The following is a 55,092-nucleotide window of genomic DNA, read 5'->3' on the forward strand; positions in this document are numbered from 1 at the left end:
AAGTCAGCCATTCGCGATCCGGACCCGGTGGTGTTCGTGGAGAACAAGGCCTTGTATGCCCTCAAGGGCGAGGTGGCCGATGATGCCGGACCGATACCGCTGGGCCGCGCCCGGGTTGCACGCCCGGGCCGAGACCTGACCGTGGTGAGCTACGGCGCGACCGTGCACAAGGCCTTGCGGGCCGCCGAGACCCTGGTTGCCGATGGCATCGAGGCCGAGGTGCTGGATCTTCGCAGCATCCAGCCCTGGGACGAACAGGCGGTGCTGGCATCGCTCAAACGCACCCATCGGCTGCTCATCGTGCACGAAGCCGTGGAGGCATTCGGGGTCGGCGCCGAGATCGCTGCACGAATGGCGGACATAGGTTTTGACGAACTCGACGCGCCCATCGCTCGTGTCGCGGCGCCCTTCGTTCCGGTGCCATTCGCTCCATCGCTCGAAGAACAGTACCAGCCCCAAGAGGCCGATGTCATAGCCGCCGCGCGCAAGCTCTGCGCGTGAACCCAGGAGACAGCATGAACGAACCCAGCATTCTTGCCGAAGTCCGCAATCGCGTCGGCATCATCACCATCAATCGGCCGAAGGTGCACAACGCGCTGGACATTCCAACCTTGATCGAACTGGAACGGGCTTTCGCCGCATTGGAAGCCAGCGACGACTGCCGCGTCATCGTCATCACGGGCGCCGGCGATAAGTCCTTTGTGGCGGGAGGCGACCTGGCCGACCTGAATTCACGCCAGGGGCTGGCGCACTACCAGGAGTTCGCCGAGGATATCCATCGCGTGTTCCGGCGCATCGAAGTCAGCGACAAGCCGACGATCGCTGCGGTCAACGGCTGGGCGTTGGGCGGCGGCACCGAGCTGCTCCTGGCCATGGACCTGCGCATCCTGGCCGACAGCGCCATGATTGCGCTGACCGAGATAAACCTGGGCCTGTTCCCGGGGGCGGGCGGTACGCAGCGCATCATCCGGCAGGTCGCGCCTTGCCTGGCCAAGGAGCTGATGTTCACGGGCGGGCGCATCAGCGCCGCCGATGCGGTGCGCATGGGCCTGGCCAACCGCGCAGTTCCGAAAGACGAACTCATGGCGCAGACTCTGGCGCTGGCGGAGCAGATAGCAGGCAAGTCGCCGCTGGTGCTGAAGCTGCTCAAGCGCACGCTGCGCGACGGCGCCGACATGCCCCTGGCCAATGCGCTGGCGCACGAACAAGCCATGATAGGCCTGGTGCTGGACACGCGCGACGCGCATGAGGGCATCGGTGCATTCCTTGAAAAGCGCGAAGCGCGCTTCGCGGGGCAATAGCCCATGGGCGCGCTGAATGACCTGCTGATGCCCAAGCTCGGCCTGACCATGACCGAGGGCATGTTGATCGAATGGAGCGTGGCCGCTGGCGACCAGGTCAAGGCTGGCGATCCCTTGTTCGTGGTGGAGACCGACAAGGTCGCCAACGAAATCGCGGCGGAGGCAGACGGGCAGATTGGCGAGATCCTGGTGCAGGCGGGCGAAACCGTTCCAGTCGGCGCTGTGGTCGCGCGTTGGACGGGCCCGGGCCAGCGGGCGGAGCAGGAACCCGGCCTTGCTGCCGGGGAGGAGGCAACCGTCATGACCAAGCCGGCCGTGCCGGCGTGCGTCGAGCCGGCGCCAGTCGTGGGCGGCCGCATCGTGGCCACGCCGCTGGCGCGGCGCCTGGCCCGTGAACTGGACGTGGATCTGGCGAAGGTCGGCGGCACGGGGCCTGGCGGACGCATCAAGGCGGCCGATGTGCGCCAGGCGGGAGCGCCGGCGGCGCTGGCGAAGAGCGCCGACGAACTGACGGTTGCGGCAAAGGACGTCGGCCAGCGAGTCACCGCCAGCGGGCTGGTGCAGTCCATGGCCCGCCGCATGACGCAAGCCAAGCAGGTACCTCATTTCTATCTCTCGGCCGAAGCGGAAGTCAGCGAGCTGCTCGCCTTGCGCGGCCGGTTGAATGGCCAAGCTGACGCACCCCGGTTGACCTTGAACCACTTCGTCATCGCCGCGGTGGCGCGGGCGCTCGAGGCCTTGCCGCAACAGAACCGCATCTGGAACGACGACCATATCGTGCAGTTCCAGGCCATTGACGTCGGTGTGGCGGTCACGACCGAGCGCGGGCTGATGGCGCCCGTCCTGCACGGGCTGGCAGGCGCCACGCTGGACGGCATCGCACGGCAGTCGGATGCATTGCTCGAACGCGTGCGCTCGGGCAATGCCACCCGTGAGGACATGATTGGCGGCGCCATCTCGATTTCCAACGCGGGCATGTTCAACGTCACATACATGACGCCCATCATCAACCCGCCCCAGTCGGCCATCCTGGGCGTGGGCAGCATTCGCGAGATATTCCGGCCCGACTCGCAAGGCGCGCCCGCGCTGCGGCGCGAAATGGGCTTGGTGCTGGCAGCGGACCATAGGCTGCACGACGGTGCGGGCGCACTGAAATTCCTCAATCACGTCATCGAATTGCTGCAGGACCCCTACCGGCTGCTGCGTACCCATACTCAAGGATAGATCACATGGACTTTTCGCTTTCGGACGAGCAGAAGCTGATAGTCGAGACCGCGCGCCGCATTGGTGAAACGTATGGCGTGGAATACTGGTACGAACAGGACCGCAAGAACGCGTTCCCCCAGGCGTGCTGGCAAGCCATTTGCGAGGCCGGCCTGGCAGGCGCGGCGCTGCCCGAGGAGCATGGCGGATCCGGCCTGGGCATGGTGGAGTTGGCGCTCATCGTCGAGGAACTTTCCGCAGGCGGCGGCGGTTCGACGCTGGGCCAGCTATTCATGATCAATCCCATCTTCGGCGGCGTGCCGATTTCCAGGTTCGGCAGCGAGCAGATGAAGCGCGAACTGCTGCCCGGCCTGACCAGCGGCAAGATCAACTTCTGCATGGCGCTTACCGAACCCGATGCCGGCACCAACACGCTGGCCATGAAGAGCTTCGCCGCTGCCCAGCCCGATGGCAGCTGGCGCCTGGATGGACGGAAGATCTGGATCACCGCCGTGGATGCCGCGCAGAAGATGCTGGTCGTGGCGCGCACTGCCAAACCCGTCGAAGGGGCGCGGCCAACGGACGGTATCTCCATGTTCATGATCGACGTCGAACGCGAGGGCCTGAGTTACTCGGCCATCGAGAAGGTGGGCACCCAGACGCTCAGCGCATGTTCGGTGTTCTTCGACAATGTCCGCATCGAAGCACATGAACTGGTGGGCACGCTGGACAAGGGCTTTCGCGAATTGCTGGACGTGCTCAATACCGAGCGCATCGTGACGACTGCCAGCCTGGTCGGCGCGGGCAGGTTGGCGGAGCGCCTGGCGGTGCAGTACGCGAACGACCGCAAGGTGTTTGGCGGCAAGCCCATCAGTGCATACCAGGGTCTGCAATTCCCCCTGGCGCAATCGCATGCGGAACTGCAGTGCGCGCGGCTCATGAACCTGAACGCGGCCTCGCTGTGCGACCAGGGCTTGCCCTATGGCACCGAGGCCAACATTGCCAAGCTGATAGGCTCCCAGGCTGCCAGCCATGCCATCGAACGCAGCATGCAGACGATGGGCGGCATGGGCTATGCGCGTGAATTCCATGTGGAGCGCTTGTGGCGCGACGCCAGGCTGTTCAAGTTCGCGCCAGTGTCGGAAGAAATGATCCTGAACTACATCGCCATACACGATCTCGGCATGCCGAAGTCATACTGAAGCGCCAGAATCGAGATGCGGGACCGGCCCAGGCCGCCACCCGCGCCGAGCCGCCATCCAAGGGAGACCCACCATGCTCAATCTGAGCGCAGCCATCGCCTATCACGCCCGGCGCACCCCCGATCGCGCCGCCATCATCTATCGCGATGAAGCCATCAGCTATGCCGACTTCCATGAACGCATCCGCCAGGCGGCGGCGTTGCTTCAGTCGCATGGCATAGGCCGCAACGACGTGGTGGCGCTCTTCATGAAGAACAGCGCCGCCTTCCTGGAACTGGCGTTTGCGGCCAGCTACCTGGGCGCGGTGTTCCTTCCCATCAACTACCGGCTGGCGGCGCCCGAGGCCGCCTACATTCTTGCCGACGCCCGCGCCAGGCTGCTTTTCGTGGACGAGGAGTTCGCGGAGGTGGCGGCCCTGGAAGTGCCGAAGGTAGTGCTGAACGCGGAGGGCCAGGCCGATTCGCGCAGTCTTGGCAAGCCAGGGCGGGAAGTGCCAGAACCGGCCGCCACGGCACAGGACGACCTGGTCCGGCTGATGTACACGTCCGGCACCACCTCGCGCCCGAAGGGCGTGATGCATACCTACGGCAACCTCCACTGGAAATCGATCGACCATGTGATCGCGCTGGGCCTGACGCACCAGGAGCGCCTGCTGGTGGTGGGCCCGCTTTATCACGTCGGCGCCTTCGACCTGCCAGGTATCGCGGTGCTGTGGGTGGGCGGCACGCTGTGCGTGCACCGAGAGTTCGACCCGGAAGCGGTGCTTGCTTCCATCGAGCGCCATGGCCTCACCTGCGGCTGGATGGCCCCTGTCATGTTGAGCCGCGTGCTGGCCGTGCAGTACCCCGAACGGTACTCCCTCGATACCTTCGGCTGGTGCATTGCCGGAGGCGAAAAGACGCCGGAATCCCGCATCCGAGACTTCACCCGCGTGTTTACCCGGGGACGCTTTATTGATGGCTTCGGCATGACGGAAACCTGCAGCGGCGACACGCTCATGGAACCCGGCCGTGAGCTCGAGAAGATAGGTTCAACCGGGCGTGCATTGCCGCATGTGGAGATCCGCATTGCGGACAATGAGGGCCGCTGGTTGTCCGCCGGAGAGAAAGGCGAGATCTGCGTGCGCGGGCCCAAGGTGACCAAGGGCTACTGGAACGCACCCGAGAAAACCGCTGAAGCTTTCTTCGGAGATTGGCTGCGCAGCGGGGACGTGGGCTACCTGGACGATGAGGGATTCCTGTTCGTCACCGACAGGACCAAGGACATGATCCTGACTGGCGCGGAGAACGTGGCCTCCAGCGAAGTCGAGGCCGTGCTCTACGAAATGCCGCAGATCGCCGAAGCCGCGGTCATCGGCGTGCACGACGAGCAGTGGGGCGAGCGGATCACTGCGGTGGTGGTGCTCAACCCCGGGCACACGCTGACGCTGGAAGAGCTGGACCGGCATTGCCGCAAGCGCGTGGCCAACTTCAAGGTGCCCCGGGAATTGAAGGTGGTGGAGGAACTGCCGCGCAATCCTTCCGGCAAGGTCCTCAAGCGCGTGCTACGCGATCGCTACAACGGCTGACACGCGGCAAACACATAAGAAAGCAGGGGGAGAAGACATGAGTTTGGCCAGAAAATTCGCGGCGTTTTCGACGGGTCTGACCGTCGACAGCCTTCCTGAACCCGTGGTGGAAAAGGCCCGCGCCTGCGTGCTCAATGGTTACGGCATTGCATTAGGCTCGCATCCCACGCCGTTCTTCCACGTGGCCGAGCGGGCCGTCCTGGCGATGGACGGTGAACGTCCCGGCGGCGCCACGCTGCTTGGCAGCGGCCGCCGCAGTACGGTGGCGGGTGCGGCGCTTGCCAATGCCGCGCTGTTCCATGGCAGGGCGCAGGAAGATACCTGCGGCGTGGCACATTTCGGCGCCATCCTGCTGCCGCTCCTGACAGCGCTGGTGGAGCACGGCGAAGGGGCCATGGAGGATTTCCTGCCCGCATTGGTGGCAGGCTATGAAATCGGCGGCGCATTGGAATCTGCCTATTCGGCCCGGACGACCGCCGCAGGCTTGCGCGCTTCGCCGCTGTACGGCACGGTCGCCGCCGCGGCTGCCGTTGCCCGGTTATGGCGCTTGTCCGAGGAGCGCACTGCGGCGGCGTTGTCCAACGCCGCCTCGTTCACAGGCGGCATCCTGCAGTCTTTCGGCGATGGCACCGACGAATGGCGCTACCAGGTTGGAATGGCCGGGCGCAACGGGCTGGCGGCGGCGACGCTGGCGGCCCATGGTTCCGTATCCGCGGACGGCGCCTTCGAGGGCAAGTCCGGCTTCGCACGTGCCTTCGTCAGGGCCGAATGCGATGTCGCTGCCATAGCCGGCGGCTTGGGCAAGGACTGGTCGCTGCTCAAGGTGACTTTCAAGCCATACCCCGTCTGCGCACTCAACCAGACGCCGGTCCGCGCCTGCCTGCGGCTGCGGGACCTGCTGGGCACGCGCGCCAGCGCCCTGAGGACCCTGCGCGTATACCTGAACCCTACGGTCGTGGGCTATGCGGGCATGGACAAGGAGGGACCGTTCCAGAGCATTTCCGGAACGCTCATGAGCACGCAGTTCTGCGTTGCCACGACCTTGCTGCATGGAACGCCAACCATCGCGCATATGGCGCAATTCGGCGACACGGCCGTGGCAAGCCTGATCCCGCGGATCCGGCTGCATGCCGACGATGCTCTCGGCTTGCTGGCCTGCCGCCTCGAAGCGGAACTGGAGGGTGAGAGCGAACCTCTGATAGTGCGGCTGGACACCGACCACACGGAATACAGCTACGACCGGACCCGGGTGTCCGCGCTGATACGCGGCATCGGCGAAGAGACCGGTGTGGCGCAGCGCGCCTATGACCATATCGAACGTTTCGCGGCCGAACTGCCACGGGCGGAAATGGCAGACGTCCTTGCCGCCTTCAAAGAGATCCAGACGGCCCGCTGAGAGGCCAGTGGATGGCGCTTCGAGAATTCGGGGCGCGTTACTACAACGTGCAAGAACCTAGGAGGAGACGACATGTCCTGGTACAGGAAATCCACGCCTGCGTGGTTGGCGGCCGCCGTGGCGGCCTTGGTTTCGGGGGCCGCGTTGGCGGCGGATACGGTCAAGATCGGCATGACCTCGGCCTTGACCGGCCCCTATAGCGAGTTTGGCGAAGGTAACCGGCGCGCCGTCGAGCTCGCCGTCGAACAATGGAACGCCAAGGGCGGCATCAACGGCAAGAAGATCGAGATTGCGATGCTGCTGGATGACCAGCTGAATCCGGACCGCGCGGTGCAGAACATGCGCGCCATTCTGGACAACAAGGATATTGTCGGCATCATCGGTCCGGCGGGCAGCGGACCGACCCTGGCTGTGATCGACATGGCCCAGGCCGACGGCCGCCCCTATATGAACCCCATCGCGCAGACGCCGGTTGTGACCTATGCGGGCGAGAAGACCGGAGAAAAGCCGCGGCCCAATGTGTTTTCGTTCGCGCTGCAGAACGACATCGAGGCCGTGGCCATGGGCGAATACCTGGCCAAGCGCTTCAAGCGCATCGGCATCGTGCACGAAAGCACGGCCTACGGCGTGACCGGAGTCGATTACCTGTCTGCCTCCATAGGCAAGAACGGCGGCGCCAAGCCTGTTGCGACGGATTCCTACAACCAGGGCGCACAGGACATGACCGCGCAGGTGGCGCGCATGAAGCGCGCCAACGTCGATGCGATCGCCGCCATCGGCCTGGGCAAGGACCTGGCCGTGTTGCGCAGGACCATGGCGCGGCTGAACGTGAACGTGCCGCTGGTCGCCTCCAATGGCGCCTTGGGGCAACCCTACCAGGAGGGCGCGGGCGATCTGACCCTGGGCACCCTGGGCACGATGATCGGCGCGTTCGGCAATCCCATGCGTCCGGCGGCGGCGGACTTCGCCAAGGCCTACAAGGCGAAGTACGGCGCCGACCGCTGGTGGGGCAACGACCCGGAGAATCCGCAGCTGTTCATGGCGATCTCGGTGTCCAACGGCTACGACGCGGCCAATGTGCTGTTCGAAGGCATACGCCAGGCCAACTCCACCGATCCCAAGGCCATTATCGCGGCGATCGAATCGATCAAGGACTTCCAGGGCGTCAACACCACCTACAACTTCTCGAAGAGCCGTCATCACGGCATCGAGACGGATGGCGTCAAGGTGTTCGAGTACGTGAAGAAGGACGACAAGGTCCGGCTGCAGCCGGTCGCCCAGTAACTGGCATGTCGCGCGTCCGGCGCCATGAGGCGCCGGGCCGCGCCCGTCTGTATGGATGATGGTGATATGGATTTCTTTATCCAAATGATCGTGTCAGGCCTGAGCGTCGGCGCCGCCTATGCGTTGATCGGCCTGGGCCTGAACCTGACGTTCTGGACCACGCGCGTGCTCAATTTCGGACAGGGTTCGGTGTTGATGGCGGGGGCGATGCTGACGGCCGTCATGGTCGGCGCCGGGGTCAACGTGTTCCTGGCGGTGGGCGTGTCGCTGCTGGCCACGGCCTTCATCCTGTGGGTGGTCGAGGTGGTCGGCGTGCGGCCCACGCGGCGCATTGCCGGCAGCATGGGGTGGGTGGTCTCCACCCTCGGCATAGGCATCTTCCTGCAGGGTGTGGCGAGCTGGCTGTTCGGGACACAGGCTGTGGCGTTTCCGGACGTGCTCTTCAGCAGCACCGACACGGTGGAGTTCATGGGCGCCTACATTTCGCTGCAGTACATCGCCGTGTTCGTCATCAGTGTGATGATCGTCGGCCTGATGGAGCTGTTCCTGCGCCATTCCATCTGGGGTTACGGCGTGCGCGCGGTCGCGCACGATCGCGACCTGGCGTCGCTCATGGGCATACCGGTCTACCGCGTGGTGGTCTTCTCGTTTCTGGTGAGCGGCGTGCTGGCTGGCATCGCCGGCATCCTGGTGTCGCAGGTGTCGGGCACGGTGGATCCGAATTTCGGCCTGCATCTGCTGATCCTGGCTTTTGTCGCCGCGGTCATGGGCGGCATGGGCAGCGCGTTCGGCTCTTTGGTGGGCGGGCTGATCCTCGGCATCCTGGAGAAGCTGGTGGGGGGCTACGTCTCGCCCGCCGCGGCCGAGGTCGTGGCTTTCGTGCTTTTGATAGGCGTGTTGACGATCCGGCCGCAGGGCCTGTTCGGCAAGCGCGAAACCGTGAAGGTGTGACGACGATGAAACAGCTGGGGAAAATCCTGTCGAACTCCTGGACGCTGGGCGTGCTGGCCGTGGCGCTGGCGATAGGCGCCGGCCATGTCGCCACTGGCACGGTGCAGATGTGGAGTTTCGTCATCATCAATATCCTGCTCGCCCAGGGCATCAATCTGCTGACCGGCATCAGCGGGCAGATCTCGCTGGGCCATGCAGGATTCTTCGCCATCGGCGCGTATGCCAGCGCGATCGCGATGAAGTCCTGGGGAGTGCCGTTTCCGGTGGCGCTGTTCCTGGCAACCTTCGGGGCGGCGGCAGTCGGCCTGCTGCTGGCGGGCCCGGCGGGCCGCGTGCGCGAGTTCTACCTGGCGATGATGTCGCTGGGTTTCGGCCTGATTGTCTACGAGCTGGCGCGCGAACTGCGCGGCGTGACGGGAGGAGTGATGGGCATGCGGGGCATACCTTCGTCGCAGATCGGCACCTTACAGATCTTCGGTTGGACCATCGATACCGTGGCCTATTTCCGCATCCTGCTGGCAGTGTTGCTGGTGGTCATGCTGATGCTGCGCAACTTCGTCAAAAGCCATTTCGGCAGGGCATTCTATGCCGTGCACGTCAGCGAAATCGCGGCGGGATCGCTGGGCATCTCCCAGGCTGCCGTCAAGCGCGCGGCCTATGCGATCAGCGGCGGCCTGGCCGGCCTGGCTGGCGGTTTCTATGCGCACATGATCGGCTACCTGACGCCGGAAAGCTTTGGCCTGATGCGGTCCATCGAGATCCTGGTGATGTCGATCGTGGGCGGGCTGGGTTCGCTGGCAGGCCAGGTGTATGGGGCGGTGCTGTTCACCTACTTGCCGCAGAAGCTCCAGGCCTTCAATGACTATCAGTACATCGTCTACGGCCTGATCCTGGTGTTCATCTTCACTTTGCTGCCCAAAGGGCTTGCCGGCCTGCTGCGCACGCAGACGCGCTACAGCAAGTTCGACCAGTTGCGCCTCGCGGCGCCGGTCGAGGCTGAGCCGCCTTTGTCGCAGCGGCAGGCCGCCGCGGGCGCCGAAAGGCAGCAAGCGCTGGTGCGGGTTGAAGACGTGGTCATGGAATTCTCGGGCCTGCGCGCGCTGGCGGGCGTGTCGCTCGAGCTGCGCGCCGGCAGCATCACCGCGCTGGTCGGGCCCAATGGTTCCGGCAAGAGCACCCTGGTCAATGTCATCAGCGGCATCTATGCGCCGACCTCGGGGCGCATTTTGTACAAGGGCCGGGACATCGCGGGCTGGCCCTCGTACAAGGTTGCGCAGGCGGGCATTACCCGTACCTTCCAGGATCCGCGCAACGTGCCCAGCTTTACCGTGCGCGAGAACATCCTGATGGGAGCCCATCGGCGCTATCGGCATGGCGCGCTGGCCGCGGCGTTCAATACCCCAGGCGCAAGGCGCGAAGAGGGCGCATTGCTGCGCCAGGTCGAAGCCTTGATGCAGGCGGCCGGGCTGGCCGGCCATGCGGACGCCATCATGAGCGAACTGCCCTATGGCATCCAGCGCCTGGCCGAGGTCGCCCGCGCCCTGGCCAGCGATCCGGAGCTGCTGCTGCTGGATGAGCCTGCCGCCGGCCTGTCGGAGGTGGAGTCGGAACACCTTATCAGGCTGGTCCGCCTGGCGCGTGACCATGGCGTGGCCATCATGATCATTGATCACCACATGGATTTCCTGGCCGAACTGGTTGAGGAGGTGGTGGTGTTCGAAGCCGGCGAGGAAATCTATCGGGGCGACATGGACGGCATGCGCGCCGACCAGGCCGTGATCCAGGCCTATCTTGGCGTTGAGGAGCCCGTCCATGCTTGAAGTCCGCAATCTGCAGGTAAGTTACGGTGCAATCGACGCCGTGCGCGGTGTCAGCCTGACCGCCCGCCCCGATGGCATCACCGCATTGATCGGTGCCAACGGCGCCGGCAAATCGTCGCTGATGCGGGCGATATCCGGAGTCACGCCGATCAAGGGCGGGCAGATTCTGCTGGATGGAGAAGACATATCCCGCTTGCCGCCGCATGAACGCGCGCGGCGAGGGCTGGCTCATGCCATGGAGGGTCGGCGCATCTTCCACCAGCACACCGTCGAGGAAAATCTGATCACAGCCTGGCATTTCCGCAAACCAAAGGGAAACTTCAAGGTCGCCGTGGAACAGGTGTACGGCAATTTCCCGGTCCTGGCGCAACGCCGAACGGCGAAGGCTGGGACCCTTAGCGGGGGCCAGCAGCAGATGCTGATCCTGTCCATGGCCACTTTGCACGAACCACGTTGCGTGTTGCTGGACGAGCCTTCCCTGGGACTGGCGCCCATTGTTGTGGCGCAGATCTTCGATTTCATCAAGCAGTACTGCGCGCAGGGCGGCCGCGTGGTGCTGCTCAGCGAGCAGATGGCCAGCCTGGCGCTCAGGGTGGCGGATTTCGGCTATGTGCTCAAACATGGCAAGACGGTCTTCGAGGGCACGCGCGACGTGCTGACGGGCAGCGCCGGCGCGGAGCTTTCCAGCGCCTATCTGGGCGCGGGCAGAACGGAATAGGCAGACATGCAGACGGAAAAGAAGGACAGGCCGCCCACGGGCGGGAGTATCGATACCGAGCTGCTGGTGTTGGGCGGTGGGCCGGGCGGCTATACAGCAGCCTTCCGCGCCGCGGACCTGGGGCTGTCGGTGACGTTGGTCGAAGATCGGCCCGGCCTTGGAGGCGTATGCCTGAATGTGGGCTGCATTCCCTCCAAGGCGCTGTTGCACGCGGCCCGCGCCCTGGAAGAGACGCGCGGCCTGCACGAGCTGGGCATCGAATTCGGCGAGCCCCGCATCCGTCTGGACAAGCTGCGACAGTGGAAAGAAGCGCTGGTCGCCAAGCTGAACGGCGGACTGGCGGGCCTGGCCCGACGGCGCAAGGTCCGTGTCGTGCACGGAAGGGGGCAATTTGCAGGACCCAACACCCTGGAGGTCGCCGGCGGCCCCTCTGTGCACTTTCGCCAGGCCATCATTGCCGTGGGTTCGCACCCCGTGCGCCTGCCGGACTGGCCGGAAGATCCGCGCATCATGGATTCGAGCGGCGCCCTGGCGCTGGCGGATGTGCCCAGGCGCCTGCTGGTGGTGGGCGGGGGCATCATTGGCATGGAACTGGCGACGGTGTACGCGGCGCTGGGCGTCCGCGTCACAGTGGTGGAGCTGACCGACGGTCTTTTGCCGGGATGCGACCGCGACCTGGTGCAGCCCCTGGCGCAGCGGGTGGCGGGCCGCTATGAGGCCATCCTGACGGGGACGCGGGTGGTGTCGGCCAGCGCCCGGGAGGATGGGGTGCACGTCGTGTTCAGCGGGCCGCAAGACGCCGGACCCCAGGTGTATGATGCCGTCTTGGTTGCGGCCGGCCGCCGGCCCAACGGGGCCAGGATCGGCGCGGATCGGGCGGGAGTCCATGTGGATGAACGCGGCTTCATACCCGTCGATGAGCGCCAGCGTACCAATGTCTCCCATATTCTTGCCATAGGCGACGTCGTCGGCGAACCGATGCTGGCGCACAAGGCGGCCTACGAGGGCAAGGTGGCGGCCGAGATCGCGGCGGGCAAGAAAGCTGCCAACGATGCCAAGGTCATTCCCGCGGTCGCTTACACGGATCCGGAAGTGGCTTGGGTAGGTTTGACCGAGACAGCCGCGCGCCTCAATGGCGTGGCGTTCGAGTCGGCCAGCTTTCCGTGGGCCGCCAGCGGCCGAGCGCTGAGCCTGGGGCGCGGCGAAGGTCTCACCAAGATCCTGGTCGATCCGCAGACCCGCGCCTTGCTGGGGGTAGGCATGGTGGGGCCGCAGGCTGGCGACCTGATCGCCGAGGCGGCGCTGGCCATCGAGATGGGAGCGGAGCCCGGCGACATTGCGCTCACCATACACCCGCACCCGACCTTGTCGGAGACGCTGGCATTCGCGGCCGAGGCATACGAGGGGACGCTCACCGAGTTGTTCCTCTCCGGGAAAAAAAGTTAAATATGCGGCCGGTCCACGCAATTCACCGGGAGGGTTTGATCAGTGGCAACATGGAATAATTCGGTGCCCACGCACAAGGCGATGCACCAATTGAAGCGCGAAGCGCTGTTGCGCCAGGCGATTGCCGCATTCAACCAGAAAGGGTTCCACGCCACTTCGCTGGGAGACATCGCGACCAGCCTGGGCGTTACCAAGGCGGCGCTCTACCACTATTTTCCGAACAAGCACGCCCTGCTGTACGAGGCGTTCGCCGAGGCTTTGAGAGTAGGCTTCGAGGCCATCGAAGCGGCGGAACGCCATGGCGGCACCGGCCTGGAAAAGCTGCAGCTGGCGTTGCGCGAGTACCTGGAGGTGACGCTCAGCGAAATGAGCCGCTGCGTCATCATCACCGAGGAACACGCGCTAGAGCCCGATGACCGCGCCGAGATCGTCAAGCAGCGCGACCGCTTTGAGGCCAAGCTGCGCGCCTTCGTGCGCGAAGGGATGGAGGACGGCAGCATCATCCAGTGCGATCCCAAGCTGGCTATCTTTTCCATTTTTGGCGCGGTGAACTGGGTGCCGAAGTGGTATTCGGACGCGGGTGAATGGAACAACAAGCAGTTGGCCAAGGGCATGTCCGAACTGCTGTGCCGCTCCATCGCCAGCAAGCCGCCCGAGGCGTTCGCACCCGACATCGGCAAGATGCAGGTGGAATAGGCGCACCGCAGGGCGAAAATTTACGTTCTAATCTCGGTCTATCCAGCAAGCGCAAATACGCCGGCCGCCCCTGCGCGGCCCGCCAGACCGGGGAAAATAGAATGAGAACATCCTTGCTTTTCGTGGCCGCCCTTGTGACGGGCTGCGCCAGCGGTTCCAGCGACCTGCTGACCGAATCGAAGGTGGCCGCCATCAAGCTCAACGTCACCACCTACGAAGAGATGGTCCGGGACTACGGCCCGCCCCGGTCGCAGGGCGTCGGTCGCGATGGGCTGACGACGGCCACCTGGTTCTATTTCGACAATAGCGCCTACGGCGCGATGGACAACCAGCAGACGCTGACCGTGATCTTCAACAAGGACCGCACGGTGAAGGACTACGTGAACGCATCCGCCGGGTCCGGCAAGAGCCGCTAGGCCGCGCAGGGGCTTCGGCCCAGGCGTTCAGAGCACCAGCTTCAGTCCGATGGCGAACATGGCCGCGGCGACGCAGCCGTCCAGCACCCGCCACGCATTGGGATTGGCGAAGATGGGCCGCAGCAGGCGCGCGCCATAGCCCAGCGCAAAGAAGAAGGCGAAGGACGCCGTGATCGCGCCCAGCGCGAAGGCGGTCTTGTGGCCGTCGTACTGGCTGGAGACCGAACCCAGCAGCACCACGGTGTCCAGGTACACGTGCGGATTGAGCCAGGTCAGGGCCAGGCAGGTCGCCAGCGCGGCGGCGCGTCCGGCGGTCTGGGTGGATGAGGGCTCGAGGCTGTCGTGGCGGGCGCGCAGCGCCGATATGAGGCTGCGCGCGGCGTAGACGAACAGGAATAGCGCGCCGCCGTAGCGCAGGGCGGGTTCCAGCCAGGGCAGTGCGCCCACGGCCAACCCGAAGCCGGCCACGCCGGCGCTGATCAGGATGGCGTCGGACAGAGCGCAGGTCAGGCAGACGGCAAAGACATGTTCCTGGCGCAGGCCTTGGCGCAGGACGAAAGCGTTTTGCGCGCCGATCGCCATGATGAGGCTCAGGCCGAGCAGGAATCCGGGAATGTAGGCGGTGGTCATCGATACCCTTCAGCGAAGGGCGACAGACTAGCCTTTGAGATCAGATTAGGAAAACTAATTATCCTAATCCTTATTTAGTAATCCTAACTCAGCCGTACACGTCTCGGTGGCCAGGGAGGGCCGGCGATGGCGGCACGGAGCCGGCTTGGCCCGATGCCGCCCGAAGCGAAGCGATGCTTTCAGCTGCCGCCCTGGTCGGCAGCGCGCAGGATGCCGTACAGCTTGTCCTTCAGGTGCAGTTTTTCTTTTTTGAGCACTTCAACCTCGTTGCCCGACGCCGGCTGGATGCCGGCCTCCATGTTCTTGATTTCCTGGTCCAGGTCATTGTGACGCTGGAACAGCGCGGAGAAATGCGCGTTTTCGGATTTCAGTTGGGTAATGAGGTGGCGGTATTCAGGGAACATAGGGGCCTCTTTAAAGAACCGGTTGATGGGCACTGCGGGAAACCGGGGAACCTGATGATCCATAAAGCTTTCGATTCCATGACACGCCAACCCCGCGCCGTTGTCAACCATCCGGGTGCTTGCAGTCCGTCCGAGAATTGATGTCGCGCAAGGCGCTGGCAAGGGCGTCATTCTGTCGTGCCTGATCACGTTTTATTACATGAAGATCCGTCCCCGGCGATAAACTCGCTTCCCCGTGGTCTGCCATAAATTTGAAATGAATCAGCGCGCGTCCATCCTTCGCCAAGTCTTACAGCTTTTCAAGCAGGACGGGAGGATCCATCCGGGTACGGGCATGATGAGCGGCGTGATCGCGCTGTTCCTGGCGATCCTGGCGGTCCTGGGCGTCCTGGCGTTCCATTTCCCCGCCTACCTGACCACTCCGGAGCTGCGCAGCTTCTACAACGTGGACGCGATGCGGGCCCTGCTGTTCACCGCGCTGCTGATTTCGGGCAGCATCGCGCTGGCCAACACCGTGCTGGGCCGCCAGCGTTGGCTGAACATCGCGGCCTTCGTGCTGGTGTGCGGCGCAGTGGCGGCGGGGGGCAGCAACGTGGTGGTGACCACGTCCAATACGGGCAACCATCCCTATCTGGGGCTGGATTGGTTCATCCTGGATCTGCTGGCGTCCAGCACGGTTTTCATCATTTTCGAGAAGCTGTTCCCGCTGTATCCGGGCCAGCCGGTGTTCCGCGGCGAATGGCAGGTGGACATGAAGCACTTCCTGTTCAACCACCTGTCGGTGGGGGCGGTGCTGCTGTGCATCAACTTCTTCGTGCACCGGCTGTTTTCCTGGGCGGCCTACGAACCGCTGCAGCAGGCCATCGTGTCGCTGCCTTACCTGGCAGAGCTGTTCGTGGCCGTGCTGGTGGCGGATCTGGTGCAGTACGCGGCGCACCGCGCCTATCACGAGGTGCCGTTCCTGTGGCGCATCCACGCGGTGCACCACAGTACCCGTACCCTGGATTGGCTGGCCGGTTCGCGCCTGCACATCGTCGAATTGCTGATCACGCGGGTCGCGGTGCTGGGCGTGCTGTTCGCGCTGGGCTTTTCCAAGCCGGTGCTGGACGCCTACATCATCATCGTCGGCTTCCAGGCGGTGCTGATCCATTCCAACGTGAGGCTGCCCTGGGGCTGGCTGCGCTACATCATTGTGACGCCGGACTTCCACCATTGGCACCATTCCTCGGATACCGAGGCCATCGACCGCAACTACGCCGCCCACTTCTCGTTCATCGATTACGCGTTCGGCACGGCGGTGCGCGGCGTGAGCAAGCGCCTGCCCGAGAACTACGGGATCCTGGATAACGACATGCCAGGCACGTTCCTGGCGCAGCAGGCCTACCCTTTCGCCCGCAAGAAATGAAACGGCGGCGCGCCCGATGCGCGCCGCCGTGGAAGTCCGAGCCAGCCGGCCATGCGCCCGGGCGCGGCCGGCAGGGACTTTACCTGCTGCCCTTGACGGTGGAGTAGGCCGCCATCAGGTTGCGGTAGTCGGGGATGTGGTTGGAGAACAGCGTCCCCAGGCCTTCGATGTCGTTGCGCCAGTCGCGGTGCAGTTCGCAGGCCACGCCGAACCAGCTCATCAGCTGTGCGCCGGCCTGTTCCATGCGGCTCCAGGCGGCATTGCGGGTCACTTCGTTGAAGGTGCCGGACGCGTCGGTCACGACGAACACGTCAAAGCCTTCCTCCAGGGCCGACAGCGCCGGGAAGGCCACGCAGACCTCGGTGACGACGCCGGCGATGATCAACTGCTTCTTGCCGGTGGCCTTGACGGCCTTGACGAAGTCTTCGTTGTCCCAGGCGTTGATGTTGCCCGGGCGGGCGATGTAGGGCGCCTTGGGGAATTTGTCTTTCAGCTCCTGGACCAGCGGGCCGTTGGGGCCGTCTTCGAAGCTGGTGGTCAGGATGGTCGGCAGCTTGAAGTATTCGGCCAGGTCGGCCAGCGCCAGGACGTTGTTCTTGAACTGGTCGGGCTGGAAGTCCCGGACCAGGGACAGCAGGCCCACCTGGTGGTCGACCAGCAGCACCGCGGCCTGGGTCTTGTCGAGTTTCACATAGGGCTTGGTCATTGCGTACTCCATGAGGGAATTGCGCGCCCTGCGGCGCGCGGGAAACCGGGCGGACTCAACGCTGCGAGTCGAGCTGTTCGCCCTTCTTGATGACTTCCTGGGCCCGGTTGTAGCTTTCGATCAGCAACTGATAGGGCGGGAAGATCTTGGTATAGACCTCGGCCCACTTGGCCGCGTCTTCGCGGTGCCAGGTCTTTTGCAGTTCCGCCGCGACGGCGCCCGTGTCCATGGGCACGACGCCGGCCTGCACCACGCGCGCCAGCGTGATTTCCTGGGCCATCTTGCTGTAGGTGCCCGAGGCGTCGACCACCACGAAGACCTTGTAGCCCTCGGCCACCGCGCTGATGGCGGGGAACGCCATGCAGACGCTGGTGATGGTGCCGGCAATGATCAGGGTCTTGCGGCCGGTCGCCTTGACCGCGGCAACGAATTCAGGGTTGTCCCAGGCATTGATTTCGCCTTTGCGCGCGACATATTTCGCGTGCGGGGCGTTTTCATGGATTTCAGGAATCAGAGGGCCATTGGGGCCCTGCGGCACGGAAGCGGTGGTGATGACGGGCAGCTTCGCCAGGGTGGCCATCGAGGCCAGCGCGCCGGCCAGCGAGCGCAGCTCGGTCATCGGCATGTCGGCAACCGTCTGGAACAGGCCGCTCTGGTGATCGATCAGCAGCATGGCGGCATCGTTGGGATCGATGACGGGGCGCTGGCCATTGAAGTTGGCGGGGACGCTCATGGTGTGCTCCTGTTGACGTGGGGCTAACCATGCTAGGAGCAACGCTGGCCGCTGGGTAGGCGGGAGAAATGGGTTTCTGCGTCCCATTCGTCGGACGCTGCGGGCGGCCCCAAAGCTACTTCAGGGTGGGCACCTTGTGGCGCACCTGCGTGTCGTGTTCGCGCTTGGCCACTTCCTGGTACTCCGAACTGAGGAAGTCCAGCAGCTCGCGCACGCCGGGCAGCAGGCCGCGGCGCGACGGAAAGATGGCGTGCACGCTGCCGGCTTCCGGCTGCCAGGGGGCGCCTACGTCCACCAGGGTGCCCGCGTCCAGTTCCTCGCGGATCATCAGCAGGGGCAGGGAGACCACGCCCACGCCGCGCAAGGCGGCCTGCTTCAGCGCCAGCATGTCGTCCGTCACCAGGCGAGGCGTGAACGGCACGACGATGCGCGCGCCGTCCGGCCCGTCCAGCCGCCAATGGGATTCGCGCTGTTCCGTACCCAGGGCCAGCGTGGGCAGTTCGCTCAGGGCGTGCGGATCCGCAGGCAGCTTGATGCTGAGCGCCAGCGCCGGGCTGGCCACCAGGCACTGGCAGCTCATGCCCAGCGGTTTCATGATGAGGTCGCTGCTCTCGATGGGACCGAAGCGCACGCGCACGGCGATGTCGAAGCCCTCGCGCAGCACGTCCACGGGGCGGCTGAAGCTCTTCAGGTAGACGTGGACCTTGGGGCAGCGGACCATGAAGCGGGCCACCAGGTCGCCCAGGAAGTAGTAGATCAGCGCGGGCGGCGCGCTCATGCGTATGGTGCCTTGCGGTTCGGCGCGGGTGCGGTCGATGACTTCCTGGGCGGCTTCCGCGCCCGCCAGCATCGACAGGCATTGCTCGTAATATTCCTGACCCAATTCGGTCACGGCGAAGCTGCGCGTGGAACGCTGGATGAGCCGCACGCCGAGCCGGTCTTCCAGCAGCGCAATGCGCCGGCTCAGGCGGGATTTTGGTATGCCCAGCGCCCGTCCCGCGGGTGCGAATCCGCCGTTCTTGACGACCTGGACGAAGTAATAGAGGTCATTCAAGTCATGCATTGCTTCCCCGCTGTTCTGAAAATAGGACGTCTAGGGGAGCATATAACGGCTGCGGCACTGTGCGGGCAGGTTTTCTTTTACATTTGAGCGTACCTTCAGGAGCCACCATGCCAGCTTCCGACCCGGCGGCGCTCGCCCGTGAAATCAAGGCGGCGCAGGACCATGCCTCTTACATCGCGCCGGTCACGGCCCGGCGTCCACGCTTCGACCTGGATGCCGCCTATGACGTGGCTGCGCGCATCCATCAGGCGCGGCTGGCGGAAGGCGCGCTGCTGGTCGGCCGCAAGATAGGCTTCACCAATGCCGCGATGTGGGCGGCGCTGGGCGTGGATTTCCCCGTGTGGGGACGCGTTTATGAACACAGCGCGGTTTATGACGACACCGGCGAAGTCCATTGCCGCCTGGGCCGCTATGTCGAGCCGCGCATCGAACCCGAGATCGTGCTGCATTTCCATTGCGCGCCGCCGCGCACGCGGGAACTGGCCGCCATATTGGAATGCGTGGATTGGATCGCCCATGGGTTCGAATTGGTGCAGTCGCACTATCCCGCCTGGCAGTTCCAGGCCGCCGATACCGTGGCGGACAACGCCTTGCACGGCGCGCTTTACATAGGGCGGCTGATGGAGCCGGCCGAGCTCGGCCCGGGCTTGATCGAACGGCTGGCGGACTTCCGGGTGGAGCTGTCCTGCAACGGCATCCGCCGTGAAACCGGTGCGGGCGCCAACGTGCTGGGCAGTCCGCTGGCGGCGCTGGCCCATCTGCTGGAGGTGCTCGGGGAGCGTCCGGCCGACGAGGCGATCCAGGCGGGCGAACTGGTCACGACCGGAACGCTGACCAAGGCATATCCGGTGCACGCGGGCGAAACATGGAGCACCACGCTGGACGGCATCGGCTTGCCGGGCCTGCGCATCGTGTTCGACGAGTGAGCCCGCGCCGGTTGCCGGCGCGCAGGGACGCTAGGCGCTGGCGCGCTGGTTCAAGGTCAGCGGAAACACTTCCTGGCGCGCGGCGGGCGCGCCGCCATTCAGGCGCTGCAGCAGCAGTTCCCCGGCGCGGGCGCCCAGCTTGCGGCTGTCCACGCCGATGGTGCTCAGGCCGGGCTCGATTTCGCGGGCGATGTCGGTATCGCCGAAACCCAGGATGGCGATGTCGCGGGGAATTGCGAGTTTGCGGTCGCGCGCCTCGAACAGCGCGCCCACCGCCAGCAGGTCGTTGGCGCAGAACACGGCGTCAAAGGCCTGGCCCATGGCGAGCAGGCGGCCCAGGGCGGCGCGGCCATCGGCGATGGTTTGCGCATTGTCCACGGCCAGTTCGGCCACCACCTGCAGGCCCAGTCCGGCAGCGGCGGCATTGAAGCCCTGGCGCCGCAGTTCGCCGCGGCCGCCCTGGCGCGCCACGAAGGCGACGCGGCGGTAGCCGCGTTCGGCCAGATGGCGCGCTGCCATGACGCCGCCGTCATAGTTGGAAAAGCCCACCAGCATGTCGATCGGGTCGCGCGGATAGGCCCAGGTCTCCATGATGGGGATGCCCAGTTCGCGCAGCGACTGGCGATTTTCCTCGAGCTCGATGACGCCGGTGAACAGCACCGCCGCGGGCCGCAAGGCGCGCAGCGACGCGATCATGCTGGTTTCCTTGGCGTAGGAATACGAGGTCTGTCCGACCATCAACTGGTAGCCCTGCGGCTCCAGCACTTCGGCGCAGCCCTGCACGGCCAGCGCGAACTGCTGGCTGAGGATGTTGGAGACGAACGCCGCCACCACGCTGGACTGCCCGGAACGCAGGGCGCGCGCGTGCGGATTCGAGGCATAGCCGGTCTGCGCCACTACCTGCAGGATGCGGTCGCGCTTTTCCTGGGCCACTTTCTCGGGCTGGCGCAAGGCCCGCGACACCGTGATGGGCGATACGCCCGCCAGCCTGGCCACTTCCTCGATGCGCGGCGGCTTGGCGGGGGCGGCCGCGCGGGCGGGCGCGGCGGCGCCCTCGGGACGCACGCGCAGCACGTCGTCGTAGGTGGGGGCGGAAGGAGGCGCGGGCCGGTGGGTCATGCGATTTCTTTTGATTGTTCCGGGATCAGGCGGCAGGCGTCAGGATATCAGCCTGGCCGACGGGACGCGCAACCTGGATCAGGCTGTCGCCGGATTCGCAGTCGGTATGCAGCCGCCGCGAAATGACGATACCCGATACCCGGAAACGCAGGACTTCCTCTTCCGCGTCCAGCTGGTTGAGGTCATGGTAGTAGCCCGCGACGTCGCCCGCGCGCACGCTGGCGCCGATGTCCACCGCCGGCTCGAACCAGCCGCGCCGGGTGGCGAAGATGTTCTGTTCGTGGCTGTCCAGCTCCAGCAACTGCATGGCGGGCGCGCCGGGCTGGTGCGGGCCGAGCACGGGCGCATCGGTCACGCCCAGCTTTTGCAGCAGGTTGTCGATGGCGCGCTGGGTCGCGGCCAGCGTGGCCGGCGTCAGCGTGCCGCCGCCGCCGAACTCGCCGCTGATGCCGATCGCGCCAGCGCGCGCGGCCGCCGCCATGGAGGTGGGCGCATCGCGGCCATTGGCGGCGACGAAGGCGTGGCCCATGCCCAGCGAACCCATCAGGTCCAGCGCGCGCGCCATGCGCTCGGGCGAGTCCTGGCGTTCGATCAGGGCGGTGGGCAGGTGCGCCATCGAGGTGCCGCCGGAATGGATGTCGAACACCACGTCGTGGCGCGGGAACAGTTCGTGTTCGAGGAAGTGCGCCAGGCGTTCGGTCGGGGTGCCGCCGGGTTCGCCGGGAAAGGCGCGATTGAGGTTGCCGTTGTCCAGCGGAGAGCGCCGCCGCGCCGCCATCACGGCTGGCAGGTTGGCCAGCGGCAGGATGGTGACTTCGCCGCGCATGCGGGAGGGATCCAGGCGGCGGATCAGCCGGCCCAGGGCGACTTCGCCTTCGTACTCGTCGCCATGGTTGCCCGCCATGAGCAGCACGCGCGGGCCGCTGCCGTTGCGGATGCGGCAGATGGGCGTCTTGATCTGGTAGTAGGGCGAACGGTCTACCGAGTAGGGGGTGCCCAGGAAACTGAGCGCCTTGCCGTCGGCATCGAAATCTATGTCGTGAAACAGGCCGGTATGCATGGGGAGATACAACAGCGCCGCGCGAGGCGGCGCGAAGAGGGATCGGAAGGCTGCAGCAAAGCGCGCTTAGCGCAGCGCGGCGACCGCGGTCATTTCGACCCGCAGGTCGGGGTCGGCCAGGCGGGCTTCGACGCAGGCGCGGGCCGGCGGATTGGCGGGGTCGACCCAGGCGTCGTAGACGCGGTTCATGGCGTCGAAGTCGCCGATGGCGGGCAGGAACACGTCCACGGCCAGCAGGCGCGATTTGTCGCTGCCGGCTTCGGCCAGCAGCGCTTCGATCTTGGCCAGCACTTCGCGGGTCTGCGATTCGAGCGAGCCCTGGCGATTGTCGGCCACCTGGCCGGCGATGAACACGAAGCCGTTGTACGAGACGGCCTGGCTCATGCGCGAGCCGGATTTGTAGCGTTTGATCATGCGAGTCCTTTGTTGGGGCCGATTACATCTGCGGCAGGGTCTGGGCTTCCTTGAACCATTTTTGCTGCAGGGCCGGCAGCTTGCCGTTCAGGCGGTTGGTGAAGAGGAAGGTATTGATCCAGTTCAGCAGGTTCTGCTGGCCCTGCTGCACGGCGGCATGCGCGGGCGATTGGCGGATCAGGAACTTGAGTTCGGGCGCCTTCGCGGCGTTGTCCTCGGCCACCTTGAGCGCGATGGCGCTGTTCTCGGCGAACGATTCCGACTGCCCGGCCAGGTAGGCGGCCACGGCCGAAGGCGTGTCCTCGAAGCGCACCAGCTTGGCGCCCGGCGCGTTGTCGGTGAGCCAGATGTCCAGCGTGGAGCCCTTGGCGACCGCGATGCTGTGGCCCTTCAATTCGTCCACCGTTTTGGCTTGCGGCATGCTGGCGCCGCCGTAGACGCCCAGGTTCACCGCGGCATAGGGCTGCGAGAACATGACCTGCTGGGCGCGTTCCGGCGTGGCGCCGGCGGCCGCGATCAGCACGTCGACCTTGCCGGCCAGCAGGCTGGGAATGCGGCTGGCGCCGGTGACCTGCACCAGCTCCAGCTTCACGCCCATGTCGGCGGCCATGAGTTTGGCCAGGTCGATGTCCAGGCCCGCGGCCTCGCCCTTGGCGTCCTTGAAGCCCCAGGGCGCGGCGTCCATCAGCACGCCCACGCGCAGCTTGCCTGCGCCCAGCACGTCCTGCAGTTTGTCGGCGGCCGAGGCGGGCGCGGCCAGGGAGAGACAGACGGCCGCGGCGGCGGCCAGCTTGGCGAACAGTTTCATGCAATGACTCCAGGAGCGGATGGTTCAGTGGGTGGACGGCGCGGCCGTGCCGATGAATTGGCGCAGCTCGGGGGTTTGGGGATTGGCGAAGAGTTCGGCGGGCGGGCCTTGTTCCCAGACGCGGCCCTGGTGCATGAACACGACCTTGGACGCAACGTTGCGGGCGAAGGCCATTTCATGCGTCACCAGCACCATGGTCATGCCCTGGCGCGCCATGTCTTCCATGACCTTCAGCACTTCGCCCACCAGTTCCGGGTCCAGCGCCGAGGTGACCTCGTCGAACAGCATCAGTTGCGGCGCCATGGCCAGGCAGCGCGCGATCGCCACGCGCTGCTGCTGGCCGCCCGACAGCAGGGCCGGATAGGCGTCGATCTTTTCGGCCAGGCCGACGCGGCGCAGCACGTCCAGCGCCAGCGCGCGGCCCTGCGACTTGGCGATCTTGCCGTTGAGCGTGGGCGCCAGCGTGATGTTGCGCTCCACGTTCAGGTGCGGAAACAGGTTGAACTGCTGGAACACGATGCCCACGCGCTGGCGGAACTGGCGCAGGCCGGGCATGCTGGCGTGGATACGTTCGCCGCCGATGCGGATGTCGCCGTCGTCTACCGTCTCCAGCGCGTTCAGGCAGCGCAGCAGGGTGGACTTGCCCGAGCCGGAGCGGCCGATGATGGTGACGATCTCGCCTTCATTGACTTCAAGGGAGACGCCGTTGAGCACCGCGTTGGCGCCGAAACGTTTGTGGATGTTGGAGACTTCAACGAGCGCCATGGAAGCGGCCCTCCAGGTTACGGGCCCACATCGTCAGGGGCAGGCACGCCGCGAAGTACAGCAACGCGACGCAGGAATAGACCAGCAGGGGCTGGAAGGTGGCGGCGCTGGCGATCTGTCCGGCGCGCGCCAGTTCGACAAAGCCCACCACCGAAGCCAGCGAGGTGCCCTTGACGAGCTGCACCAGGAAGCCCACGGTGGGCGGCAGCGACAGGCGGAACGCCTGCGGCGCGATCACATGGCGGAACTGGTGCCACTTGGACAGACCCAGGCAGGCGGCCGCTTCCCATTGCTCGTGCTTCACGGCCTGGATGCCGCCGTACCAGATCTGGCCCAGGAAGGCCGCCGTGTAGATGATGAAGGCGACGCTGACGGCGGTCAGCGCGGGCACTTCGATGCCCAGGAACACCGGCATGCCGAAGTAGAAGAACATCAGCAGGCCCAGGAGCGGCACGCCCTGGACCAGTTGCTGCATGGCCGCGGCCAGCCAGCGCAGCGGCGCCGAACGGTGGCCGCGCAGCAGCGCCAGCCCCAGGCCCAGCGGCGCGCCGATGGCCAGCGCAATCAGCACCAGGGCCACGGTCCATTGCAGCGCGCTGAGCAGGGAGGCGAAATCACTCAGGGTAAATGTACGCATGCTCGCGACTCCTAGCGGCGCACGGGCCAGGTGAAGGCCAGGCTGCCGGCCAGGGCCAGCAGCGCCTTGGTGATCAGCACCAGCGTGAAATAGATGCCGCAGATCACCGCATAGACTTCAAAGCTGCGGTAGGTGCGGCTTTCGATGAAGCTGCCGGCATGGAACAGATCCTCGGCCGATACCTGCGAGGCCAGCGAGGTGCCCAGCAGCAGGATGACCAGCTGCGTGCCCAGCGCGGGGTAGACGTTGCGCAGGGCGGGCGCCAGCACGATGTGGCGGTACACCTGCCAGGTGCTCAGGCCCAGGCAATGGCCGGCCTCGATCTGGCTGCGCGGAATGGAATCCAGGCCGGCGCGCAGGATCTCGATGGCGTAGGCCCCGAAATACAGGCTGAGCGCCAGCGCCGCGGCCACGAAGGGGGGCATGCGCAGGCCCAGACCCGGCAGGATGAAGAACACGACGAACAGCTGGATCAGCGACGGCGTGTTGCGGAACACCTCGACATAGGCGCGCAACGCCAGCTTGACCGGCTTGGGGCCATGGCGCGTCAGCAGGGCGCCGGCCAGGCCGATGGCCAGCCCGGCGATCACGGCGATGACGGTCAGCTCCAGCGTGACCTGGATGCCGTCCCAGAGCTGTTCGCGGTAGCGCCAGATCTGTTGGAAGTTCAGCTGTTGCATGGCTTATCCGAAGAACGTGCGGTAGGCCGACTGCACGCGGCCGTCGGCGTCCAGGCCGAAGAAAACGCGCCAGCGGTCCAGACAGGTGCAGGGATGCGAAATGCCGAACTCGATCACGTCGCCCGGCGCCAGTTCGCTGTCCGGCGCGATGGCCAGGAAGGCGTGCTGGTCGTTGAGCCGCGTGACGCGGGTTTGCGTGTCCCAGCCGGGCAGGGCCGCGCCGCCGCGGAAGGCGGCCAGCGGCGCGGGCAGGTCCTGGTCGTAGGACACGTCGCGCATGCCGAAACCGCAGATCGCCAGGCCCGGTTCCGGTCGCGACAGGACTTCGCCCCACAGGCGCAGGGCCGGCCGGAAGTCGGTGGCGGCGTTGCGCGCCTGGCCGTCGACCAGGAAGCCCGCGCGGGCGTCCATGGCCTGCAGCGCGCGCTGATAGGTGCCATGGTCATGGAAGAAGATGGCGCCGCTGCGCAGCACCAGCTGGGCATTGCCGTCCTCGGACAGCCAGCCCTTGGCCGCCTGAGTGACATGGTCGAAGAAGGCCGAGCCGCCCGCGGTGAACACCAGAGGCGCGTGCGGCGCCAGCGCGCGCACTTGCTTGAACGCGCGGGCGGCGCGCTCCATCAGCGCGGCGATATTGCTGGCGGTGAGCGCCGCGTCCGAGCTGGCGACGGCGCCTTCGTAGGTGGCCACGCCCGCCAGCGCGAGCTTGTCGCCCTGCTCACGGATCGCGGCCAGGATGGCTGCGACCGCGGCATCGTCGCGCGCGCCCGCGCGGCCGCCGCCGACTTCCACCAGCACCTCGACGGGCCGGCCGGCTTCAGCGGCCGCGGCGGCCAGCGAACGCACGGTGTCGGCGGAGTCCGCGAATGCCAGCAGGCGCGCATGGGGGTAGCCGGCAAGCAGCTTGCCCAGGCGGGCGCCGCTGGCCGCGCCGCCGATCTCGTTACCCAGCATCAGGCGGGATACGCCTGCGCGCAGCAGCACGGCGGCCTGCTGCAGGTTGGCGACGGTGGCGCCCCAGGCGCCGGCATCGAGCAGGCGCTGCACGATCTGCGGCGACATCGGCGTCTTGGCATGCGGCGCCAGCGCCGCCCCGTGGCTGCGGGCGTACTGGAAGATCTGCTCGACGTTATGGGCGAAGGCGGCCTCATCCAGCGTCAGGACGGGCAGGGCCATGTTGCCGCTCCTGGGCTGCCAGCCCCGGGCCGCGACGCCGCGCAGCGGGACGGCGGGCTCGCCCGGAGGAATGCCCCGGTAGGTATCGTCCAGTGGAGTATCGAGCAGGGTTTCCAGGAAGGGATTCATGTGGCCGCCGAAGAAAGATCAGGGTTATGACAACGTTGTCATTTGATGGCGGCAGTCTAATGGTAACGTTGTCAAATTAGGATTAGGGCAATCCCCTAGGGATGCCCGAGCGGCGGCTCAGGCTGGCGCCGACGCGGTTTCGTCCTTCCAGCGCTGCTTGTCGCGCAAGGGCGGCGAACCGAACAGGCGGCTGTATTCGCGGCTGAACTGCGACGAGCTTTCGTAGCCCACGGAATGGGCTGCCAGCGCTACGCCCGCGTCATCGGTCAGCATCAGGCGCCGCGCTTCCTGCAGGCGCAGGTGCTTCTGGTATTGCAGCGGGCTCATGGCGGTGGCCTGCTTGAAATGATGGTGCAGCGAAGACACGCTCATGTGCACGTCGCGCGCGATTTCTTCCACGCGCAGGGGCTGGGCATAGTTGTCGCGCAGGATGCGGATGGCCTTGGCCACGCGGTTGAGCTGGCTGTCCTGCAGCACCGATTGGCGCAGCACCGCGCCCTGGCCGTTCATCAGCAGGCGGTACAGCAGCTCGCGCTTGACCAGGGGCGCCAGGATGGGAATGTCGCGCGGCGTGTCCAGCAGGCGCAACAGGCGCAGCACCGCGTCCAGCAGCGCGCCGCCCAGCGGATTGACGCAAAGCGCGCGCGCGGCCTCGGCTGGCGGCTGCGGCGGCAGGCTTTCGTCGCTGATCAGCGAGGTGATCTCCTCCACGTTCAGCTCCAGCCGCAAGCCCAGATAGGGCAGCGTCGGGCTGGCGACGGACACCTTGGCCACGACCGGCAGATCCACCGAGGAAATCAGGTAATGGAAGGGGTCGTACTCGTAGGCATCATCGCCGATGAGCAAGCGCTTGGAACCCTGGGCGATGACGCCCAGCGCGGCCTTCTGCAGTCCGGGCTTGGCGCCGGTGGGCTGCGAAATGCGGTGCAGGAACAGGCCCTCGATGGGCGTGTCCAGCGAACCCTCCAGGTCGCCGGTCATGCGTTCCAGCGTGCAGAGCAGTTCGCGCCGCGCCGGCTCATAGGCGACGTCCAGGGGCGGGACGGCGACTCTGGCGGCAAGTGCGGATGTGATGGTCATGGGGGCTCCCGTGGCGCGCCGTGCCGGATGGGCGTTGGCGGCAGAAAGTCGGAGGATTGGGTGGCTTTCAGTTTATGCCTAAGCTTGCCTGCATCCAGGCTGCGGCGCTTTTCATGGAGAAATGGGCAGAAAATTCGGAGGAATGAGCGGCCAGGCGCCGCAGAGTGGCCAGCGCTGCAGGATTGGGCAAAAAAAGGGCAGGATCAAGCAGCGTCCGCGCCGGCCCCTGGACGCATACTTTCCTTCATCCTGGCAGGCGGGCCGCGGCCATTCCATCCCGGAGCGCCGGCTCCCGCCCAGCCCTTGAAGGAGCGCAACCATGCGGTACAAGAAATTCGGAAGCACCGGCCTGTTCGTGTCGGAACTCTGCCTGGGCACCATGACCTTCGGCGGCGGCGGCGAGTTTTGGAGCAACATCGGCAGCCTGCAGCAGGAAGAGGCCAATCGGCTGGTGGGCCGTGCCCTGGATGCCGGCGTCAATTTCATCGACACGGCCGACGTGTATTCCGAGGGCCGCTCGGAGGTCATCACCGGGCAGGCGCTGCGCGACCTGAAGGTGGCCCGCGAGGACGTCGTGATCGCGACCAAGGTGTTCGGACCGACGGGCGCGGGCGTCAATGCGCGCGGCAACTCGCGTTCGCACATCATCGACGGCGTCAAGAAAAGCCTGTCGCGCCTGCAGCTGGACCATATCGACCTCTACCAGATCCACGGCTTCGATCCCGCCACGCCGGTGGAAGAAACGGTCAGGGCGCTGGACAATCTGGTGCAGCATGGCCACGTGCGCTACGTTGGCGTGTCCAACTGGGCCGCCTGGCAGATCATGAAGGCGCTGGGCATTGCCGAACGCCTGGGGCTGGCGCGCTTCGAGTCGCTGCAGGCCTATTACACGATCGCCGGCCGCGACCTGGAGCGCGAGATCCTGCCCATGCTGCAAAGCGAAGGCGTGGGGCTGATGGTGTGGAGCCCGCTGGCAGGCGGCCTGCTGAGCGGCAAGTACAGCCGCGACGGGCAGGCCGAAGCCGGCAGCCGCCGCGCCGCCTTCGACTTCCCGCCGGTGGACCAGGAACGCGCCTACGACAGCATCGACGTCCTGCGGCGCGTCGCCGGCGCGCGCGGCGTATCGGTGGCGCAGGTGGCCCTGGCCTGGCTGCTGCACCAGCAGGCCGTGACCAGCGTCATCATCGGCGCCAAGCGCGTCGACCAGCTGGACGACAACCTGGCGGCCACGGCGATACGCCTGACGGCGGACGAACTGGCCGAGCTGGACCAGGTCAGCGCCTTGCCGCCGGAGTATCCGGGCTGGATGCATGTGCGCCAGGGCGAATACCGGCGCAAGCAGCTGAGCGAATCCGGCGGGGCGTAAAACGCCGGGGACAGGCGGGGCCGCCAGCGGTGGGACCGCCTCCGGCGAGGCCGCCGCCGGCATGGTTGCCGGCGGGCGTGCCAGGCCTCGCGCCGTGCCGCGGCGACTAGAATGTCATGCACATTGCTGTGTATGGATTCTTGTCTTCAAGGGACACGCGTGGCCATTCCGTATCTACGCCGCCTGACGGCCGTCAGCCGCAGCCCCCAGGCCAACAGGCACCTGGCTTACATCCTGACCTTCACCGCTGGCGCGGTCAACGCCGGCGGCTTCCTGGCCGTGCAGCAATACACCTCGCACATGTCCGGCATCGTCTCCATGATGGCCGATCACCTGGCGCTGGGCGGGGTGATCGTGGTGCTGCAGGGGCTGGCGGCGCTGCTGTCCTTTCTGGCCGGCGCCGCCAGCTCGGCCTTCCTGATCAACTTTGGGCGCCGCTCGCACCTGACCAGCGAATACGCGATGCCGCTGCTGTACGAAGCCGTGCTGTTGCTGGGCTTCGGCTTGCTGGGCGCCAACCTGGAAACGCTGCGCTGGTTCTACGTGCCGGGCACGGTCATGCTGCTTTGCTACATCATGGGTCTGCAGAACGCCATGATCACCAAGCTGTCGCGCTCCGAGATCCGCACCACGCATGTGACGGGCATGGTGACCGATATCGGCATAGAACTGGGCAAGCTGTTTTACTGGAACGTGGCCCAGGGCGATCCGGCCTCGATGCAGCCGGTGCGCGCGGACCGCAGCAAGCTTGTCGTGCTCACCGTGCTGGTGTCGCTGTTCTTCGTCGGCGGAGTGACGGGGGCATTTTCCTTCTTCAACTTCGGGTTCGGCTCGACGGTGCCGCTGGCGCTGGTGCTCATGGTGCTGGCCGCCGTACCCATCGTGGACGACATCCGCAGTCTGCTGCCGCGCATGTAGGGCCTGTGCGCCCGCCGCCGAACTACAATGCCCTGCACCGATACACAGGAGGCAGACCGGGCATGGACGCGGAATTCTGGCTGGAGCGTTGGCGCGAAGGGCGCACGCATTTTCATCAATCGCGGGTCACGCCGCTATTGCAGAAGTATTGGCCGACGCTGGGCGTGCCCAAGGACGGCCGGGTGCTGGTGCCGCTTTGCGGCAAGTCGCTGGACATGGTGTGGATCGCGGCGCAGGGGCATTCCGTGCTGGGCGTCGAGCTGTCCGAGCTTGCGGTCGAGCAGTTCTTCGAAGAAAACGAACTCAAGCCGCTCACGCACGTGTCCGTCTATGGCAAGCACTACGTGGCGGGCAGCATCGAAATCATCTGCGGCGACATCTTCAAACTGGATGCGCAACTGCTGTCGCATTGCGTGGGCGCCTATGACCGCGCCGCGCTGGTGGCGTTGCCGGACACCATGCGCGCAGACTACGTGCGCCACGTCTACGGCAATCTGTCACCCGCCTATCAGGGACTGCTGATCACGCTGGACTACCCGCAGGAAGAAATGGCGGGGCCGCCGTTCTCTGTCGTGGACAGCGAAGTGCAGAACATCTTTGCGGGCGTGTCGCCCGCCAGGATCATCGACCGCCGCGACATCCTGGAAAAGGAACCGAAGTTCCTGGCGGCCGGCGTCAGCCGGCTGGACACCGTGGTCTATCACCTGGGCGCGCAGGAATGAAGACGGCGCCCGCCTGAGCACAGGCGGGCGCCATGCTCTCAGGTCATCAGCCAGCCGCCGGCCACGTCCAGTACCTGGCCGGTGACGAAGCGGGCTTGATCCGACGCGAAGAACAGGCAGGCATCCGCTACTTCTTCCGGCGTACCCAGGCGGCGCAGCGCGGTTACCTGCGCAACCGCGTCATTGATTTCCTTGGGCACGGTTTTCAGCAAGGGCGTGCTGATGCGTCCAGGCGCCAGGGCGTTGACGGTGACCTGGTGCTCGCCCAGTTCGGCGGCCCAATGGCGCGTCAGACCGATCAGTCCGGCCTTGGTGGCCGCGTAATGCGCCGCCACGATGTCGCAATAGGCGCGGCCGGCCACGGAAGACATGTTGATCACGCGGCCCTGGCGCTCGCGCACCATGTGCGGCGTGGCCAGGTGCGTCATGTAGAACACGCTGTTCAGGTTGACGGCGACCACGTTCTCCCATTCCCTGGGCGGCATCTCCCAGACCTTCAGCGCGCGTCCATCGGTCTTCGGTGAAATGCCGACGTTGTTGACCAGGATGGTGGCCGGACCCAGCTCTGCGCTGATGCGTTCGTAGGCTGCCTGGCACTCCTCGAAGCGCGCGACGTCCGCGTGCACGAAGCAGGCTTCATGGCCGCGCTTGCGCAGTTCCTTTTCGTAAGCCTGCCCGCCCTGCGCATTGAAATCGATGAGACCCACGCGGCCGCCTTCCGCCAGGAAGCCTTCGACGATGGCCGAGCCTATGCCGCCGACCGCGCCCGTCACGATGGCCACCTGGTCCTTGAAGCGCCCGCTCATGCGGCCACCTTCAGCATGATCTTGCCGATGTGCTTGCTGCTTTCCATCAGCGCATGCGCCTGGGCCGCTTCCGCCAGCGGAAATACCTTGTGGATGCGCGGCAGGCATTGCCCCTGTTCCATCAGCGGCAACACTTTTTCCGCCAGCGCGCGGGTGATCGCGCCCTTGTCCTCGTCGGAGCGGGGGCGCAGGGTGGAGCCGGTGAATTGCAGGCGCTTGAGCATGATGGGCATGGCGTCGATCTCGGCCTTGCTGCCCTCCAGGAAAGCGATCTGCACCAGCCGGCCATTGAGCGCCAGCAGCCGCAGGTTCTTGTTGATGTAGGCGCCGCCCACCATGTCCAGTATCACGTCCACGCCCGCGCCGCCGCTGCCCTGGCGCACCGCCGCCTCGAAGTCGGCCTCGCGGTACAGCACGGCATGGTGCGCGCCGGCGGCCAGGCAGGCGTCGGCCTTTTCCTGGTTGCCTACCGTGGTCCAGACTTCGGCGCCGAAGGCGCGCGCCAGCTGGATCGCGGTCAGGCCGATGCCGCTGGAACCGCCGTGCACCAGGAAGCATTCGCCGGCGGCCAGACGGGCGCGGTCGAACACATTGGTCCAGACGGTGTAGTAGTTCTCGGGGATGGCGGCGGCCGTCAACAGGTCCAGGCCGCGCGGCACGGGCAGGCAATGGCGTTCGTCCGCCAGGCAGTATTGGGCGTAGCCGCCGCCCGGCGTCAGCGCGCAGACCTGGTCGCCGACTTTCCAGAGGCTGGCGTCGGGCCCGGTGGCGATGACGGTGCCGGAAACCTCCAGCCCCAGGTGGGGCGAGGCGCCCGGAGGCGGCGGATAGGAGCCGGAGCGTTGCAGCACGTCGGGGCGGTTGACCCCGGCGTAGGCGACCTCGATCAGCACCTGCCGGCCGGCGGGGGCCTCCATGTCGCGTTCGGCCAGGCGCATGCAGTCGGGCGCGCCGCCCTGGCCGTGGTCGATGTATGTGCAGCGTAAAGACATAAGGAATCCTTGGTATCAATGGCCCAGGTAGGCCTTCTTCACATGCGGGTCGCTCAGCAGCTCCGCGCCAGTGCCGGTGCGTACGATGGCGCCGTTCTCCAGCACGTAGCCGCGGTCCGCCAGCCGCAGCGTGCGGAACACGTTCTGCTCCACCAGCAGCACGGTCACGCCGTGCGCGGTGACGCCGCGGATGATGTCGAACATCTGCTGCACCAGCAGCGGCGACAGGCCCAGCGAGGGCTCGTCGAACACCAGCAGCTTGGGATCGGCCATCATGCCGCGCGCGATCGCCACCATCTGCTGTTCGCCGCCGGAAAGCGATCCGGCGTATTGGTTCAGGCGTTCCTGCACCCGCGGGAAGATACCCAGCACCTCGTCCAGCTTGCGTTGCACGATGGGGCGGGCGGCGCGCTTGTAAGAACCCATCAGCAGATTGTCGCGCACCGTGAAATGCGGGAACAGCTGGCGGCCTTCGGGAATCATGGTGATGCCCGCGTCGACGATGTCGTAGGGCTTGCGGTTGGTCAAGTCCTGGCCTTCGAACTCGACTTTGCCCTCCATGGCGGCGATGACGCCGCACAGCGTCTTCAAGGTGGTGGTCTTGCCGGCGCCATTGGCGCCGATCAGCGTGACGATCTCGCCCGCATGGACCTCGAAGTTCAGGCCGTTCAGGACCTGGCTCTTGCCGTAGCCCGAGGACAGATTCGAAACCTTAAGCATCCTGGTACTCCTTGCCCAAATAGGCCTCGATGACGGCGGGGTTCTCCACCACGTCCTTGGGCGCGCCGCTGACCAGCACCGCGCCTTCGTTCAGCACGATGATGCGGTCGGACAGCGCCATGGTGGCCTGCATCATGTGCTCGATCAGCAGCACCGATACGCCGGAATCTCGGATGCGGCGGATCATCTGGATCGACTTCTCGATGTCGGTCGGGTTCAGTCCCGCCATCACCTCGTCCAGCAGCAGGATGCGCGGCTTGATCGCCAGCGCGCGGGCGACCTCCAGGCGCTTCATGCCGCCCACGGTCAGGTTGCGCGCCTCGATGTCCAGGTACTTCACCAGGTCGGTCTGCTCGGCGACTTTCAGTGCGATCTGCTCGGCTTCGTCACGGTTCGACGTGCGGATGAAGGCGCCCAGCATGATGTTCTCCAGCACGGTCAGGCCGGTGAACGGCTTGGCGATCTGGAAGGTGCGGCCCAGCCCCTGGTGCGCGAATTCGTCGGGCGTCTTGCAGGTGACCCAGTTGCCTTGCGCGTCCAGCATGGTGATGCCGCCCTTGTCCGGCGACAGGAAGCCCGACAGCAGGTTGAAAACCGTGGTCTTGCCCGCGCCGTTGGGGCCTATCATGCCCAGGATCTCGTTCTGGTTCAGCGTCAGCGACACGTCGTTGGTGGCGCGCAGGCCGCCGAAGCTTTTGAATAGCTTGTCGGCCTTGAGCACCGGCTGATCCGTGCGTTCGGCGCCGTGCAGGCGCAGTTCATCGGCCAGCTTGAGCTTGGCGCGGGGCGTGCCCAGATAGGGCAGACGCGACAGCCAGCGTTCGATGGCCGGGCCGAAGGCGCCGGCCAGGCCGCGCGGAATGGTCAGCACCACCGCTACCAGGATCAGGCCGTAGATCAGCCCGTGCATGCCGTTGCCCACGCTGCTGAGCCAGCCGCGCGCCAGTTCGGCGATGGGCAGCACCAGGAAGGTGCCGGCGATGGGCCCGGCCACCGTACCCAGCCCGCCAATCAGCGCGAACATGGCCACCTGGATCGACAGCTCCAGCGAAAACGCCGAACTCGGGTCCACGAAGGTCAGGTAGGTGATGTGGAAGGTGCCGATGATGCTGGTCAGCATGGCGGACACGACCGCGGCGATGATCTTCATGCGCACGGTATGGATGCCGACCGCCAGCGCCGCGTCCTCGCGTTCGCGGATCGCGATCAGGTAATGGCCGATGCGCGACTTGCGGATGTACCAGGAGGCCCAGGTCACCAGCAGGAACAGGCCGAAGGCGATGATCACGTAATTGACCTTCTCGCGGAACACGATCCAGGTCCAGCCTATGTTCAGCGGCAGGCTGATGCCGCTGGAGCCGCCCGTCCAGCTTTCTTCGTGGATCACCAGGAGGCGCACCACCTCCAGGATCGCGATGGTGGCCAGCGCGAAGAACGGGCCGCGCAGCCGCAGCGTGGGGTAGCTGATGAGGATGGCGACCGCGCCCGAGATCGCCGCGCCCGCCAGCATGCCGAACCACGGCGAAATGCCGAAGTTCTGCGTCAGCAGCGTGGCGGTATAGCCGCCGATGCCGTAGAACACGGCGTGGCCCAGCGACAGCTGGCCGGCGTAGCCGCCGACGATGTTCCAGGCCACGGACAGGGCCGAGAACACGAACAGCAGGACGAACAGGTTGGTCCAGAAGGGCGTGCCCATGATCACAGGCACAAGGAACATCGCAATCAGCAGGATGAGGCTGACGTAGGTCTTGGGGTGTCGGATATCGGGAAACACATCTCGCTCCTTGTTGCTCTGATCACTCTGTGCCGACGCCGAACAGGCCGTTCGGACGCAGCACCAGGATCAAGAGGAAGATCCCGAAATAGACGACCTCTTTCAGGTCGGGGGCGATGTAGAAGCCAGCCAGCGTGTCCACGATGCCGATGATCATGGAGCCGGCCACCGCGCCGTACAGGCTGCCCAGGCCGCCCAGCACCACGATGACGAAGGCCGTCAGCACGAAGTACGTGCCCACGGTGGGAAACACCGGATACTGCGGCGCCAGCAGGCCGGCGGCGATGCCGACAAAGGCCGTGCCCAGGCCGAAGGCGATGGCGTAGACGTTGTTGACGTTCACGCCCATCAGGGTGGCGGCGTAGCGGTGCTGCGCCACGGCCCGCAGCGCGCGGCCCAGGTAGGTGCGGTGCATGAACAGGTGCAGCAGCACCGCCAGGGTCAGGCCGATCACGAAGGTGACGAGCTGCCCGGTCACCATCGAATAGGGGCCGATGTCGATGGCGTTCGTGCCCAGTTCCACCGGCGCGCGATAGACGTTGGCGCCGAATATGACCAGGGCGAGATTCAGCAGGATGGTGGACACGCCCACCGTGGCGAAGATCTGGATATGCTGGTCGGCGTTGAGCAGCGGCTGGATGATGCCTTTCTGCGTCAGCGCGCCCAGCGCGAACAGGATGACGGCGACGGGCACCAGGCCGGCATAGGGATGCACGCCGAATTGCGCCGCGATCAGATAGACCATGTACATGCCTATCATCAGGAACTCGCCGTGCGCGAAGTTCACGACGCGCACCACGCCGAAGATCAGCGTCAGCCCCAGGCTGATGATGGTGTACGCGCCGCCCAGCAACAGGCCGTTGATGACCAGTTGAATGAATAGTTCCATGTTGCAACCTCTTAGAGCGGGTAGCGGCCCCGGCCCGGCCGTGTTGTCGGCCGGACCGGGGCGCGCGGACCCCGGGATACGTCAGGCGCCCCCGAGCGCCTGAGCACTGGCGTGGCGCTTATTTCTTGAAGACCGGCTTGCCGAGTGCGAGGTTGCTGGGCGCGATGGTGACCAGCTTGCCGTCCTGCCACTGCATCACGTAGAACGTGGATGCATTGTTCTGGCCGTCTTCGCCGAAGTCGAAGGCCCAGCCGTTGGCGGTCTGGCCGGCCGGCTTCTTGTAGGCCAGGACGGCGGCGCGGATCTTGTCCTTATCCGTGGACTTGGCGTTGCCGATGGCTTCGAAGAAGGCCTTGGCGCCGACGTAGTTGGTCAGGCTGTGGCCGGATTGGGGATCGCTCTTGTAGGTGGCCTTGTAGGCTTCGAGGAACTTGTCCAGGCCGGGCGCGCCTGCGGGATTGATGGAGGATTGCGGGAAGTCCAGGTCGAACACGCCGTTCATGTCGGCGCCCACGGCCTTGGCCGTGTCCGCCAGCGAATAGCCGCCGCCCGCGCCGATCACGACCTTGGGCTTGAAGCCCGCGGCGCGCGCCTGGCTGAAGAACAGGATGGCGTCGTTCTGGTAGGCCGTCTGCAGCACCACGTCGACCTTGGCGCCCTTCAGGCGCAGGATCAGCGAGGACAGGTCGACGGTCTTGGCCGAGTACGGCAACACTTCCGCGACCGTATAGCCCAGTTCCTGCGCGCGTTTTTTCTCGGTGGCGGCCACGTCGGTGCCGTAGGGGCCGTCCTCGTGGATGATGCCGATCTTGATGTCCTTGGGGTTCAGCCCCATGCCCGGCGCGATGGTGTCGTGCAGCGCGTTGACCACCGACACGCCGTACAGCGCGGTGTTGGGGTTGCTGCGGAACAGGTACTTGTAGCCGCGGGTGGTGATCTTGTGCGCGGTGGCGCCCAGTTCGAAATAGGGCACGCCGGCCAGCTCGGTCACGGGCGAGGCCGCGTAGGAAATGCCGGAAGCGTAGCTGCCGAACACGCCGACCACGTTGGAGGAAATCAGGCGCTTGGTTTCCGACACGGCTTGCGTCGGATCGACGGCGTCGGCCTTGATGATTTCGATCTTCTCGCCGTTGACCCCGCCCGCGGCGTTGATTTCATTGACGGCCAGCTCCAGGCCGCGATAGCTCTCTTGCCCCAGGAGCGCGAGCGCGCCGCTGAACGGGAAGAGGGCGCCTACCTTCATGTCGGCCGCTGCGGTGCCGCTTGCCAGCGCGCCGCATACGCCCAGCGCCAAAGCAATTTTTTTGAACTTGAACACTGTCTACGCTCCTTTGTCGGTATGGGATGCGGACTTTCTTGTTTGGTCCGTTTTTTTGAATATATGATATATCGGCCGGGCGGGTAGCAACCCCCGCCTTGGATTCTAGTGGGGGCCGTAACCCGCCGAATCGGGGAATTCCCTAAAGCCGCATGAATAAAGACTTAGCGGGCTGACGTCGAGCAAATCCAGGTGCTTTTGCTACTTCGGGATGACACTTTTCGATGTACGGCCCGGTTGCAATAAACGTCATAAGCTGGCGGTTTTTTTCATATATCGTATATCATCAATCGGCTGTTTTTCATAAGAATCAGGAGACAGAGGCATGTTCGAGGAAGTGGATTTCGCCGGGAAAAAGGTGCTCATCACCGCCGGCGCGGACGGGCTGGGCCTGGAGATGGCGAAGGTGTTCCGCCATGCCGGCGCCTCCGTGTTCGTATGCGATGTGAACCAGGAGCGCCTGGCCGCGCTGCCGGCCGAATTGCCTGGCGTGCATGCGGCCCTGGCCGACGTCTCGGACGAAGACAGCGTCGCCGCGCTGTTCGATCAGGTCCGCGCCAAGCTGGGCGGCCTGGACATCCTGGTCAACAACGCCGGCGTGGCCGGTCCCACTGGCTACGTCGAAACCCTGTCCAAGGCGGACTGGGACCGCACGCTGGCCGTGAACATCACCGGACAGTTCCTGTGCGCGCGCCAGGCCATCGGCCTGCTCAAGGAGTCCAAGGCCGGCGTGATGATCAACCTGTCGTCCGCGGCCGGCCATCTGGGCTTTGCCGGGCGCTCGGTTTATTCCGCCTCGAAGTGGGCAGTGATTGGCTTCACCAAATCCCTGGCCATCGAACTGGGTCCCTATGGCATCCGCGTCAACGCCATCCTGCCGGGCGCGGTGGAAGGGCCGCGCATCCGCGCCGTGATCGCGGCGAAGGCGGATACGCTGGGCCGTCCGGTGGAGGAGATTGCCGCGCAGTACGAGAACCAGGCCGCGCTGGGCCGCATGGTCACGGCGCGCGATATCGCCAACATGGTGCTGTTCAACGCCAGCGAGGCCGCCCGCAGCGTCTCGGGGCAGGCCATCGTGGTGGACGGCTTCACACAGAAGCTTTACTGATGGACGCCGGGTCCAAGGCGCAGCGCGCCGCCATCATCGGAACCGGCCTGATCGGCCAGGGCTGGGCCATCGTGTTCGCCCGCATGGGCTGGGAAGTGCGCCTGTATGACGTCAACGCCGCAATGCTGGCCGAAGCCCGCGGTCTGATCCTGCAGCAGCTGCGCGAACTTGAAGCCCAGGGCTTGCTGCAGGACGCCGAGGCCATAGGCGGGCGCGTCCATGTGGCAAGCAACCTGGCCGATGCCTTGAAGGGCGCCAGCTACATCCAGGAGAACTCGCCCGAAAACGTCGAGATCAAGCGGGCGCTGTTTGCCGAACTGGACGCGGCGGCCGAACCCGACGCGATCATCGGCAGTTCCACGTCCAGCATCCCCGCCAGCGAATTCACCGGGCACCTGGCCGGGCGCCACCGCTGCCTGGTGGCGCACCCGGTGAATCCGCCGTACCTGATCCCGGTGGTGGAACTGTGCCCCGCACCCTGGACCAGCCCGCAGGCCGTCGATTCCGCCCGCGCCGTCATGGCCGGCATCGGCCAGAAGCCGGTGCTGGTGCGGCGCGAAATCGAAGGCTTCATCCTCAACCGCCTGCAGGGCGCGCTGCTGCACGAGGCGTTCCGCCTGGCCAGCGCGGGCATCGCCAGCGCCGAGGACATCGACGCCACGGTGAAGGACGGCCTGGGCCTGCGCTGGTCGTTCATGGGGCCGTTCGAAACCATAGACCTCAACGCGCCGGGCGGCATCGCCGACTATTGCGCGCGCTACGGCGGGCTGTACCAGTCCATCGGCGCGACCCAGGGCGAACCCGTCGCCTGGGAGGGCGCGCTGGTCGACGCGCTGTCGGAGGAACGCCGCGGCTTGCTGCCGCAGGAAGATCTTGCCAAGCGCCGCTTCTGGCGCGATGAAAAACTGATGCGCCTCATGCGCCATAAACAGGACAACGGAGACAACAATGGCTAAGCCCAAGCAGAAAGTCATCATCACTTGCGCCGTGACGGGCGCCATCCACACGCCCAGCATGTCGCCGCACCTGCCGGTAACCGCCGACGAGATCGCGGAGGCTGCCATCGGCGCGGCCAAGGCGGGCGCGGCGGTGCTGCACCTGCATGCGCGCGATCCGCAGACCGGCAAGCCGTCGCAGGATCCGGCGCTGTTCAAGCCCTTCCTGGAGCGGATCAAGCGGGAAACGGACGCCATCATCAACATCACCACCGGCGGCAGCCCGCATATGACGGTGGAAGAGCGCATGCGCCCGGCCACCACCTTCAAGCCGGAACTGGCGTCCCTGAACATGGGGTCCATGAACTTCGGCCTGTACCCCATGCTGGGCCGCTTCAAGGAGTTCAAGCATGACTGGGAGCGCGAGCATCTGGAGAACAGCCGCTCGCTGGTGTTTCGCAATACCTACCAGGACATCGAATCGATCCTCGCGCTGGGCAACGCCAACGGCACCCGCTTCGAGTTCGAGTGCTACGACATCAGCCACCTGTACAACCTGGCCCATTTCGTGGACCGCGGCCTGGTCAAGTCGCCGCCCTTCATCCAGTCGGTATTCGGCATCCTCGGCGGCATCGGCCCGCACCCCGAAGACCTGATGCACATGAAGCGCACGGCCGACCGCTTGTTCGGCAACGACTATGAGTGGTCGATCCTGGGCGCCGGCCGCGGCCAGATCCCGCTGGCCACCATAGGCGCGGCCATGGGCTCGAACGTGCGGGTGGGGCTGGAGGATTCGCTGTGGATCGGCCCGGGCGAGATGGCGCAATCCAATCAGGTGCAGGTGGAGCGCATCCGCACCATCCTGGAGGCGTTGAACCTGGAAATCGCCACGCCCGCAGAAGCGCGCGCCAAGCTGGACTTGAAGGGCAAGGACAACGTGGCGTTCTGATGCGGCCAGGGGCCGGCCGCTATCCGGCTCCTTGTCGCGTCAGGCGCGGCGGCGCAGCGCGGCAGCCAGCGTGTCGGTGTCGAGCGCGCGGTCGAAGTTGGCGGCGTGGCGGGCCTTCAGGCTCAGCTCCGCAGCCAGCCGCAGTTCCGCGTCGTCCGGCATGTCGGCCGCACCCAGTTCGCGCAAGGTGGTGGGCAGGCCCACCAGGGCATACCAGCGGGTCAGCTCGTCCAGCATGCCGTCCGTCCGGCTTTCCAGGTCCAACTGCACCAGCAGGCCGACCGCCACCTGCAGGCCATGCGGGGCGCTCGCCACGCCGCTGATCTTGGGCAGTCCGCGCGTCAGCGCGTGGGCGATGGACAGGCCGCCGCTTTCGAAACCGAGGCCGCTCATGAGGATCATCGCTTCCACCACGCGTTCAAAGGCCGGCGTGGGCTGGCCGCTGCCGGCAACCGCCACGGCATCCGCGCCGTCGGCCAGCAGGGTGCGCAGGCAGCCGTCGGCGATGAACTGGGCGGTGAGAGGCGGCGCGCCGTCATACATGTTGCGGCCGCCGTTGCGGCCGCATTGCTCTGCCTCGAATTTCTTCGAGACCGCGTCGCCCAGCCCGGCGAGAAAGAAATTCGCCGGCGCGGTGGCGATGACGGCGGTATCGACCAGCACGATGGTGGGGTTGAACAACATGTGCTCCACCGCCAGGAGATTGTGATGGGCGTCGTACAGGACGTAGTTCTTGCTGGTCGGCGCGTCGTTGGACGCGACGGTCGGCACGGTGATGAGATGGCAGTGCGAGGACTTGGCCACCGCCTTGCCCGCGTCCAGCGCCTTGCCGCCGCCCACCGCGATGACCATGTCGATGCCGGCCGGCGCGGCCTGCGCGCGCAATTGCGTGATCGCGGCCGGCGTCAGGTCGCCTTCGACCATCAGCGGTATCAGCGACACGTTTTGCGCCGCGCACAAGGCTTCGATTCTTGGCCCCAGCACGCCATGCACGTAGCTGTCGATGACCAGGGCCGCGCGGCGGCCGAACAGGGCTGCGTACTGTCCCAGGGTGTCCAGGGCGCCGGCGCCCTGGATGTAGCGGCTGGGCGCGCCAAAAATCTTCAGCATCGGATTTTCCTTCGGGTTTGCCTATTTGCGGGCAGCGGGGGGGCGGTAGTCGAGTTCCTTTTCGCGCTCGACCAGCCAGTCGATCATGATCTTGCCGCCCCAGACCAGATCGGCCTGGATGGCTTGCCTGGCGGCTTCGGAGTCGCGCGCTTCCAGGGCTTCCAGTACCGCTTCGTGGCGGTGCTCGTTCTGCGAATAGTCCAGGCCCGAGGTCTTGACGTGGAACACCTTGAGGATGGGGCCGGTGATCACCCAGAACGATTCCACCGTGGCGCGCAGGATGGGCTTGTTGCTGGCTTCCAGGATGGCGAAGTGGAATTTGCGGTTCAGGTAGCTGGCGCGCTTGGGATCGCTGGCGGTGCAGGAGATGAAGTCCCGTTGCAGCGCGATCAGGTTGTCCAGTTGCTTGCGCGTGATGTGCTGGGCGGCCTCGGCCGCGCCCATGCCTTCCAGGTGGAAGCGGATCTGCTGGATTTCACGCAGCTTTTCCGAATTGACGTAAGGCACGTAGACCGCGGTGGCCGCCTGCATTTCCAGGCCTTGCTCGCTGATCAGCCGGAAGATGGCCTCGCGTACAGGCGTGATGGAGACGCCCATTTCCTGGGCCAGTTCGCCAATGATCAGGCGTTCGCCGGGTTCGTACTGCCCGTTGATCAGGGCATTGCGGATTTCGTTGTAGACCCTGACGGAGAGGTTCTCTTTCTTGACCGGTTTAAGGCTGGACATGACAGGCTCAGGCTTGCTGTATTGATGGGGGCGGGTGGATTCGGGATGAATTCTATCCCGCCATGGCAAATTCGAGCGCGATGGGTATATTATATATCATATATCCTAACAGCGAAAAGGAAGCGCCATGAGGAGTGACAGGGAGGTCCCCACCGAAGGGGAGGTCGGGCTGCTGCGGGAAAAGGCCCGCCACATCCGGCTGGAGACCATCAGGTTGATCGAGATCGCCAAGGTCGGGCATTACAGCTCGGTGTTCTCGTGCGCGGAAATCTTCGCCGCGCTGTACTACGACGTGATGCGGCTGCGTCCGGGCGAGCCTCAGTGGCCCGACCGCGACCGCTTCCTGATGGGCAAGGGCCATGCGGCGGTGGGCCTGTTCCCGGTGTTGGCCGACCATGGCTTCATTGCCCGCGAACTGCTGGACGGCTACACCCGCCTGGGCAGCCCGCTGGGGGACCATCCCGACATGAGCAAGGTGCCGGGCGTGGATTTCAGCTCGGGTTCCATCGGCCATGCCTTGTCCAATGGCGTGGGCATGGCGGTGGGCGGGCGCATGAGCGGGCGCGACTTCAACGTCTTCGTGCTGCTGGGCGATGGCGAGATGCAGGAAGGCCAGGTCTGGGAGGCGGCGCTCTTTGCCGCCCACAACCGCCTGTCGCGCCTGGTCGCCATCGTCGACCGCAACGGCTACCAGCTGGACGGCAAGGTCGACGACGTCATGGGCGTGGAATCGCTGAAGGAAAAATGGCAGGCCTTTGGTTGGGAGGTGCACGAAGTGGACGGCCATGACCTGGCGGAACTGACCGCCTTGCTGCGCCGCCTGCGCGCGGACGAATCGCGCGCCAGGCCGGCCTGCGTGATAGCAAAGACCATCAAGGGCAAGGGCGTCTCCTACATGGAAACCGAGCCGGGCTGGCACCTGGGCTATCTGGCGCCGCAAGATGCGCAAAGCGCCGTCGAAGAAATCCTTTCCCGCGAGATCTGAATGGCACAGGCACAAGTTCTCTCTCCCGATTCCTGGCAGTACCGCGCACTGAACGCGGTGAACCCCGGGCTGTCCTATCTTTCCGACGCGCTGATCGAATTGGCTGCGGCCGGCCATCCGGTGGTCGCGGGTTCGGCCGACCTGCAGTACTCCAACGGCCTGAACCGCTTTGCCCAGGCCTATCCCGACCGCTATGTGCAGTTCGGCATTTCCGAGCAGAACATGGTGTCGGCCGCGGCAGGCCTGGCGACCACGGGCATGATGCCCTTCGTCGCGACCTTCGCGTCCTTCCTGGGTCTTCTGTGCTGCGAACAGATCCGCATGGACGTGGCGTATACCAAGCTGCCCGTGCGCCTGATCGGCCACCACACCGGCATCAGCCTGGGCTTTTACGGCACCTCGCACCACGCCACCGAAGATATCTCGACGATGCGGGCGCTGGCGGGCCTGACGGTGGTTTCGCCTGCCGACGGTCCGCAGCTGGCATCCGCCATCAAGGCATCGGTGGACTGGCCCGAGCCGATCTACTTCCGCATCGGCCGCGGCCGCGACCCGCAGGTTTACGAAGATGGCGTGCCGTTCGAGTTCGGCCGCGCCATCGTCCATTCCAGCGGCTCGGACCTGAACATCATCGCCTGCGGCATCACCGTGCACGCGGCCCTGGCCGCCGCCGAGCAGCTGCGCGGTGAAGGATTGTCGGTGGGCGTGATAGACATGCCCACTATCAAGCCCCTGGACCGCGACGCCGTGCTGGCCGCGGCAGGCAAGTCCCGCGTGCTGATGACGGTGGAAGAGCACAACGTGCTGGGCGGGCTGGGCTCGGCCGTGGCCGAGGTGCTGGCCGACGCGGGCACAGGCACGCGCCTGCGCCGCCATGGCGTCTACGATGAATACAGCCTGATCGCGCCGCCCACCACCCTGTATGCGCACTACAAGCTGGACGCGGACGGCATCGCCGACGTCGCGCGCGCCACGCTCCGGCCCTGAGACATGGAGACAGACATGAAGGAAATCACCGGCACCACGCGCCTGTTCGGCATCCTGGCCGATCCCATCCACCACGTGAAGACGCCGCAGCGCATGAACGAGCATTTCGCCGCCATCGGCTTCGACGGCGTGTGCGTGCCGTTCCACGCCCGGCCGGACAACCTGGCGGAGGTGGTCGCCGGGCTGCGGCGGCTGGAGAACCTGGGCGGCGTCATCGTCACGGTGCCGCACAAGACCGCGATACTGGACCTGGTGGACGACGCCACCCCCGTGGCGCGCAAGATCGGCGCGGCCAACGTGGTGCGCCGCGAGGCCGACGGCAAGCTGGTGGCGCACATGCTGGACGGCGAGGGATTCGTGCGCGGCCTGCAAAGCGCGGGCGTGTCGCCGCAGGGCAAGAGCGCCTATCTGGCGGGGGCGGGCGGCGCGGCCAACGCTATCGGTTTCGCGCTGGTCCAGGCCGGCGTGTCGCGGCTGACCATCGCCAACCGCACCACGGCCAAGGCCGAGGATCTGAAGGCGCGCATCCTGTCGCTGCATCCCGGCGCCCGGATCGATGTGGGTACGGCCGACCCCTCGGGGCATGACCTGGTGGTCAACGGCACTTCGCTGGGCATGAAGCCGGACGATGCCTTGCCGCTGGACGCCAGCCGCCTGACGCCGGACCAACTGGTCTGCGAAGTCATCATGCAACCCAAGGACACGGCCTTGCTGCTGGCGGCGCAGGCCCGCGGCTGCAAGGTGCACTACGGCGCGCCGATGCTGGCCTGCCAGATCGAGCTGATGGCGCAGATGCTGGGCGTGGCGGCGGACCAGCCGGCCGACGCAGGACGCTGACGGGTATGAGCGACTACGACTTCATCATTGCCGGGGGTGGCACGGCGGGTTGCATCCTGGCCAACCGCCTGAGCGCCGACGGCAAATACCGCGTGCTGATGCTGGAGGCCGGGCATGAAGCCCGCAGCATGTGGATCTCGATCCCGGCGGGCTTTTCCAAGCTGCTGGTGAACCCGGAATACAACTGGCGCTTCGCCACCGAGCCTGAAGACAACGTCCATGGCCGCAGCATCGCCGTGCCGCGCGGCAAGGGCGTGGGCGGTTCGACGCTGATCAACGGCATGATCTACGTCCGGGGCCAGCCGCAGGATTACGACGGCTGGGAGGCGGCGGGCGCGACCGGCTGGGGGTATAACCAGGCCGAGCGCATCTTCCGCAAGATCGAATGCTACGAACCCGGCGACGCCAGCCGCGGCAAGAACGGCCCCATGCATCTGGAAGAAGTCGCCGAACGCTTTCCCATATCGGATGCCTTTCTGCAGGCAGCGCAAGAAGACGGCCAGCCCTTGAATCCCGACTACAACGGCGGCAGCCAGGAGGGCGTGGGCTACTACCAGGTGCTGCAGCATCGGGGCAGGCGCTGGAGCGTGGTGGACGGGTACTTGAAGCCCGCCTCGGGCCGCAGGAATCTCAGCGTGGAATGCGGCGCGCACGTGACGCGGCTGGTGTTCGAGGGCAAGCGCTGCGTGGGCGTGGCCTATCGCAAGAACGGACGGGAGCACATCGTGCGCGCGCGGCGCGAGACGCTGCTGTGCATGGGCGCGGTGCAGTCGCCGCAACTGCTGGAGCTGTCCGGCGTAGGCAATCCCGCCTTGCTGCAAGCGTTCGGCATCGCACCGGTGCTGGCGCAGCCGCAGGTCGGTGAAAACTATATCGACCACTTTGCCACGCGCATGAACTGGCGAGTGAAAGGCACGGTGACGCTGAACGAGATGTCGCGTGGGTGGCGTCTGGCGCAGCAGGTGGCGCGCTACTACGCCAGCCACAAGGGCATCCTGACCCTGGGCACGGGACTGGTGCACGGCTTCGTGAAAAGCGCGCCGGACCTGCCGACGCCCGACGTGCAGTACTTCTTCGTGCACGCCAGCTACGCCAATGCGGCCGAACGCATCCTCGACCGGCATCCCGGCATGACGATAGGCGTGGCGCAGCTGCGGCCCGAGTCGGTCGGATCCATCCACATCAAGTCGGCGGATCCGCAGGCGGGACCGGCGATCCGCCCCAACTTCCTGTCCGCCCAGGTGGACCGCGACAGCCTGGTGGGCGGCATGCAGGCGGCCCGGCGCATCGTCGGCCAGCCGGCCATGCGGCGCTATGTCGAATCGGAGATCAGCCCCGGCGCGGCGGTGGACAGCTACGAGGAATGGCTGGACTTCGCGCGGCGCAATGGCCAGACCATCTACCACCCGATAGGCACCTGCCGCATGGGTTCTGACGCCGCCGCAGTCACCGACGTGCGCCTGCGGGTGAACGGCCTGTCCGGCCTGCGCGTGGTGGATGCCTCGGTGATGCCGAAGATGGTGTCTGGCAACACGCAGGGCGCCGTCATGATGGTGGCCGAGCGGGGGGCGGAGATGATCCTCGAGGACGCGGCTCGGGAATAGATAAGCCCGCCGCGCTAGGGGCCTTTCGCCGCCGGGCCGCCCCAAGGCGAAAGGGCCCCCCCTGGGGGCAGCTAGCGCACCTAGTGCGCGCGGCGTGGGGGCAACACCTTAGCGGATGAGGAAGCCTGCGCCGACCGGGTCGTTCTTGTCGATCACCCAGCGCGCCGTGCCCAGGATGCTGGCCGTGCCCTTGACCGTGGGACGCACGGCGCGGGTGCCGTTCAGGTCCACCTCGCCCAGCAGGCAGCCTTCGAACACGCCGCTGCCCAGCAGGCCTTCCGACTTGATCGGCTGGTTCAAGCCCATCTTGCCGCGCGCTTCGAACATGGCCATCATCGCGCTGGTGCCGGTGCCGCCGGGCGAACGGTCCAGCTGGCCGGCGCTGAACACGTGCACGTTCTTGTAGAACGCGCCTTCGATGGTCGGCTGGTGCCAGAAGGTGATGAAGTTCAGGTTGTTGATGTGGGCCTCGGTCGGGTGCTGGATGCGGTGGCGGGCATTGAGCTGGTCGCGCACGATCAGGCCCATGCGCGACAGCTCCGTGCCGTTGTCCGGCGAGATGCGCAGGTCGCAGCCCGACAGGTCGACGATGCCGAAGTAATTGCCGCCCCAGACGATGTCGGCCGACAGCTTGCCGTAGCCGGGCAATTCCACTGGAATGTCCTGCGCGGCCACGTAGGCAGGCACGTTCTCGAAGCGCGTCCACAGCACGTTGTCGCCCTCGGAAGCCACTTCCGACACGACCAGGCCGGCGGTGGTTTCAAAGCGGATCTTGGTGATGCCGTCCTTGCCGCGGGGCACCAGGCCGTTGGCCACCATGGCCATGCTGACCGCGATGGTGCCGTGGCCGCACATGTGCGAATACTCGGTGCCGTCGATGTAGATCAGGCCCGCGTCGTATTCGGGGCTGGACGGCGGCGTGAGGAACACGCCGAACATGTCCTTGTGGCCGCGCGGCTCGCGCATCAGCGCCTTGCGCAGCCAGTCGTAGTTCTGCTCCAGGAAGGCGCGCTTCTCCAGGATGGTGGAGCCGGCGGGGTAGGGGATGCCGCTATGCACGATGCACAGGGGCTCGCCTTCGGTATGGGTATAGATGACATCGAACGCGTCTTGCTTGCGCATGACTGTGGCTCCAGACAGTAGGGTAGGGAAGAAAGGTTATTTGCCGCGTTCGGACAGCATGTCCAGCCCGACGGTCAAATCCAGGATGACGATGGCGATCACCGCAACCACGATCGTGGCGCCCGATACGGCTGCGATGGTCGGATCTATCGTGTATTGCACGTAGTTGAAGAGCTTCACGGGGATGGTGTTCAAGTCCGCCGTGGTGTTGAAAATCGACAGCTCCACGTTGATCCAGGAAGAGATGAACGCGAAGATCGAACCGGTGACGATGCCTGGACGGATCTGCGGCAGCACCACCAGGAAGAAGGTCGTCCACGGGTTCGCGCCCAGGTCGGCCGAGGCTTCTTCCAGCGCGCGCTGCTCCGGCGTCAGCAGGGTCAGCGTGGACCGCAGCACGAAGGGTGCGATGATGACGATGTGCCCGATCAGCAGGGACAGGAAGCTGCGCGTCAGGCCGAAGTACGCGCCGTATTGCAGCAGCGCCGCGCCCAGCACGATGTGCGGCAGCACCAGCGGCGACATCAGCACCGAGGTCAGCGCGGCCTTGCCCGGGAACTCGTAGCGCGCCACCGCCAGCGCGGCCGGCACCGTCAGCAGCACGGCCGCGGCCGTGGCCGCCAGCGCCAGCACCGTGCTGGTCGTGAACGCGGCGACGTAGCCGGCCTCGATCAGCAGCGTGCGGTACCACTCCAGCGTGAAGCCCTTGGGCGGAAACGCCAGGTAGGGCGTGGACGTGAACGAGGAACCCAGGATCACCACCAGCGGCAGGGCCAGGTAGGCCAGTACCCCCAGGGCGACCAGGCGGATCAGGTTGCGGGCGATCATCGCGCGGCTCCCGGCAGGACGGCGGCGCGGTTGGCAAGCGCCACCAGGATCAGGGTGAACACCAGCAGCACCATGCTCAGCGCGCCGCCGTAATGGAAGTCGAACACCGTGCTGTACTGCTGGAAGATCAGCATCGACAGCACCGACACACGTCCCCCCGACAGCAGCGCAGGCGTCACGTAGGCGCTGACGGCCAGGGTGAAGACCATGATGGCGCCGGACACCACGCCGGGCAGGGTCAGCGGCCAGGTGATGTGGAAGAAGGTCGCCGTGGGACTTGCGCCCAGGTCGGCCGAAGCCTGCTCGCAGGCGGGATCGACCCGCGCCAGCGCATTGCCCACCGCCAGCACCACGAAGGGCAGCAGCACGTAGACCATGCCGATCAGGATGCCCAGCTCGGTGCCGATGAAACGCATCGGACGGTCGGCGATGCCCGCGCCCACCAGGGCCTGGTTGACCAGCCCGTTGCGGCCCAGCAGCACCATCCAGCCGAAGGCGCGCACGATATTGCTGGTGAACAGCGGCACCACCAGCAGGATCACGCAGAAGCGCCGCCAGGCCTGCCAGCGCACCACGCGTACCAGATACCAGGCCAGCGGATAGCCCAGGATCACGCAGGCGACCGTGGTGAAGAAAGCCAGCCGGAAGGTCACCAGGATCACGTCCCAGTGGTACTGGTCGCCCAGCACGCGCAGGTATTGCTGCGGAGTCAGGGTCAAACCATCGGCGCCGCCGGTGATGCTGGCCAGCGCCACCACCGCCAGCGGCGCCAGGAAGAAGGCCGCGAAGAACAGCACGGGAGCCGCCAGCAGCAGGCCAGGCGAACGCCAGGCGCGCGCGTTCATGGCCGTTCACCGATCAGGTGCAGGTGTTCCGGCGCGAAAGCCAGGCGCGCCGCGGCGCCCGGGCCCAGCCCCGACGGCGCAATGCCGCCGTGGCGCGCCACCAGGACCTGTCCGCCGATGTCCACGTGGATCATGCAGTGGCTGCCCACGTTGATGACGTCGGTGACCGTGCCGTTCAGCGCAAGCGCCGCCGATTCATCGGCCAGGCGCAGATCCTCGGGCCGCAGCACCGCCACGCCGCGCGCGGGCGCGGCCTTGCCCGGGAACGGCACGCGCAGTCCCTGGGCATCCAGCAGCAGCACATCGCCGTTGGCGGTGTACGGCATGAAGTTGGCGTCGCCGATGAACTCGGCCACGAAGCGGGTGGCGGGATGCCGGTAGATCTCGGTCCCGCCGCCCACCTGTTCTATCTTGCCCGCATGCATGACCACCACCCGGTCGGCCATGGTCATGGCTTCTTCCTGGTCGTGCGTGACGAAGATGAAGGCGATGCCCAGCTTGGCCTGCAGGTGCTTGAGTTCCAGCTGCATGCGCTTGCGCAGCTTCAGGTCCAGCGCCGACAGCGGTTCGTCCAGCAACAGCAGCTTGGGCTGGTTCACGATGGCGCGCGCCAGCGCCACGCGCTGCTGCTGGCCGCCGGACATTTCGCGGGGATAGCGCGGACCGAAGTCCGCCAGGCCCACCATGTCCAGCGCCGACCGGGCGCGCCCGGCCGCTTCCTGCTTCGACGCGCCCTGGCGCCGCGGGCCATAGGCCACGTTTTCCAGCACGTTCATGTGCGGAAACAGCGCATAGTTCTGGAACACCGTGTTCAGCGGCCGGTGGTGCGCGGCCAGGCGGCTGATGTCCTGGCCTTCAATCAGGATGCGGCCCGATTCGGGCCTGAGGAATCCGGCGATCGAACGCAGCAGCGTGGTCTTGCCGCAGCCGCTGGGACCAAGCAGGGCCACGAACTCTCCCTGTTGGATCTCCAGATCGATGCGGTCCAGCGCCTGATAGGCGCCAAAGCGCATCGACACGCCTTCAATGGTAAGCAAAGCGGACATGTTCTATCCCGGTCTAGCGCTTGCGGGCAACCTGGCGGTTCCAGGCGTCCGTGACCTCGGCGCGGCGGCTGTTGATGAGGTTCCAGTCGAACAGGCTCAGGTTCTTGACCGAGCCGTCCGCGCCCCAGGGCAGCTTGCGCGCCACGTCCTTCGGCACCTGCACATCCTTGACGGCGGGGCCCAGGTACAGGCGCGTGGCCAGGCAGGCGGCGGCATCCGGCGTGAGCGCGGTGTCGATGAACTTCTGCGCGGCCGCCTTGTTCGGCGCGTTCTTCACCAGATGCAGGCGCGCATCCGTGGCCCAGGCGCCTTCCTTGGGCACGGCGAAGCCGATGGGCAGTCCCTTGTCGATCAGATCCCAGGCGCCCACGTTGAAGTGCGCGCCGATGATGGCCTCGCCGCTCTGGTAGGCGTTGGTGGCTGCGCCCGAGCTGTCGAAGAACAAGGCCGTGTCCAGCGACGCAAGCTTGGCGTACAGCGGCGCCAGGTTGGAAGGATCGACAGAGAACACTCGCGCCAGGAAGAAGATGAACGGCACGCCCGACGAGTTCGCCGGCGAAGGAATGGCGACCGCGCCGGCATACTCGGGCTTCCACAAGTCCTTCCAGCTGGCGGGCGCCTGAGGCACTTCCTTGGTGTTGTAGGCGATGCCCAGCGAGTAGTAGCCGGTGCTGACCGCGTAGGCGCTGTCGCCATTGCGATACACGCCCTGGTCGATGACGTTCTTCAGATTGGGAATGCCGGCGGGATCCAATGCGTCCAGCACGCCGGCTTCCGCGGCCAGTTCGCTGATGCCGCCGTCCATCCACGCCACGTCTATGGTGGGCGCGCCCTTCTGCTGCTGCAGCTTGGCCAGCGTGGTGGTGGACGTGCCCACTTCCGGCACCACAGTCACGCCGGTGGCCTTGGTGTAGGGCTCGGCGACGCAGGCGCGAAACGCGTCGCCCCAGTTGCCGCCGTACCAGGCGACGGTGATCTTCTGCTGCTGGGCCAGCGCCTGGCCGGCGGCCAGCAGTCCGGCTCCCAGCAATGCGGCGCGCAGCGCGCGGCGGGTAGGTGTTGCCATGTCGGATTCCCCTTGTCGATTTATCGGGTCCGGTCTGCCTGCGCCGGCGGGCGCTGCGGGACGGAGCCATAGGTGCATCTTGGGCGATCCCCGGGAAAACCAGCTTGAAGGCCTGGGACAAAAACTTGAATAATTGCGACATGGAAACCGCTATGCCCGCCTCGACGTCGTCTTTCTCCTATGACGGTGAGTGCAGCGCCCTGCCTCAGGGGAAACCCGCACTGACCGTGGGTATCGTGCTGCTGGACCAGTTCACGCTGGCCGCCTTTGCCGGATTGGTGGACGTGTTGCGGCTGGCGGGCGACCACGGTGGACGCAGCCGCCAGATCCATACTGCATGGCGCGTCATGAGCTGGGACGGCAAGCCGCGCTGCTCCAGCGCGGGCCTGACCATAGACGTGGCCGATGGCCTGCCCGAAGACCCGGCCCAGTTCGACTACATAGCGGTTTGCGGCGGCAACGACTACTTCAACGGCCGCCTGCCCGACCCCCTGCGCGACTGGCTGCAACTGGCGGCGGCGCAGCGCGTGCGGCTCTTGGGCATCTGCACCGGCACCTTCGCGCTGGCGCAGGCCGACGTCATCGGGCCGCGCACGGTCTGCGTACACTGGAATGTGCTGGACACCTTTCGCGAACGTTTTCCGCAGACGCGGGCGGTGGTGGACCGGCTGTTCGTGGATGAAGGCGACCTGATTTCCTGCGCAGGCTCCACGGCCGCGATCGACCTGGGGCTGTACCTGGTGGCCCGGCATTGCGGGCGTGACAAGGCCCAGCAGGCGATGCGGCACATGATGCTGCAAGGCGTGCGCCCGGGGCGGGTGCCGCAGGCGCATTTCCACACGGACCTGTCGGGCATCCAGGATCTGCGCGTGCGCCAGGCCGCGCACTTCATCGAGCAGCGCATCGACAACCCGCCGCCGCTGGATGCGATTGCGCGCTACGTCGGCGTCGGGCGCAGGCAGCTGGAGCGCGCCTTCCGCCTGGCCACTGGCATGTCGCCGATGGCGTTCCAGCGGCAATTGCGGCTGGAATACGGCAGCTGGCTGCTCTTGAACAATCCCAGCAGCATCACGCAGATCGCGCTGGACTGCGGGTTTGCGGATGGCGCGCATTTCTCGCGCGATTTCCGCGCGCATTTCGGCCAGTCGCCGCGCCAGTATCAGCAGGCCGCAGGCCGCGACGGCGGAGTCAGCGTGTTTCCCGCCTGAGGCTTCTGCACGGCTCGTTCCGGCGCCGGCAGGCCCTTGGGCTTATCAACGGAAGGAGACGACATGACCTATGACCTTTGGTACTGGGACGGCATCCCCGGACGCGGCGAGTTCGTGCGCCTGGCCCTGGAGGCCGGCGGCATTCCGTATCGCGAATGCGCACGCCAGCCCGGCGCGGACGAAGGCACGCTGGTGGCGGACCTGAGTTCGGCGCGCAAGCATCCGCCGTTCGCGCCGCCATATCTGGTCGCGGGCAAGATGACGCTGGGGCAGACCGCCAACATCCTGCTGTTCCTGGGCGAAAAGCACGGCCTGGCGCCGGACTCGCTGGAAGGGCGGCTGTGGGTGAACCAGCTTCAGCTCACCATCGCCGACATGGTGGCCGAAGCGCACGACACGCATCATCCGATATCCGCCAGCGAGTACTACGAAGACCAGAAGACCGAGGCCGCGCGCCGGGCGCGCTGCTTCCGCGAAGAGCGCATGCCCAAATTTCTGGGCTACTTCGAACTGGTGTTGGGCGGGCCGCAGGCCTGGCTGGCGGGCGGCAAGCGCTGGACCTATGTGGACCTGTCGTTGTTCCATCTCGTGGACGGCCTGCTCTACGCCTTTCCGAAACGCATGGCGACCCTGGCCGTGCGTTATCCGAACGTCATGGCGTTGCATGCGCGCGTGGCGGCGCTGGCGGAATTGCAGTCCTACTTCGACAGCGGCAGGCGCCTGCCTTTCGGGGAGGGGATTTTCCGCCGATATCGCGAATTGGACGCGGCTTGAGTCCGGATAAACCCTGGTGTTGCTGAATCCCTATTTTTTTGATGGGTGTCTTGAAAATCTTGAGACCCGCTCATTTTTAAGATTAAATATTTGCAAATTGTTAGATAAATATTTCCATTTGTCTCGCGGCAGATAGGTCGAACGGCATCAAACCACCCGGACGCCGGGCAGGAGACGTCAAGATGAAATGGATCACTCTCAGCCAACTGCTACGCCTGGACCGTGGCATGCAGAAGGCAGACATGCTCGGGCAGATCGCTGCGATCCACAACGCCCAGGCCGTCATCGAGTTCGACCTGGACGGCCACGTGCTGGCGGCGAATTCGAACTTCCTGGACACCATGGGCTACGCGCTGGACGAGATCGCGGGGCAGCACCACCGCATGTTCGTCGACCCGGCGGAGCGCGCATCGGCCGCCTACGCGGAATTCTGGAACCGGTTGCGGCAGGGGGGCCGCGATGCGGGGCGCTACCGCCGCATCCGCAAGGATGGCAGCGACGTCTGGCTGCAAGCCTCGTACAACCCGATCTACGACCGCCACGATCGGTTGATCAAAGTGGTCAAGTACGCCGTCGACATCACCGCGCAGCAGCAGCGGCAGGCGGACGTGGAAGGCCAGTTGGCGGCGATCTCCAAGGTCCAGGCCATCATCGAGTTCGAACTCGACGGCACCATCATCCGCGCCAACGATCTGTTCCTGGGCGCGGTGGGCTATCGCGCGGACGAAATCCAGGGACGTCATCACAGCATGTTCGTCCCGCCCGAGGAGGCGCGCGGCGAGGCATACAAGGAGTTCTGGCGCAGGCTGCGCAACGGCGAGCATGACACAGGGCAGTACCTGCGCATCGGCAAGGGCGGCCGCCAGGTCTGGATCGAAGCCAGCTACAACCCGATCTTCGATGCCGAGGGCCGGCCGGTCAAGGTCGTCAAGTACGCCACCGACATTACGCGGCGCTTTACCGCCGCCCAGACCTTGCGTGTCGCGGTCCAGGGGCTGACCGAAAACGCCGAACGCGCGGGCCAGGCCAATACGCTGGCGTTGGACGCCTGTCGCGTGGCCGAGCAGGGCGGCCATACGGTGCAGGAAGTGGTGCAGACCATGGGCGGCATCACCCAGAGTTCACGCCGCATTTCGGAAATCATCGGGGTCATGGACGGCATCGCCTTCCAGACCAACATCCTGGCGCTGAACGCCGCCGTCGAGGCCGCGCGCGCCGGCTCGCACGGCAAGGGCTTCGCCGTGGTCGCGGCCGAGGTCCGCAGCCTGGCGCAGAACAGCGCGGCGGCGGCCAAGGAGATCAAGGACCTGATCACTTCCTCGGTGCAGCAGGTCGAGAGCGGCGCGCGCCAGGTCCAGTCGGCAGGCTCGACCATGGACGATATCGTCGCATCGTCGCGCCGCGTGACCGAAATCATGGCGGAGGTGGTGGAGGTGTCGCTGGCCCAGTCCGCCAGGCTCGGCGAGGTCACCGAGGACATCACGCAGCGGGCAGGAGAGCCCGCGCGCGCCGCGCCGCCCACCGCCGCGGTCAGGCCCATGGCCCCCGCTCTGCGGGCCAGGCCGGCCGCCAATGGACCGCTGCAGCCGCAGGCCGAGCGGCAATACGTGCGCTACTGAGCCGGCGCCGCCGGGCCGATGCGCTATAAAGACGGTATTGATCTGAACCCGCAGGCCCGGGCAGGAACCCTCCGCCCGGGCCGCGCCATTTGCGGCCACCAAC

The 55,092-nt window shown here is 65.9% G+C and carries 55 protein-coding genes (1 of these 55 only partly in view); 28 read left to right on the top strand and 27 right to left on the bottom strand.

The genetic code is table 11. The features are described from left to right. The 13 genes from AC1RHV_RS28520 to AC1RHV_RS28580 all read left to right on the top strand — a co-directional run. On the top strand, positions 1-501 hold the 3' portion of the coding sequence (locus AC1RHV_RS28520) for an alpha-ketoacid dehydrogenase subunit beta (RefSeq protein WP_125471424.1). Its footprint begins 474 nt before the window's first position; only the last 501 of its 975 coding nucleotides appear in the window; its start codon lies beyond the left edge, outside the window; it ends in the stop codon at positions 499-501. A gap of 14 nt (positions 502-515) precedes the next feature. Next, positions 516-1,301, top strand: coding sequence for an enoyl-CoA hydratase/isomerase family protein (locus AC1RHV_RS28525; protein WP_175161581.1), 786 nt, complete (start codon positions 516-518; stop codon positions 1,299-1,301). A 3-nt stretch (positions 1,302-1,304) separates the two neighbouring features. Beyond that, positions 1,305-2,525, top strand: a complete 1,221-nt coding sequence (locus tag AC1RHV_RS28530; RefSeq protein WP_054457851.1) for a dihydrolipoamide acetyltransferase family protein — start codon at positions 1,305-1,307, stop codon at positions 2,523-2,525. 5 nt (positions 2,526-2,530) lie between these two features. Beyond that, positions 2,531-3,706 carry an acyl-CoA dehydrogenase family protein gene (locus tag AC1RHV_RS28535; protein WP_054457850.1) on the top strand — a complete coding sequence of 392 codons (1,176 nt, stop codon included), beginning with the start codon at positions 2,531-2,533 and terminating at the stop codon, positions 3,704-3,706. Positions 3,707-3,779: 73 nt separating this feature from the next. Then, the gene (locus AC1RHV_RS28540) at positions 3,780-5,273 is read left to right on the top strand and encodes a long-chain-fatty-acid--CoA ligase (RefSeq protein ID WP_492302408.1); all 1,494 of its coding nucleotides are present in this window, start codon (positions 3,780-3,782) and stop codon (positions 5,271-5,273) included. Positions 5,274-5,310: 37 nt separating this feature from the next. Next, complete coding sequence (locus AC1RHV_RS28545; RefSeq protein ID WP_492302410.1) at positions 5,311-6,669, top strand: MmgE/PrpD family protein; 1,359 nt, start codon at positions 5,311-5,313, stop codon at positions 6,667-6,669. A 72-nt stretch (positions 6,670-6,741) separates the two neighbouring features. Beyond that, positions 6,742-7,953, top strand: a complete 1,212-nt coding sequence (locus AC1RHV_RS28550) for an ABC transporter substrate-binding protein (protein WP_054457848.1) — start codon at positions 6,742-6,744, stop codon at positions 7,951-7,953. A 66-nt stretch (positions 7,954-8,019) separates the two neighbouring features. Continuing rightward, on the top strand, positions 8,020-8,904 hold the full coding sequence (locus AC1RHV_RS28555; protein ID WP_054457847.1) for a branched-chain amino acid ABC transporter permease: 885 nt from the start codon (positions 8,020-8,022) through the stop codon (positions 8,902-8,904). Positions 8,905-8,909: 5 nt separating this feature from the next. Then, positions 8,910-10,724, top strand: a complete 1,815-nt coding sequence (locus AC1RHV_RS28560) for a branched-chain amino acid ABC transporter ATP-binding protein/permease (RefSeq protein WP_166738336.1) — start codon at positions 8,910-8,912, stop codon at positions 10,722-10,724. After that, positions 10,717-11,442, top strand: coding sequence for an ABC transporter ATP-binding protein (locus tag AC1RHV_RS28565; RefSeq protein ID WP_054457845.1), 726 nt, complete (start codon positions 10,717-10,719; stop codon positions 11,440-11,442). The genes AC1RHV_RS28560 and AC1RHV_RS28565 overlap by 8 nt, the downstream gene beginning before the upstream one ends. 6 nt (positions 11,443-11,448) lie before the next feature. Further along, the gene (lpdA, locus tag AC1RHV_RS28570) at positions 11,449-12,888 is read left to right on the top strand and encodes a dihydrolipoyl dehydrogenase (RefSeq protein WP_119450637.1); all 1,440 of its coding nucleotides are present in this window, start codon (positions 11,449-11,451) and stop codon (positions 12,886-12,888) included. Positions 12,889-12,930: 42 nt separating this feature from the next. Then, positions 12,931-13,584, top strand: coding sequence for a TetR/AcrR family transcriptional regulator (locus tag AC1RHV_RS28575; RefSeq protein ID WP_054457843.1), 654 nt, complete (start codon positions 12,931-12,933; stop codon positions 13,582-13,584). A 101-nt stretch (positions 13,585-13,685) separates the two neighbouring features. Then, positions 13,686-14,000, top strand: coding sequence for a hypothetical protein (locus AC1RHV_RS28580; protein WP_054457842.1), 315 nt, complete (start codon positions 13,686-13,688; stop codon positions 13,998-14,000). A 27-nt stretch (positions 14,001-14,027) separates the two neighbouring features. Here the strand turns inward: AC1RHV_RS28580 and AC1RHV_RS28585 are convergent, their stop codons facing one another. Further along, entirely contained in the window at positions 14,028-14,630 is a 603-nt protein-coding gene (locus AC1RHV_RS28585) for a LysE/ArgO family amino acid transporter (RefSeq protein WP_460360887.1), read from the bottom strand. Between the two features lie 179 nt (positions 14,631-14,809). Further along, on the bottom strand, positions 14,810-15,034 hold the full coding sequence (locus tag AC1RHV_RS28590) for an HP1242/YdcH family protein (RefSeq protein WP_013395499.1): 225 nt from the start codon (positions 15,032-15,034) through the stop codon (positions 14,810-14,812). Positions 15,035-15,290: 256 nt separating this feature from the next. Here AC1RHV_RS28590 and AC1RHV_RS28595 point away from each other — a divergent pair, with 256 nt between their 5' ends. Continuing rightward, positions 15,291-16,439, top strand: a complete 1,149-nt coding sequence (locus AC1RHV_RS28595; protein ID WP_175181995.1) for a sterol desaturase family protein — start codon at positions 15,291-15,293, stop codon at positions 16,437-16,439. 79 nt (positions 16,440-16,518) lie between these two features. Here the strand turns inward: AC1RHV_RS28595 and ycaC are convergent, their stop codons facing one another. From ycaC to AC1RHV_RS28610, 3 genes are all read right to left on the bottom strand, one after another. Further along, complete coding sequence (ycaC, locus tag AC1RHV_RS28600; protein ID WP_054457839.1) at positions 16,519-17,145, bottom strand: isochorismate family cysteine hydrolase YcaC; 627 nt, start codon at positions 17,143-17,145, stop codon at positions 16,519-16,521. A 55-nt stretch (positions 17,146-17,200) separates the two neighbouring features. Next, positions 17,201-17,878: a hydrolase gene (locus AC1RHV_RS28605; protein ID WP_192328961.1), complete on the bottom strand. Its 678-nt coding sequence runs from the start codon at positions 17,876-17,878 to the stop codon at positions 17,201-17,203. Positions 17,879-17,993: 115 nt separating this feature from the next. Further along, positions 17,994-18,941: a LysR substrate-binding domain-containing protein gene (locus AC1RHV_RS28610; protein WP_175214330.1), complete on the bottom strand. Its 948-nt coding sequence runs from the start codon at positions 18,939-18,941 to the stop codon at positions 17,994-17,996. A 107-nt stretch (positions 18,942-19,048) separates the two neighbouring features. Here AC1RHV_RS28610 and AC1RHV_RS28615 point away from each other — a divergent pair, with 107 nt between their 5' ends. Continuing rightward, positions 19,049-19,867: a 2-keto-4-pentenoate hydratase gene (locus tag AC1RHV_RS28615; protein ID WP_492302415.1), complete on the top strand. Its 819-nt coding sequence runs from the start codon at positions 19,049-19,051 to the stop codon at positions 19,865-19,867. A gap of 30 nt (positions 19,868-19,897) precedes the next feature. On the opposite strand, the gene AC1RHV_RS28620 is transcribed toward AC1RHV_RS28615, so the two are convergent. The 9 genes from AC1RHV_RS28620 to AC1RHV_RS28660 all read right to left on the bottom strand — a co-directional run bounded on the left by AC1RHV_RS28620 (position 19,898) and on the right by AC1RHV_RS28660 (position 27,735). Beyond that, positions 19,898-20,986 carry a LacI family DNA-binding transcriptional regulator gene (locus tag AC1RHV_RS28620; RefSeq protein ID WP_054457835.1) on the bottom strand — a complete coding sequence of 363 codons (1,089 nt, stop codon included), beginning with the start codon at positions 20,984-20,986 and terminating at the stop codon, positions 19,898-19,900. Positions 20,987-21,011: 25 nt separating this feature from the next. Further along, positions 21,012-22,046, bottom strand: a complete 1,035-nt coding sequence (locus AC1RHV_RS28625) for a M14 family metallopeptidase (protein WP_054457834.1) — start codon at positions 22,044-22,046, stop codon at positions 21,012-21,014. A gap of 66 nt (positions 22,047-22,112) precedes the next feature. After that, positions 22,113-22,460 (bottom strand): RidA family protein, encoded by a 348-nt coding sequence (locus AC1RHV_RS28630; RefSeq protein WP_054457833.1) that lies wholly within the window; start codon positions 22,458-22,460, stop codon positions 22,113-22,115. 22 nt (positions 22,461-22,482) lie between these two features. Then, the gene (locus AC1RHV_RS28635) at positions 22,483-23,268 is read right to left on the bottom strand and encodes a transporter substrate-binding domain-containing protein (RefSeq protein WP_059379547.1); all 786 of its coding nucleotides are present in this window, start codon (positions 23,266-23,268) and stop codon (positions 22,483-22,485) included. 24 nt (positions 23,269-23,292) lie between these two features. Next, the gene (locus AC1RHV_RS28640) at positions 23,293-24,033 is read right to left on the bottom strand and encodes an amino acid ABC transporter ATP-binding protein (protein WP_119450640.1); all 741 of its coding nucleotides are present in this window, start codon (positions 24,031-24,033) and stop codon (positions 23,293-23,295) included. Continuing rightward, the gene (locus tag AC1RHV_RS28645; RefSeq protein WP_054457830.1) at positions 24,020-24,670 is read right to left on the bottom strand and encodes an amino acid ABC transporter permease; all 651 of its coding nucleotides are present in this window, start codon (positions 24,668-24,670) and stop codon (positions 24,020-24,022) included. The genes AC1RHV_RS28640 and AC1RHV_RS28645 overlap by 14 nt, the downstream gene beginning before the upstream one ends. A gap of 11 nt (positions 24,671-24,681) precedes the next feature. Beyond that, positions 24,682-25,350 carry an amino acid ABC transporter permease gene (locus AC1RHV_RS28650; RefSeq protein WP_175181996.1) on the bottom strand — a complete coding sequence of 223 codons (669 nt, stop codon included), beginning with the start codon at positions 25,348-25,350 and terminating at the stop codon, positions 24,682-24,684. 3 nt (positions 25,351-25,353) lie between these two features. Further along, positions 25,354-26,655, bottom strand: a complete 1,302-nt coding sequence (locus tag AC1RHV_RS28655; protein ID WP_492302418.1) for an alanine racemase — start codon at positions 26,653-26,655, stop codon at positions 25,354-25,356. Between the two features lie 117 nt (positions 26,656-26,772). Further along, positions 26,773-27,735: an AraC family transcriptional regulator gene (locus AC1RHV_RS28660; protein WP_054457828.1), complete on the bottom strand. Its 963-nt coding sequence runs from the start codon at positions 27,733-27,735 to the stop codon at positions 26,773-26,775. Positions 27,736-28,054: 319 nt separating this feature from the next. Between AC1RHV_RS28660 and AC1RHV_RS28665 the strand changes: the two genes are divergently transcribed. From AC1RHV_RS28665 to AC1RHV_RS28675, 3 genes are all read left to right on the top strand, one after another. Continuing rightward, positions 28,055-29,101 carry an aldo/keto reductase gene (locus AC1RHV_RS28665; RefSeq protein WP_054457827.1) on the top strand — a complete coding sequence of 349 codons (1,047 nt, stop codon included), beginning with the start codon at positions 28,055-28,057 and terminating at the stop codon, positions 29,099-29,101. A gap of 159 nt (positions 29,102-29,260) precedes the next feature. After that, complete coding sequence (locus AC1RHV_RS28670; RefSeq protein ID WP_492302420.1) at positions 29,261-30,019, top strand: YoaK family protein; 759 nt, start codon at positions 29,261-29,263, stop codon at positions 30,017-30,019. 62 nt (positions 30,020-30,081) lie between these two features. Then, positions 30,082-30,741: a thiopurine S-methyltransferase gene (locus AC1RHV_RS28675; protein ID WP_119450644.1), complete on the top strand. Its 660-nt coding sequence runs from the start codon at positions 30,082-30,084 to the stop codon at positions 30,739-30,741. 38 nt (positions 30,742-30,779) lie between these two features. Here AC1RHV_RS28675 and AC1RHV_RS28680 read toward each other — a convergent pair whose 3' ends face one another. From AC1RHV_RS28680 to AC1RHV_RS28705, 6 genes are all read right to left on the bottom strand, one after another. Further along, positions 30,780-31,547, bottom strand: coding sequence for an SDR family oxidoreductase (locus AC1RHV_RS28680; protein WP_175161549.1), 768 nt, complete (start codon positions 31,545-31,547; stop codon positions 30,780-30,782). Then, entirely contained in the window at positions 31,544-32,539 is a 996-nt protein-coding gene (locus tag AC1RHV_RS28685) for an NAD(P)H-quinone oxidoreductase (RefSeq protein ID WP_460360892.1), read from the bottom strand. The genes AC1RHV_RS28680 and AC1RHV_RS28685 overlap by 4 nt, the downstream gene beginning before the upstream one ends. A gap of 15 nt (positions 32,540-32,554) precedes the next feature. Beyond that, positions 32,555-33,259: an ABC transporter ATP-binding protein gene (locus AC1RHV_RS28690; RefSeq protein ID WP_054457822.1), complete on the bottom strand. Its 705-nt coding sequence runs from the start codon at positions 33,257-33,259 to the stop codon at positions 32,555-32,557. Then, the gene (locus AC1RHV_RS28695) at positions 33,252-35,033 is read right to left on the bottom strand and encodes a branched-chain amino acid ABC transporter ATP-binding protein/permease (protein ID WP_125472985.1); all 1,782 of its coding nucleotides are present in this window, start codon (positions 35,031-35,033) and stop codon (positions 33,252-33,254) included. The genes AC1RHV_RS28690 and AC1RHV_RS28695 overlap by 8 nt, the downstream gene beginning before the upstream one ends. A gap of 22 nt (positions 35,034-35,055) precedes the next feature. Further along, positions 35,056-35,922 carry a branched-chain amino acid ABC transporter permease gene (locus tag AC1RHV_RS28700; RefSeq protein ID WP_054457820.1) on the bottom strand — a complete coding sequence of 289 codons (867 nt, stop codon included), beginning with the start codon at positions 35,920-35,922 and terminating at the stop codon, positions 35,056-35,058. 118 nt (positions 35,923-36,040) lie between these two features. Further along, the gene (locus tag AC1RHV_RS28705) at positions 36,041-37,240 is read right to left on the bottom strand and encodes an ABC transporter substrate-binding protein (RefSeq protein WP_492302422.1); all 1,200 of its coding nucleotides are present in this window, start codon (positions 37,238-37,240) and stop codon (positions 36,041-36,043) included. 325 nt (positions 37,241-37,565) lie between these two features. On the opposite strand from AC1RHV_RS28705, the gene AC1RHV_RS28710 reads away from it, so the two are divergent. The 3 genes from AC1RHV_RS28710 to kce are packed head-to-tail and all read left to right on the top strand — an operon-like array spanning position 37,566 to position 40,232. Next, positions 37,566-38,348: an SDR family oxidoreductase gene (locus tag AC1RHV_RS28710; protein ID WP_054457818.1), complete on the top strand. Its 783-nt coding sequence runs from the start codon at positions 37,566-37,568 to the stop codon at positions 38,346-38,348. Continuing rightward, positions 38,348-39,304 (top strand): 3-hydroxyacyl-CoA dehydrogenase, encoded by a 957-nt coding sequence (locus tag AC1RHV_RS28715; RefSeq protein ID WP_492302425.1) that lies wholly within the window; start codon positions 38,348-38,350, stop codon positions 39,302-39,304. The genes AC1RHV_RS28710 and AC1RHV_RS28715 overlap by 1 nt, the downstream gene beginning before the upstream one ends. Further along, positions 39,297-40,232 (top strand): 3,5-dioxohexanoate:acetyl-CoA acetone transferase, encoded by a 936-nt coding sequence (kce, locus tag AC1RHV_RS28720; protein ID WP_054457816.1) that lies wholly within the window; start codon positions 39,297-39,299, stop codon positions 40,230-40,232. The genes AC1RHV_RS28715 and kce overlap by 8 nt, the downstream gene beginning before the upstream one ends. Positions 40,233-40,271: 39 nt before the next feature. Here kce and AC1RHV_RS28725 read toward each other — a convergent pair whose 3' ends face one another. Both AC1RHV_RS28725 and AC1RHV_RS28730 read right to left on the bottom strand, forming a co-directional pair. Next, positions 40,272-41,342, bottom strand: a complete 1,071-nt coding sequence (locus AC1RHV_RS28725; protein ID WP_119450649.1) for a glycerol dehydrogenase — start codon at positions 41,340-41,342, stop codon at positions 40,272-40,274. A 21-nt stretch (positions 41,343-41,363) separates the two neighbouring features. Continuing rightward, on the bottom strand, positions 41,364-42,068 hold the full coding sequence (locus tag AC1RHV_RS28730; RefSeq protein WP_054457814.1) for a GntR family transcriptional regulator: 705 nt from the start codon (positions 42,066-42,068) through the stop codon (positions 41,364-41,366). Between the two features lie 127 nt (positions 42,069-42,195). Here AC1RHV_RS28730 and AC1RHV_RS28735 point away from each other — a divergent pair, with 127 nt between their 5' ends. Genes AC1RHV_RS28735 through AC1RHV_RS28750 form a run of 4 tightly spaced genes read left to right on the top strand, consistent with a single transcriptional unit; the run spans position 42,196 to position 46,481 of the window. Next, on the top strand, positions 42,196-43,053 hold the full coding sequence (locus tag AC1RHV_RS28735) for a transketolase (RefSeq protein ID WP_054457813.1): 858 nt from the start codon (positions 42,196-42,198) through the stop codon (positions 43,051-43,053). Further along, positions 43,054-44,040, top strand: a complete 987-nt coding sequence (locus tag AC1RHV_RS28740) for a transketolase family protein (protein WP_192354063.1) — start codon at positions 43,054-43,056, stop codon at positions 44,038-44,040. It abuts the gene before it with no gap. A 15-nt stretch (positions 44,041-44,055) separates the two neighbouring features. Continuing rightward, positions 44,056-44,877: a shikimate dehydrogenase family protein gene (locus AC1RHV_RS28745; RefSeq protein WP_119450651.1), complete on the top strand. Its 822-nt coding sequence runs from the start codon at positions 44,056-44,058 to the stop codon at positions 44,875-44,877. 5 nt (positions 44,878-44,882) lie between these two features. Beyond that, positions 44,883-46,481: a GMC family oxidoreductase gene (locus tag AC1RHV_RS28750; protein ID WP_492302428.1), complete on the top strand. Its 1,599-nt coding sequence runs from the start codon at positions 44,883-44,885 to the stop codon at positions 46,479-46,481. A 108-nt stretch (positions 46,482-46,589) separates the two neighbouring features. Here AC1RHV_RS28750 and AC1RHV_RS28755 read toward each other — a convergent pair whose 3' ends face one another. The 5 genes from AC1RHV_RS28755 to AC1RHV_RS28775 are packed head-to-tail and all read right to left on the bottom strand — an operon-like array spanning position 46,590 to position 51,388. Then, a complete protein-coding gene (locus AC1RHV_RS28755; RefSeq protein ID WP_054457809.1) occupies positions 46,590-47,603 on the bottom strand; it encodes a proline racemase family protein in 1,014 nt (337 codons plus the stop codon). Between the two features lie 36 nt (positions 47,604-47,639). Next, positions 47,640-48,431 carry an ABC transporter permease gene (locus AC1RHV_RS28760; RefSeq protein ID WP_054457808.1) on the bottom strand — a complete coding sequence of 264 codons (792 nt, stop codon included), beginning with the start codon at positions 48,429-48,431 and terminating at the stop codon, positions 47,640-47,642. Continuing rightward, complete coding sequence (locus AC1RHV_RS28765) at positions 48,428-49,276, bottom strand: ABC transporter permease (protein WP_054457807.1); 849 nt, start codon at positions 49,274-49,276, stop codon at positions 48,428-48,430. Before AC1RHV_RS28765 ends, AC1RHV_RS28760 begins: the two co-directional genes overlap by 4 nt. Next, on the bottom strand, positions 49,273-50,322 hold the full coding sequence (locus tag AC1RHV_RS28770) for an ABC transporter ATP-binding protein (protein WP_175214324.1): 1,050 nt from the start codon (positions 50,320-50,322) through the stop codon (positions 49,273-49,275). The genes AC1RHV_RS28765 and AC1RHV_RS28770 overlap by 4 nt, the downstream gene beginning before the upstream one ends. 13 nt (positions 50,323-50,335) lie before the next feature. Continuing rightward, positions 50,336-51,388, bottom strand: coding sequence for an ABC transporter substrate-binding protein (locus AC1RHV_RS28775; RefSeq protein WP_054457805.1), 1,053 nt, complete (start codon positions 51,386-51,388; stop codon positions 50,336-50,338). Between the two features lie 152 nt (positions 51,389-51,540). On the opposite strand from AC1RHV_RS28775, the gene AC1RHV_RS28780 reads away from it, so the two are divergent. The 3 genes from AC1RHV_RS28780 to AC1RHV_RS28790 all read left to right on the top strand — a co-directional run bounded on the left by AC1RHV_RS28780 (position 51,541) and on the right by AC1RHV_RS28790 (position 54,989). Beyond that, positions 51,541-52,596 carry a GlxA family transcriptional regulator gene (locus tag AC1RHV_RS28780; RefSeq protein ID WP_225590506.1) on the top strand — a complete coding sequence of 352 codons (1,056 nt, stop codon included), beginning with the start codon at positions 51,541-51,543 and terminating at the stop codon, positions 52,594-52,596. Positions 52,597-52,659: 63 nt separating this feature from the next. Next, the gene (locus tag AC1RHV_RS28785) at positions 52,660-53,370 is read left to right on the top strand and encodes a glutathione S-transferase (RefSeq protein ID WP_492302432.1); all 711 of its coding nucleotides are present in this window, start codon (positions 52,660-52,662) and stop codon (positions 53,368-53,370) included. A gap of 182 nt (positions 53,371-53,552) precedes the next feature. Continuing rightward, positions 53,553-54,989 (top strand): PAS domain-containing protein, encoded by a 1,437-nt coding sequence (locus AC1RHV_RS28790; RefSeq protein ID WP_492302434.1) that lies wholly within the window; start codon positions 53,553-53,555, stop codon positions 54,987-54,989. Positions 54,990-55,092: the final 103 nt, after the last annotated feature.

This window comes from Achromobacter sp. GW823-FHT04E03, from assembly GCF_058796095.1.

Bases quoted from the DNA above. Each gene is read 5' to 3' on its own strand.
- AC1RHV_RS28525 (WP_175161581.1), top strand. From the start codon at position 516: ATGAACGAACCCAGCATTCTTGCCGAAGTCCGCAATCGCGTCGGCATC.
- AC1RHV_RS28530 (WP_054457851.1), top strand. From the start codon at position 1,305: ATGGGCGCGCTGAATGACCTGCTGATGCCCAAGCTCGGCCTGACCATG.
- AC1RHV_RS28535 (WP_054457850.1), top strand. From the start codon at position 2,531: ATGGACTTTTCGCTTTCGGACGAGCAGAAGCTGATAGTCGAGACCGCG.
- AC1RHV_RS28540 (WP_492302408.1), top strand. From the start codon at position 3,780: ATGCTCAATCTGAGCGCAGCCATCGCCTATCACGCCCGGCGCACCCCC.
- AC1RHV_RS28545 (WP_492302410.1), top strand. From the start codon at position 5,311: ATGAGTTTGGCCAGAAAATTCGCGGCGTTTTCGACGGGTCTGACCGTC.
- AC1RHV_RS28550 (WP_054457848.1), top strand. From the start codon at position 6,742: ATGTCCTGGTACAGGAAATCCACGCCTGCGTGGTTGGCGGCCGCCGTG.
- AC1RHV_RS28555 (WP_054457847.1), top strand. From the start codon at position 8,020: ATGGATTTCTTTATCCAAATGATCGTGTCAGGCCTGAGCGTCGGCGCC.
- AC1RHV_RS28560 (WP_166738336.1), top strand. From the start codon at position 8,910: ATGAAACAGCTGGGGAAAATCCTGTCGAACTCCTGGACGCTGGGCGTG.
- AC1RHV_RS28565 (WP_054457845.1), top strand. From the start codon at position 10,717: ATGCTTGAAGTCCGCAATCTGCAGGTAAGTTACGGTGCAATCGACGCC.
- lpdA (WP_119450637.1), top strand. From the start codon at position 11,449: ATGCAGACGGAAAAGAAGGACAGGCCGCCCACGGGCGGGAGTATCGAT.
- AC1RHV_RS28580 (WP_054457842.1), top strand. From the start codon at position 13,686: ATGAGAACATCCTTGCTTTTCGTGGCCGCCCTTGTGACGGGCTGCGCC.
- AC1RHV_RS28585 (WP_460360887.1), bottom strand. From the start codon at position 14,630: ATGACCACCGCCTACATTCCCGGATTCCTGCTCGGCCTGAGCCTCATC.
- AC1RHV_RS28590 (WP_013395499.1), bottom strand. From the start codon at position 15,034: ATGTTCCCTGAATACCGCCACCTCATTACCCAACTGAAATCCGAAAAC.
- AC1RHV_RS28595 (WP_175181995.1), top strand. From the start codon at position 15,291: ATGAATCAGCGCGCGTCCATCCTTCGCCAAGTCTTACAGCTTTTCAAG.
- ycaC (WP_054457839.1), bottom strand. From the start codon at position 17,145: ATGACCAAGCCCTATGTGAAACTCGACAAGACCCAGGCCGCGGTGCTG.
- AC1RHV_RS28605 (WP_192328961.1), bottom strand. From the start codon at position 17,878: ATGAGCGTCCCCGCCAACTTCAATGGCCAGCGCCCCGTCATCGATCCC.
- AC1RHV_RS28610 (WP_175214330.1), bottom strand. From the start codon at position 18,941: ATGCATGACTTGAATGACCTCTATTACTTCGTCCAGGTCGTCAAGAAC.
- AC1RHV_RS28615 (WP_492302415.1), top strand. From the start codon at position 19,049: ATGCCAGCTTCCGACCCGGCGGCGCTCGCCCGTGAAATCAAGGCGGCG.
- AC1RHV_RS28620 (WP_054457835.1), bottom strand. From the start codon at position 20,986: ATGACCCACCGGCCCGCGCCTCCTTCCGCCCCCACCTACGACGACGTG.
- AC1RHV_RS28625 (WP_054457834.1), bottom strand. From the start codon at position 22,046: ATGCATACCGGCCTGTTTCACGACATAGATTTCGATGCCGACGGCAAG.
- AC1RHV_RS28630 (WP_054457833.1), bottom strand. From the start codon at position 22,460: ATGATCAAACGCTACAAATCCGGCTCGCGCATGAGCCAGGCCGTCTCG.
- AC1RHV_RS28635 (WP_059379547.1), bottom strand. From the start codon at position 23,268: ATGAAACTGTTCGCCAAGCTGGCCGCCGCCGCGGCCGTCTGTCTCTCC.
- AC1RHV_RS28640 (WP_119450640.1), bottom strand. From the start codon at position 24,033: ATGGCGCTCGTTGAAGTCTCCAACATCCACAAACGTTTCGGCGCCAAC.
- AC1RHV_RS28645 (WP_054457830.1), bottom strand. From the start codon at position 24,670: ATGCGTACATTTACCCTGAGTGATTTCGCCTCCCTGCTCAGCGCGCTG.
- AC1RHV_RS28650 (WP_175181996.1), bottom strand. From the start codon at position 25,350: ATGCAACAGCTGAACTTCCAACAGATCTGGCGCTACCGCGAACAGCTC.
- AC1RHV_RS28655 (WP_492302418.1), bottom strand. From the start codon at position 26,655: ATGAATCCCTTCCTGGAAACCCTGCTCGATACTCCACTGGACGATACC.
- AC1RHV_RS28660 (WP_054457828.1), bottom strand. From the start codon at position 27,735: ATGACCATCACATCCGCACTTGCCGCCAGAGTCGCCGTCCCGCCCCTG.
- AC1RHV_RS28665 (WP_054457827.1), top strand. From the start codon at position 28,055: ATGCGGTACAAGAAATTCGGAAGCACCGGCCTGTTCGTGTCGGAACTC.
- AC1RHV_RS28675 (WP_119450644.1), top strand. From the start codon at position 30,082: ATGGACGCGGAATTCTGGCTGGAGCGTTGGCGCGAAGGGCGCACGCAT.
- AC1RHV_RS28680 (WP_175161549.1), bottom strand. From the start codon at position 31,547: ATGAGCGGGCGCTTCAAGGACCAGGTGGCCATCGTGACGGGCGCGGTC.
- AC1RHV_RS28685 (WP_460360892.1), bottom strand. From the start codon at position 32,539: ATGTCTTTACGCTGCACATACATCGACCACGGCCAGGGCGGCGCGCCC.
- AC1RHV_RS28690 (WP_054457822.1), bottom strand. From the start codon at position 33,259: ATGCTTAAGGTTTCGAATCTGTCCTCGGGCTACGGCAAGAGCCAGGTC.
- AC1RHV_RS28700 (WP_054457820.1), bottom strand. From the start codon at position 35,922: ATGGAACTATTCATTCAACTGGTCATCAACGGCCTGTTGCTGGGCGGC.
- AC1RHV_RS28710 (WP_054457818.1), top strand. From the start codon at position 37,566: ATGTTCGAGGAAGTGGATTTCGCCGGGAAAAAGGTGCTCATCACCGCC.
- AC1RHV_RS28715 (WP_492302425.1), top strand. From the start codon at position 38,348: ATGGACGCCGGGTCCAAGGCGCAGCGCGCCGCCATCATCGGAACCGGC.
- kce (WP_054457816.1), top strand. From the start codon at position 39,297: ATGGCTAAGCCCAAGCAGAAAGTCATCATCACTTGCGCCGTGACGGGC.
- AC1RHV_RS28725 (WP_119450649.1), bottom strand. From the start codon at position 41,342: ATGCTGAAGATTTTTGGCGCGCCCAGCCGCTACATCCAGGGCGCCGGC.
- AC1RHV_RS28730 (WP_054457814.1), bottom strand. From the start codon at position 42,068: ATGTCCAGCCTTAAACCGGTCAAGAAAGAGAACCTCTCCGTCAGGGTC.
- AC1RHV_RS28735 (WP_054457813.1), top strand. From the start codon at position 42,196: ATGAGGAGTGACAGGGAGGTCCCCACCGAAGGGGAGGTCGGGCTGCTG.
- AC1RHV_RS28740 (WP_192354063.1), top strand. From the start codon at position 43,054: ATGGCACAGGCACAAGTTCTCTCTCCCGATTCCTGGCAGTACCGCGCA.
- AC1RHV_RS28745 (WP_119450651.1), top strand. From the start codon at position 44,056: ATGAAGGAAATCACCGGCACCACGCGCCTGTTCGGCATCCTGGCCGAT.
- AC1RHV_RS28750 (WP_492302428.1), top strand. From the start codon at position 44,883: ATGAGCGACTACGACTTCATCATTGCCGGGGGTGGCACGGCGGGTTGC.
- AC1RHV_RS28755 (WP_054457809.1), bottom strand. From the start codon at position 47,603: ATGCGCAAGCAAGACGCGTTCGATGTCATCTATACCCATACCGAAGGC.
- AC1RHV_RS28760 (WP_054457808.1), bottom strand. From the start codon at position 48,431: ATGATCGCCCGCAACCTGATCCGCCTGGTCGCCCTGGGGGTACTGGCC.
- AC1RHV_RS28765 (WP_054457807.1), bottom strand. From the start codon at position 49,276: ATGAACGCGCGCGCCTGGCGTTCGCCTGGCCTGCTGCTGGCGGCTCCC.
- AC1RHV_RS28770 (WP_175214324.1), bottom strand. From the start codon at position 50,322: ATGTCCGCTTTGCTTACCATTGAAGGCGTGTCGATGCGCTTTGGCGCC.
- AC1RHV_RS28775 (WP_054457805.1), bottom strand. From the start codon at position 51,388: ATGGCAACACCTACCCGCCGCGCGCTGCGCGCCGCATTGCTGGGAGCC.
- AC1RHV_RS28780 (WP_225590506.1), top strand. From the start codon at position 51,541: ATGCCCGCCTCGACGTCGTCTTTCTCCTATGACGGTGAGTGCAGCGCC.
- AC1RHV_RS28785 (WP_492302432.1), top strand. From the start codon at position 52,660: ATGACCTATGACCTTTGGTACTGGGACGGCATCCCCGGACGCGGCGAG.
- AC1RHV_RS28790 (WP_492302434.1), top strand. From the start codon at position 53,553: ATGAAATGGATCACTCTCAGCCAACTGCTACGCCTGGACCGTGGCATG.